The sequence below is a fragment of the Arthrobacter sp. NPDC058130 genome, from assembly GCF_042884475.1.
Taxonomy (GTDB): Bacteria; Actinomycetota; Actinomycetes; order Actinomycetales; family Micrococcaceae; genus Arthrobacter.
The window spans coordinates 127,737-185,407 of the sequence record NZ_JBHVTV010000003.1 but is presented as its reverse complement, the minus strand read 5'-3'; the positions used below and the strand labels follow the sequence as shown (position 1 = coordinate 185,407).

Annotated in this window: 46 protein-coding genes and 1 pseudogene (2 of these 47 cut by a window edge); 20 read left to right on the top strand and 27 right to left on the bottom strand. The window is 67.8% G+C overall.

All coding sequences use genetic code 11. The features are described 5' to 3' along the window. Positions 1-1,103: the 5' portion of a class I SAM-dependent RNA methyltransferase gene (locus tag ACFVTM_RS08475; protein WP_390202971.1), read on the bottom strand. Its footprint begins 265 nt before the window's first position; only the first 1,103 of its 1,368 coding nucleotides appear in the window; its start codon is at positions 1,101-1,103; its stop codon lies off the left edge, out of view. Next, on the bottom strand, positions 1,100-3,076 hold the full coding sequence (locus ACFVTM_RS08470; protein ID WP_390203220.1) for an APC family permease: 1,977 nt from the start codon (positions 3,074-3,076) through the stop codon (positions 1,100-1,102). Before ACFVTM_RS08470 ends, ACFVTM_RS08475 begins: the two co-directional genes overlap by 4 nt. A 155-nt stretch (positions 3,077-3,231) precedes the next feature. On the opposite strand from ACFVTM_RS08470, the gene ACFVTM_RS08465 reads away from it, so the two are divergent. Continuing rightward, positions 3,232-3,903 carry a potassium channel family protein gene (locus ACFVTM_RS08465; protein WP_390202970.1) on the top strand — a complete coding sequence of 224 codons (672 nt, stop codon included), beginning with the start codon at positions 3,232-3,234 and terminating at the stop codon, positions 3,901-3,903. Then, a complete protein-coding gene (locus ACFVTM_RS08460) occupies positions 3,904-4,647 on the top strand; it encodes a potassium channel family protein (RefSeq protein WP_390202969.1) in 744 nt (247 codons plus the stop codon). A gap of 81 nt (positions 4,648-4,728) precedes the next feature. Here ACFVTM_RS08460 and ACFVTM_RS08455 read toward each other — a convergent pair whose 3' ends face one another. The 4 genes from ACFVTM_RS08455 to dut form a co-directional block, all read right to left on the bottom strand. After that, positions 4,729-5,607 (bottom strand): DUF3159 domain-containing protein, encoded by an 879-nt coding sequence (locus ACFVTM_RS08455; RefSeq protein ID WP_390202968.1) that lies wholly within the window; start codon positions 5,605-5,607, stop codon positions 4,729-4,731. Continuing rightward, the gene (locus ACFVTM_RS08450) at positions 5,604-6,038 is read right to left on the bottom strand and encodes a hypothetical protein (RefSeq protein WP_390202967.1); all 435 of its coding nucleotides are present in this window, start codon (positions 6,036-6,038) and stop codon (positions 5,604-5,606) included. Before ACFVTM_RS08450 ends, ACFVTM_RS08455 begins: the two co-directional genes overlap by 4 nt. A 25-nt stretch (positions 6,039-6,063) precedes the next feature. Further along, positions 6,064-6,795 (bottom strand): DUF3710 domain-containing protein, encoded by a 732-nt coding sequence (locus tag ACFVTM_RS08445; protein ID WP_390202966.1) that lies wholly within the window; start codon positions 6,793-6,795, stop codon positions 6,064-6,066. Positions 6,796-7,129: 334 nt separating this feature from the next. Continuing rightward, positions 7,130-7,648, bottom strand: a complete 519-nt coding sequence (gene dut, locus ACFVTM_RS08440; protein ID WP_390202965.1) for a dUTP diphosphatase — start codon at positions 7,646-7,648, stop codon at positions 7,130-7,132. Positions 7,649-7,848: 200 nt separating this feature from the next. On the opposite strand from dut, the gene ACFVTM_RS08435 reads away from it, so the two are divergent. After that, a complete protein-coding gene (locus ACFVTM_RS08435) occupies positions 7,849-8,334 on the top strand; it encodes a DUF3093 domain-containing protein (RefSeq protein ID WP_390202964.1) in 486 nt (161 codons plus the stop codon). Positions 8,335-8,342: 8 nt separating this feature from the next. On the opposite strand, the gene ACFVTM_RS08430 is transcribed toward ACFVTM_RS08435, so the two are convergent. Further along, positions 8,343-8,642, bottom strand: a complete 300-nt coding sequence (locus tag ACFVTM_RS08430) for a DUF4193 domain-containing protein (RefSeq protein WP_091255680.1) — start codon at positions 8,640-8,642, stop codon at positions 8,343-8,345. 335 nt (positions 8,643-8,977) lie between these two features. Between ACFVTM_RS08430 and sepH the strand changes: the two genes are divergently transcribed. After that, positions 8,978-10,384: a septation protein SepH gene (gene sepH / locus ACFVTM_RS08425; RefSeq protein WP_390202963.1), complete on the top strand. Its 1,407-nt coding sequence runs from the start codon at positions 8,978-8,980 to the stop codon at positions 10,382-10,384. A 70-nt stretch (positions 10,385-10,454) separates the two neighbouring features. Here sepH and ACFVTM_RS08420 read toward each other — a convergent pair whose 3' ends face one another. The 3 genes from ACFVTM_RS08420 to ACFVTM_RS08410 form a co-directional block, all read right to left on the bottom strand. Next, positions 10,455-11,744, bottom strand: a complete 1,290-nt coding sequence (locus ACFVTM_RS08420) for an alkaline phosphatase family protein (protein ID WP_390202962.1) — start codon at positions 11,742-11,744, stop codon at positions 10,455-10,457. A gap of 1 nt (position 11,745) precedes the next feature. Beyond that, positions 11,746-12,489: a DUF5998 family protein gene (locus ACFVTM_RS08415; RefSeq protein ID WP_390202961.1), complete on the bottom strand. Its 744-nt coding sequence runs from the start codon at positions 12,487-12,489 to the stop codon at positions 11,746-11,748. 80 nt (positions 12,490-12,569) lie between these two features. After that, entirely contained in the window at positions 12,570-15,281 is a 2,712-nt protein-coding gene (locus ACFVTM_RS08410) for a GNAT family N-acetyltransferase (RefSeq protein ID WP_390202960.1), read from the bottom strand. Positions 15,282-15,349: 68 nt separating this feature from the next. Here ACFVTM_RS08410 and ACFVTM_RS08405 point away from each other — a divergent pair, with 68 nt between their 5' ends. After that, positions 15,350-17,878 carry a DNA topoisomerase (ATP-hydrolyzing) subunit A gene (locus tag ACFVTM_RS08405; protein ID WP_390202959.1) on the top strand — a complete coding sequence of 843 codons (2,529 nt, stop codon included), beginning with the start codon at positions 15,350-15,352 and terminating at the stop codon, positions 17,876-17,878. A 149-nt stretch (positions 17,879-18,027) separates the two neighbouring features. Here the strand turns inward: ACFVTM_RS08405 and ACFVTM_RS08400 are convergent, their stop codons facing one another. Then, positions 18,028-18,411, bottom strand: coding sequence for a VOC family protein (locus tag ACFVTM_RS08400; RefSeq protein WP_390202958.1), 384 nt, complete (start codon positions 18,409-18,411; stop codon positions 18,028-18,030). A gap of 291 nt (positions 18,412-18,702) precedes the next feature. Between ACFVTM_RS08400 and ACFVTM_RS08395 the strand changes: the two genes are divergently transcribed. Then, entirely contained in the window at positions 18,703-19,221 is a 519-nt protein-coding gene (locus ACFVTM_RS08395; RefSeq protein WP_390202957.1) for a DinB family protein, read from the top strand. Positions 19,222-19,300: 79 nt separating this feature from the next. On the opposite strand, the gene ACFVTM_RS08390 is transcribed toward ACFVTM_RS08395, so the two are convergent. The 4 genes from ACFVTM_RS08390 to ACFVTM_RS08375 all read right to left on the bottom strand — a co-directional run bounded on the left by ACFVTM_RS08390 (position 19,301) and on the right by ACFVTM_RS08375 (position 26,760). Then, the gene (locus tag ACFVTM_RS08390; protein ID WP_390202956.1) at positions 19,301-20,335 is read right to left on the bottom strand and encodes a GNAT family N-acetyltransferase; all 1,035 of its coding nucleotides are present in this window, start codon (positions 20,333-20,335) and stop codon (positions 19,301-19,303) included. Between the two features lie 21 nt (positions 20,336-20,356). Beyond that, entirely contained in the window at positions 20,357-24,028 is a 3,672-nt protein-coding gene (cydD, locus tag ACFVTM_RS08385) for a thiol reductant ABC exporter subunit CydD (protein WP_390202955.1), read from the bottom strand. A 7-nt stretch (positions 24,029-24,035) separates the two neighbouring features. Further along, on the bottom strand, positions 24,036-25,085 hold the full coding sequence (gene cydB, locus ACFVTM_RS08380; protein WP_390202954.1) for a cytochrome d ubiquinol oxidase subunit II: 1,050 nt from the start codon (positions 25,083-25,085) through the stop codon (positions 24,036-24,038). Between the two features lie 79 nt (positions 25,086-25,164). Further along, positions 25,165-26,760 (bottom strand): cytochrome ubiquinol oxidase subunit I, encoded by a 1,596-nt coding sequence (locus tag ACFVTM_RS08375; RefSeq protein ID WP_390202953.1) that lies wholly within the window; start codon positions 26,758-26,760, stop codon positions 25,165-25,167. Between the two features lie 341 nt (positions 26,761-27,101). On the opposite strand from ACFVTM_RS08375, the gene ACFVTM_RS08370 reads away from it, so the two are divergent. Next, positions 27,102-27,488: a BlaI/MecI/CopY family transcriptional regulator gene (locus ACFVTM_RS08370; protein ID WP_390202952.1), complete on the top strand. Its 387-nt coding sequence runs from the start codon at positions 27,102-27,104 to the stop codon at positions 27,486-27,488. A 6-nt stretch (positions 27,489-27,494) separates the two neighbouring features. Further along, the gene (locus ACFVTM_RS08365) at positions 27,495-28,484 is read left to right on the top strand and encodes a M56 family metallopeptidase (protein ID WP_390202951.1); all 990 of its coding nucleotides are present in this window, start codon (positions 27,495-27,497) and stop codon (positions 28,482-28,484) included. Positions 28,485-28,567: 83 nt separating this feature from the next. Here ACFVTM_RS08365 and ACFVTM_RS08360 read toward each other — a convergent pair whose 3' ends face one another. Continuing rightward, positions 28,568-30,676: a type IIA DNA topoisomerase subunit B gene (locus tag ACFVTM_RS08360; protein WP_390202950.1), complete on the bottom strand. Its 2,109-nt coding sequence runs from the start codon at positions 30,674-30,676 to the stop codon at positions 28,568-28,570. A gap of 251 nt (positions 30,677-30,927) precedes the next feature. On the opposite strand from ACFVTM_RS08360, the gene ACFVTM_RS08355 reads away from it, so the two are divergent. Continuing rightward, the gene (locus tag ACFVTM_RS08355; protein ID WP_208748566.1) at positions 30,928-31,149 is read left to right on the top strand and encodes a hypothetical protein; all 222 of its coding nucleotides are present in this window, start codon (positions 30,928-30,930) and stop codon (positions 31,147-31,149) included. Between the two features lie 274 nt (positions 31,150-31,423). Here the strand turns inward: ACFVTM_RS08355 and ACFVTM_RS08350 are convergent, their stop codons facing one another. The 4 genes and pseudogenes from ACFVTM_RS08350 to ACFVTM_RS08335 form a co-directional block, all read right to left on the bottom strand. Next, the gene (locus ACFVTM_RS08350; protein ID WP_390202949.1) at positions 31,424-32,749 is read right to left on the bottom strand and encodes an RNA polymerase sigma factor; all 1,326 of its coding nucleotides are present in this window, start codon (positions 32,747-32,749) and stop codon (positions 31,424-31,426) included. Between the two features lie 284 nt (positions 32,750-33,033). Next, positions 33,034-34,581 (bottom strand): DUF4192 family protein, encoded by a 1,548-nt coding sequence (locus ACFVTM_RS08345; RefSeq protein ID WP_390202948.1) that lies wholly within the window; start codon positions 34,579-34,581, stop codon positions 33,034-33,036. Between the two features lie 80 nt (positions 34,582-34,661). Then, positions 34,662-35,993, bottom strand: coding sequence for a nitrate/nitrite transporter (locus ACFVTM_RS08340; protein WP_390202947.1), 1,332 nt, complete (start codon positions 35,991-35,993; stop codon positions 34,662-34,664). Positions 35,994-36,027: 34 nt separating this feature from the next. Further along, positions 36,028-36,910: pseudogene (locus ACFVTM_RS08335) on the bottom strand (proteasome assembly chaperone family protein). Between the two features lie 379 nt (positions 36,911-37,289). Between ACFVTM_RS08335 and ACFVTM_RS08330 the strand changes: the two are divergent. The 4 genes from ACFVTM_RS08330 to ACFVTM_RS08315 all read left to right on the top strand — a co-directional run bounded on the left by ACFVTM_RS08330 (position 37,290) and on the right by ACFVTM_RS08315 (position 42,880). Then, positions 37,290-38,831 (top strand): leucyl aminopeptidase, encoded by a 1,542-nt coding sequence (locus tag ACFVTM_RS08330; protein ID WP_390202946.1) that lies wholly within the window; start codon positions 37,290-37,292, stop codon positions 38,829-38,831. 269 nt (positions 38,832-39,100) lie between these two features. Next, positions 39,101-40,486, top strand: coding sequence for a dihydrolipoyl dehydrogenase (gene lpdA / locus ACFVTM_RS08325; RefSeq protein ID WP_018772391.1), 1,386 nt, complete (start codon positions 39,101-39,103; stop codon positions 40,484-40,486). 127 nt (positions 40,487-40,613) lie between these two features. Beyond that, complete coding sequence (sucB, locus tag ACFVTM_RS08320) at positions 40,614-42,362, top strand: 2-oxoglutarate dehydrogenase, E2 component, dihydrolipoamide succinyltransferase (protein ID WP_390202945.1); 1,749 nt, start codon at positions 40,614-40,616, stop codon at positions 42,360-42,362. 167 nt (positions 42,363-42,529) lie between these two features. Then, positions 42,530-42,880, top strand: coding sequence for a hypothetical protein (locus ACFVTM_RS08315; RefSeq protein WP_223917119.1), 351 nt, complete (start codon positions 42,530-42,532; stop codon positions 42,878-42,880). 81 nt (positions 42,881-42,961) lie between these two features. On the opposite strand, the gene ACFVTM_RS08310 is transcribed toward ACFVTM_RS08315, so the two are convergent. Next, the gene (locus ACFVTM_RS08310; RefSeq protein ID WP_390202944.1) at positions 42,962-43,345 is read right to left on the bottom strand and encodes a VOC family protein; all 384 of its coding nucleotides are present in this window, start codon (positions 43,343-43,345) and stop codon (positions 42,962-42,964) included. Positions 43,346-43,495: 150 nt separating this feature from the next. On the opposite strand from ACFVTM_RS08310, the gene ACFVTM_RS08305 reads away from it, so the two are divergent. After that, entirely contained in the window at positions 43,496-43,924 is a 429-nt protein-coding gene (locus ACFVTM_RS08305; protein WP_390202943.1) for an OsmC family protein, read from the top strand. An 89-nt stretch (positions 43,925-44,013) separates the two neighbouring features. On the opposite strand, the gene ACFVTM_RS08300 is transcribed toward ACFVTM_RS08305, so the two are convergent. Then, entirely contained in the window at positions 44,014-47,634 is a 3,621-nt protein-coding gene (locus ACFVTM_RS08300) for a S41 family peptidase (protein ID WP_390202942.1), read from the bottom strand. A gap of 74 nt (positions 47,635-47,708) precedes the next feature. Between ACFVTM_RS08300 and ACFVTM_RS08295 the strand changes: the two genes are divergently transcribed. Next, positions 47,709-48,602, top strand: coding sequence for a TIGR01777 family oxidoreductase (locus ACFVTM_RS08295; protein WP_390202941.1), 894 nt, complete (start codon positions 47,709-47,711; stop codon positions 48,600-48,602). On the opposite strand, the gene ACFVTM_RS08290 is transcribed toward ACFVTM_RS08295, so the two are convergent. Beyond that, on the bottom strand, positions 48,599-50,605 hold the full coding sequence (locus ACFVTM_RS08290; protein WP_390202940.1) for a serine/threonine-protein kinase: 2,007 nt from the start codon (positions 50,603-50,605) through the stop codon (positions 48,599-48,601). The genes ACFVTM_RS08295 and ACFVTM_RS08290 overlap by 4 nt on opposite strands. Before the next feature lie 107 nt (positions 50,606-50,712). On the opposite strand from ACFVTM_RS08290, the gene lipB reads away from it, so the two are divergent. The 4 genes from lipB (at position 50,713) to ACFVTM_RS08270 (ending at position 53,757) form a co-directional block, all read left to right on the top strand. After that, the gene (gene lipB / locus ACFVTM_RS08285; RefSeq protein ID WP_390202939.1) at positions 50,713-51,381 is read left to right on the top strand and encodes a lipoyl(octanoyl) transferase LipB; all 669 of its coding nucleotides are present in this window, start codon (positions 50,713-50,715) and stop codon (positions 51,379-51,381) included. Beyond that, positions 51,378-52,397: a lipoyl synthase gene (lipA, locus tag ACFVTM_RS08280; RefSeq protein WP_390202938.1), complete on the top strand. Its 1,020-nt coding sequence runs from the start codon at positions 51,378-51,380 to the stop codon at positions 52,395-52,397. Before lipB ends, lipA begins: the two co-directional genes overlap by 4 nt. Positions 52,398-52,487: 90 nt before the next feature. Then, a complete protein-coding gene (locus ACFVTM_RS08275; RefSeq protein WP_390202937.1) occupies positions 52,488-53,249 on the top strand; it encodes a DUF4191 domain-containing protein in 762 nt (253 codons plus the stop codon). A gap of 145 nt (positions 53,250-53,394) precedes the next feature. After that, entirely contained in the window at positions 53,395-53,757 is a 363-nt protein-coding gene (locus ACFVTM_RS08270; protein WP_390202936.1) for a DUF3817 domain-containing protein, read from the top strand. A gap of 395 nt (positions 53,758-54,152) precedes the next feature. Here the strand turns inward: ACFVTM_RS08270 and ACFVTM_RS08265 are convergent, their stop codons facing one another. After that, on the bottom strand, positions 54,153-54,590 hold the full coding sequence (locus ACFVTM_RS08265) for an RDD family protein (RefSeq protein WP_390202935.1): 438 nt from the start codon (positions 54,588-54,590) through the stop codon (positions 54,153-54,155). Positions 54,591-54,873: 283 nt separating this feature from the next. Between ACFVTM_RS08265 and glnA the strand changes: the two genes are divergently transcribed. After that, complete coding sequence (gene glnA, locus ACFVTM_RS08260; protein ID WP_223985745.1) at positions 54,874-56,298, top strand: type I glutamate--ammonia ligase; 1,425 nt, start codon at positions 54,874-54,876, stop codon at positions 56,296-56,298. A 143-nt stretch (positions 56,299-56,441) separates the two neighbouring features. Here glnA and ACFVTM_RS08255 read toward each other — a convergent pair whose 3' ends face one another. The 3 genes from ACFVTM_RS08255 to ACFVTM_RS08245 form a co-directional block, all read right to left on the bottom strand. Continuing rightward, positions 56,442-56,957 (bottom strand): GNAT family N-acetyltransferase, encoded by a 516-nt coding sequence (locus ACFVTM_RS08255; RefSeq protein ID WP_390202934.1) that lies wholly within the window; start codon positions 56,955-56,957, stop codon positions 56,442-56,444. 49 nt (positions 56,958-57,006) lie between these two features. Further along, the gene (locus ACFVTM_RS08250; RefSeq protein WP_390202933.1) at positions 57,007-57,405 is read right to left on the bottom strand and encodes a VOC family protein; all 399 of its coding nucleotides are present in this window, start codon (positions 57,403-57,405) and stop codon (positions 57,007-57,009) included. Between the two features lie 92 nt (positions 57,406-57,497). Beyond that, on the bottom strand, positions 57,498-57,671 hold the 3' end of the coding sequence (locus tag ACFVTM_RS08245; protein ID WP_390202932.1) for a bifunctional [glutamine synthetase] adenylyltransferase/[glutamine synthetase]-adenylyl-L-tyrosine phosphorylase. The gene runs 2,838 nt beyond the window's last position; the window shows 174 of its 3,012 coding nt (coding positions 2,839-3,012); the start codon falls outside the window, past its right edge; it ends in the stop codon at positions 57,498-57,500.

The following is a 57,671-nucleotide window of genomic DNA, read 5'->3' as shown; positions in this document are numbered from 1 at the left end:
TCCACGCGGCCCTGGACGATCTCCACTTGGGTGGCATCGTGCAGGTTCTTGCGTGCATCACGGCTGGTGCCGGGCGCACCCTCGACCGAGAGCACGGATCCGGTCACGCCCACGGCATCGGCCAGCGGTGCCGTGAACAGCCCGGCACCGGCGTACAGGTCCGCCACCACCGAACCCGGCGCGAGGTAGCCGCCGTCGTGCAGGAACCCGGTCACAGCACCGACGAGCGTCTCCGGGGCGTCCCTGTGGATCTGCCAGAAGCCGTCGCCGGTAACCCGATAGTCGTGGCCGGCCGCGGTCTCCTGGACATAGGTGCGGCCGCGCAGCTGCAGCACCTCGCCGGTGGCCGGGTCCAGGCTGGCCACCGAGACGTCGTCGGGGAATTGGGCCAGGATGACACCGAGCCGTTTGGACCGGGTTCCCGGGGCGGGCACGAGCAGCACGAGCGGCCGGGAGCCGTTCGCCGGGGCGGCGACCTCGATGCGGTCGATGCCCTGCAGGTCCATTTCCCAGAGCCGGAGTGCGTTGATGCCGTCCACGGCCAGCGGCATTTCGCGCACGGGCAGGATGGCGTCAGAGCGGTGGGCGTGCATGCCGAGCTTGCCCGCCGGCGTCACGGCGAAGCCGGCGCGGGTCCGCCAACCGAGGCCGGCCGCGGGGCCGGTACCGGCCGGCACGCCCGTCCCGGTAGCCGTGCCGACGGCTTCGACGTCGGCACGGAGTTCGACGCCGGCCAGCCGCTTGAGCTGTTCGGCCAGGACGTCCGCCTTGAGGCTGCGCTGGCGGGGCAGCGAAATATGGCCCAGTTCGGCGCCGCCGACGGGTGCATGCCGGTGCGACCAGGAGCGCGCCGAATCCGCGAGGTCCCAGAAGTGCGGGACGCGGTCCGGGGAGGATTCCAGGACCTCCACCACATCAGCGCGCCAGAATTTGGCGGACGGGCCGTCGTCGGTGAGCCGGACCCGGACCTTCTCGCCGGGAATGCCGTGCCGGACGAACACGACGCGTCCCTCATGCCGGGCCACGCAGTGCCCGCCGTGGGCGACGGGTCCGACGTCGACGACGAGGTCGGCGTGGGTGTGGGTCCGGGTGTCGGGGGTCATTGGATATCCTGCATGTTCTTGGCTTCTTCGGACGATTTCAGCTGCCACGGCACACTGGCCACCATGACCCCGGGCTCGAAGTGCAGCCGGGTCTTGATGCGCAGCGCGGTCTGGTTGTGGACCAGCTGCTCCCACCATTTGCCCACGACGTACTCGGGGATGTAGACCACGATCAGGTCGCGGGGCGAATCGCGGCGCATGTTCTTGATGTACTCCATGATCGGAGTCACGGTTTCGCGGAACGGGCTGGCAAGCACGGTCAGGGGGACCGGGATTTCGAGTTTCTCCCAGTCCGCGACAGTCGCCTCGGTCTCCTCCGGGCTGATGTCCACGGTGATGGCGTCCAGCCGCGAGGGGCGTGAGGCCCGGGCGTAGGCAAGGGCGCGCAGCACCGGTTTGCGCACGTGCGAGACGAGCAGCACGGCGTGCACCCGGGTGGGCAGGGCACGCGGCGAGGAGTCCTCGTCCACGGCGAGTTCCTTGGCCACGTTGTCATAGTGCGCCCGGATGCTCCACATGATCAGGAACAGCACGAACATTGCCAGCAGCGCGATCCAGGCGCCCTGCGAGAATTTGGTGATCAGGACGATCACCAGGACCAGGCCGGTCATCCCGAAGCCCACGGTGTTGATGGTCCGGGACTTGATGATCCGCAGCCGCACGGCGGGGTCCTTGGAGAGTTTCAGTTCCCGGCCCCAGTGCCGGATCATGCCCAGCTGGCTCATGGTGAAGGAGATGAAGACGCCCACGATGTAGAGCTGGATGAGCTTTGTGACGTCGGCATCGAAGGCGATGATCAGCACCAGGGCGCCTGCCGCCAGGGCCAGGACGCCGTTGCTGAAGGCCAGCCGGTCCCCACGGGTGCGCAGCTGGCGCGGCAGGTAGCCGTCCTGCGCCAGGATCGAGCCGAGCACCGGGAAGCCGTTGAACGCGGTGTTGGAGGCGAACACGAGGATGACGCCGGTGGCGGCCACCACGATGTAGAACGGGATGGACCCCCCGCCGAAGACGGTCTGCGCGATCTGGCTGATGGCCGGGTTCTGGATGTAGCCCTCCTCCAACGGCTTGCCGTTCAGGAGGAACTCCGTGGCCGGATCCTGCACGATGTGCACCTTGGTGGCGTTGGCCAGGTAAATGATGCCGGCGAGCATGGCGGAGGCGATCACACCGAGCAGCAGCAGCGTGGTGGCGGCGTTCTTGCTCTTGGGCTTCTGGAAGTTGGGCACGCCGTTGCTGATGGCCTCGACGCCGGTCAGGGCCGCGGCGCCCGATGAGAAGGCCCGCAGCAGCAGGAACGCGCCGGCCAGCCCGACGAGTCCTTCGTCGAAGCCCGGCTCCGGCACGATCGTGAACGCCGCCGACGGCGCCTGCCCCAGCTGCCCGGTCACGGCCTGGAAGACCCCGACGGCGGTCATGCCCAGGATGGACGCCATGAAGATGTAGGTCGGCACCGCGAAGACGCTGCCGGCTTCCCGGATGCCGCGCAGGTTCACGAGGGCCAGGATCACGACGCCGATAGTGGCGATCGCGGCCTGCTGCCCGTGCAGGGAAGGCACAGCGGTGGTCAGGTAGGTCGCGGCCGAGGACATGGACACGGCCACGGTCAGCACATAGTCGACCAGCAGCGCGGAGGCTACGGTCAGGCCCGCATACTTGCCCAGGTTCACGTTGGCGATCTCGTAGTCGCCGCCGCCGGAGGGGTAGGCGTGGACGTTCTGGCGGTAGGAGGCCACCACGGTCAAGAGCACCACCATGACGGCGAGCCCGACCAGCGGCGAGACGGCCACGGCACTTACACCGGCCAGGGCCAGCGTGAGGAGGATTTCATCCGGCGCATACGCCACGGAGGACAGTGCGTCCGAGGCGAAAATGGGGAGCGCGATCCGCTTCGGCAAGAGGGTGTGGGCCAGACGGTCGTTCCGGAAGGGCTTGCCTACCAGCACCCGCTTCACGGCATTGAAAATTGTCAGCACCACACAAAACTAGTCTGATTCGGACGCGATGTCATGACGGCGAAGTTGGCGCGCACAGGAACCTCGCCCGGGCCCCCGTGGCCGTGGCCTTCCGCCGCCGCGTGGCCGGTAGAGTTTTACGCAGTATCTGACGTAAGAACCAACAGGAGGCCCATGTGGCGCACTTCGTGATCATGGGTTGTGGCCGTGTCGGGTCAACCCTGGCACACACGCTCGAGGACGCAGGCCATTCCGTGGCCATCATCGACCAGGACGACCGCGCCTTCCGGCGGCTCCGGGCAGGGTTTTCCGGCCGGAAGGTCACGGGAGTCGGGTTTGACCGGGAGACGATGAAGCGGGCCGGCGTCGAGGAAGCCTACGCCTTCGCCGCCGTCTCCAGCGGCGACAACTCCAACATCCTCGCCACCCGGGTGGCGCGGGAGACCTTCCACGTTCCTCATGTGGTGGCCAGGATCTATGATCCGGGCCGCGCCGAAATCTACCAGCGCCTCGGCATTCCCACGGTCGCCGCGGTGCGCTGGAGCGCCGACCAGGTGCTGCGCCGCATTCTGCCCGAACAGCACATCGCCGGCGACTACCGGGAGCCCTCGGGCCGGCTGGTCCTCGCCGAAGTGGACCTCAACCCCGACTGGATCGGGCACCCGGTCTCCTCGATCGAGAAGGCGGCGGGCATCCGCGTCGCGTACCTGACCCGGTTCGGCGAGGGCATGCTGCCCGCTGCCGGCACGTCCTATCAGGACGGGGACACCGTCCACGCCATGCTGAACGTGGACCGGAGCTCCGAGATCGGCCACATTCTCGCCAAATCCCCCGCCAAGGAGTCCTAAGTGAAAGTCGTCATCGTCGGTGCCGGAAGCGTCGGTTCCTCGATCGCCCGCGAGCTGCTGGCCCACAAGCACGAAATCCTGCTGATCGACGAGAAGCCCGAGGTCATCGGCCGCAGCGGCCTGCGCGGCGCGCACTGGCTGGTCGGCGATGCCTGCGAGCTGAGCACGCTGCAGGACGCCAAACTTGAGGACGCCGACGTCGTGGTCTCCGCCACCGGTGACGACAAGGTCAACCTGGTGGTCTCCCTGCTGGCCAAGACGGAATTCGGCGTCGGGCGGACCGTCGGCCGGGTCAACAACCCCAAGAACGACTGGATGTTCGACGACTCCTGGGGCGTCGACGTCGCGGTCAACACCCCGCAGCTCATGACCGCCCTCGTGGAGGAGGCGGTGGAGATCGGTGACCTCGTCCGGCTGCTGACGCTTCAGACCGGGGTGTCATCGCTGGTGGAGTTCACGGTTCCGCACGACTCCCATGTGATCGGCCTGACCGTGGGCGATGTCCAGTGGCCCGAGGACTCCACCCTCGTGGCGATCCTGCGGGACCAGGCGCCCATCACGCCGAGCCGGGACGACGTGATCGACGGCGGCGACGAACTGTTCTTTGTGACCACGATCGCGGCCGAGGACGAACTCCGCGCCCTGCTGGCACCGGAATCCCCGCTCGAGGACCAGCACCCCGTGACCTCGGACAAGCACGGCCACGGCACCCAGCCGGCCGAGGACGACGGCTTCGAAGGCTAACCCCTCCTTAACCTACAGATGCGCTGTCAGTTGTGGTCGTTCCCAGGGGCTGGGAACGACCACAACTGGCAGCGCATCGGGTTAGTTGGCCTCTTTGGCCTCGGCAGGCACCCGGGCGGGCCGGGTCAGCAGCCAGGCAATCCAGACGCCGAGGATGTAGAGCGGGGCTCCCATGAGAAGCCGGGTGGTGGCCAGGGCAGCGAGGCCCTGCTCCCCCATGAAGTAGAGCGGCACCTGCACCACCAGCCGGAGAACCAGGACGGCAACAATCACCCACGTGCCGATCGAGTACGCCTTGACCCGCTTCGGGTCCTTGCGCCATTCCAGGCCCTCGTTGCGGATGAAGCCGAAGAGCAAGCCGGCGATCGGCCAGCGCACGGCCACGGAGATGGACATCGCCAGGATGTAGCCGAGGTTGGCAAAAAAACCCAGGACGTAGAAGTTCTCTGCCTTGCCCGTTGAGGTGGCCAGCCATGCGGAGAGTCCGACGCCGATGAAACCGGCCAGCGCCTGGGTCAGCGGCTTGCGCTGGACCAGCCGGGCCACGGTGAAGACGGCGGCCACCGCCAGCGCCGCGATAACGGCCACTGTCAGGTTTTCCCTGTCGATGGTGAACGCAATCAGGAAGACGAGACCCGGCAGGATGCTCTCTGCGATGCCCTGGATGCCGCCGGCGCTCTTGAGCACGTCAATGTTGCCGCTGCTCGAGCGGTGCAGGCCGGCCTTAGCGGCATAGTCCTCGGCCAACTGGGCGACCGTCGGCTGGGAAGTGATGGCCTGGGAACTGGTGGGCTGGGACGCAGCCGGCCGGGCACCTGCAGGTGCGGAACTGTCCCGGGTTGCCGCCGCGGCTTCCCCCGGTTCCGGCTGGCCTGTGTGCTGTTGTGACCGGTCCTGTTGCGACAGGTCCTGTTGTGACAGGTCCGGGCGGGCCCGCTCGGGATGTTCGGGCAAAGTCATTGCTCCTCCTGGCGGGAGAGTATTTCGTAGCGGGGATTGAAGATCGTGGGCAGCCCGTCGCGCATGGTGACCATGCCCTCGAGCCGAAGCTCAGTGCCGGCGTCAACTCCGGGTATCCGGCGCCGGCCCAGCCACACGACGCGCAGCCGCTCCTTGGGCCCTGCCGGCCGCTGGCGCTGCGCACTTGGACTCACCTTGGGCGTGGCCACGCCGTTGCCGGGCAGGCTGTTGGCGGTTCCGGCACCTTTGCCGCCCTGGGCCTTGCCACCCTGGGCACCGAAGGGCAGGAGGCGGGTGACGGGAGGGGGCGCCTCATGATCGATCAGGATCGCGATGAAGGATGCCACCTGGCTGGCGGGCACGTACGTGACCGACTCGATGAAGCCGTGGCACAACACCCGCCCGCGGTCCGGCAGGTCCCGGACGGACATGGCGGCCGTTTTTTTGCCGGCGGCATCAGCCAATCTGGGTTATCTCCGGTCCGCGTTCGGGCTGTCCGAATTCCGGGGCGGCCTGCGGCGACGGTGCGGCGGCGGTGTCCTTGGGCAGGCGCAGCTGCAGCAAGTCACGCGGCGGCATGGGGTTCTCGCCGCGGACGACGACGATCTGCCGGAACAGCCCTTCGAGTCCGGCCGCAGCGTCGCGGTCCAGTGCCGCCTCGCCGCCGAAAACGCCGCGGAGGAACCAGCGCGGACCGTCGACGCCGATGAAGCGGGCCACGCGGTACCCCTGGCTGCCGTCCGCCGCTCCGGCGGGCAGCTTCGCGACGAGCTCGGTGCCGAAGCTGCCCTCGACCTCCTCGATCTGGCCGCCCTGGCTGCCGACCGACTGGCCGATCTGTTCGCGGATTTCGTCCCAGAGGCCCTCGGATCGGGGGGCGGCGAAGGCCTGCAGCTGCAGGCTGGAACCCTCCAGGTCCATGGTGACGGCGACGACGCGCTGGCTCGCCTCTTCAACTTCCAGGCGAAGCTGGAGTCCCTCGCGGGGGGCGATCAGGAGCGCGCCCAGGTCCACATACCCGTCCTGGCTCTCAATTTCCGAGACGTCGAAGGGGCCGGTCGCGGCCCGGCCGGCGGTTTTGGCGTCGTTCCCGGCCGGCGTCCCGGCGCCGTCAATAGCAGCATCCGCGGCCTCGACGGGCTCTGTCGACTGCTCCTGTTTGGCTTTCCTGCCGCGCCCAAAAACCATGGGGGTTGTCTCCTTCAGTTGTGATCCTGTGCCGCCGCCTGCGCGGTCCTGGCGCCTGTCCGCGTGGCTGCCCGCTACCCTGCGGCCGCCTGCTCAATACTCCCTGCACCGCTCACGCGCCGCTGCTCTTGCCTGGGTGCCTGTCTCGCTGCAGTGATGGTGTTGCTTCCGTGCTGATGTTCTTAAGTGCCGATGCTGTTAAGTGCTTGTGTTCTTCAGTGCTGGTGTTCTTCAGTGCCTGAGTTAATTCAACGTGTGCGGCGTTGAAAATCCCCGATTGCCCCAGCGCCCGATTACCCAGCGCCCGATTACCCCAGCGACCAAGGACCCGGAATCAGGCCGGTCCGCCGAAACCGCCGGTGGAACCGAAGCCGCCCCCGCCGCGGACCGAGCCGTCGAGCTCCTCGACCGGAAGGAACCTCGCATACTCCACGCGCTGAATGACCATCTGTGCAATTCTATCGCCGCGCCGCAGCTCGATCGCCTCGTCCCGGTCCGTATTGAGCAGTGTCACCGCGATTTCTCCGCGGTAGCCGGCGTCCACAGTGCCGGGGGCGTTCACGACCGTCAGTCCGTGCTTCGTGGCCAGGCCCGACCTGGGGTGGATGAGCGCAACGAAACCATCCGGGAGCGCAATGGCGACTCCGGTCGGAACGAGGCGGCGCTCCCCCGGCGCGAGGACGACGTCCTCGCGGGCGCGAAGGTCCGCGCCGGCGTCGCCCGGGTGCGCATACGACGGCGGCTCAAGCCCGTCGTCGAGCATTTTCAGCTGTACCGTCAAAGTGGGCGTTCCGTAGGCTGCGTCGCCGGCCGCGGAGGCGGCAGTGGCGACGGCGGTGTTTTCTTCAGTCACAGTCCCTCACTCTAACGCCCGCACGGAACATCGACCTAGCCATGGCCGGCCGCTCACGCATGCAGCCCCCAGCATCCACGGAGGACGGACACGGCGCTCAAGCGGCGTTCCAAGCGGAGGCGGCAGACGCCTTGAAGCGGGGTCGGGACCGGACCCTGGCCCGAGATGAAATACCCAGCTAAAGATGAAAAGCTGTCCTTATGCCCGAATCCAGCGCAGCTGCGCCTGCCCCGAAGAGCGCCCCGAGCGGCTCCACCGTCCTTTACGCCGAGAAGCTCTGGCCGAACTTCTGGATTTGGCTGGTGTCGGTGTTGTTCTCCAGCGCTGGGATCCTCATGCTGGCGCCCATCAGCATCTGGGCCGGCATTACCGCCGCGATCGTGATCTTCGTCGTCATCTGCGTGCTGCTGGTGCTGTCCACCCCGTCGATCACCGTCACCAGGACCACGTTGACGGTGGGCAGGGCCACGATCGAACGCGGGTTCTTGGGCAAGGTCACCGCTTTCCGGGGCAAGGAGGCCACTGCGGAACGGGGAACGCGTCTCAATGGGCTGGCGTTTCTGTGTATCCGCGGCTGGGTGGATCCGGTAGTCCGGATCGAGATCGAGGACCCTTCGGATCGCACCCCGTACTGGCTCACATCCACCCGGTACCCGGAGCAACTGATCGCCGCGCTCAGCTCCTAGTTCCTTGCCTAGCCCTCGCAATCCTTGCAGTACTTGAGGCCGTCCTTTTCGCGGGCAATCTGCGAACGGTGGCGGACCAGGAAGCACGAGGCACAGGTGAATTCGTCTGCCTGGGCGGGCAGGACACGGACCAGCAGTTCCTCCCCGGACAAGTCAGCGCCGGGAAGTTCGTAGCCTTCGGCAAGGTCGGACTCGTCTTCATCCACCACGGCGGAAGGCTTCTCAGTACGCCGCACCTTTAGGGCCTCAATGGAATCCTCGCTGAGGTCTTCTTCGGTCTTACGCGGCGCATCGTAATCGGTCGCCATTATTTGTTGCTCACACTCCGCATTCGTTCGGTTGGTTCGCCGCCCCAGGATGGCCCCACCAGGATGGTAACCCTGGGCCCCCGGGAGCGGTTCACCGATGTCAACGCCGGACATGCGGTTTTTGTGCCCGGTGTCGGGTCATTTTTGCTTAAGCGCCCCCCGAATGCCAGAGCCCACGGGTCCCCTCCCTGCGATCTTTTCCGCGAAGCGGCCAAAACCGGCGAAAAGTCGCGGAATGTCGCGGAAAATCACGGCGCGCCAGCCGTCCTAACCCGAAATGTGTCCCGCTGGTGGCAGAGTTTCGATTGTTAGTAATGCCAGGGTGGAGGATTTGTATGCAGGATCTACGGCTTGTAGGCGTCCACGACGACGGAGAGCATCTCCTGTTGAGTGGCACCGGCGGCGAGATGTTCCAGCTGCCGATCGATGAAGCACTTCGGGTGGCTGCCAGCCGGACGGCGGCGAAGACCACGTCCAGCGCGGCCGCACCTCCCATTGCCATGTCTCCGCGCGACATCCAGACCAGGATCCGCAACGGGGCAACCGCCGCCGAAGTGGCGGAACTGTCCGGTATCCCGCTGGAGAAAGTCCAGCGCTATGAGGGTCCGGTCCTCGCCGAACGCGAGTACATCGCCCAGCAGGCCCGCAAAGTGGAAGTGGCCTCGCCCGGCCCGGGCCAGGACCTCTTCCGGTCAGTGTTCGGTGACAACCCGGCATCCCTCAACGACATGGTCGAACACCGCCTGCGGGCTTACGGCGTCGAGCCATCAACGCTGGAGTGGGACTCCTGGCGGCGTCCCGACGGCAGCTGGAACGTGGTGGCCCGCTTCGAGCCCAAGCCCGGCGGTCCGGCCGGCATCGGCGAGGAGCCGCCGGCCATGTGGACCTTCCATCCCGCCCGGAAATCCCTGCACAATGCCAACCGCTGGGCCCAGCAGCTGAGCGAGCTTGAGCCGCTCGAAGGCCCCGTGCCGACCCGGCGCCTTACGGCCGTCTCCGACCGGCCCTTCGACTTCGAAACCGACGCTGAGGCCGCAGCCCGAACAGCGACCGGACAGCACAGCATCATTCACCAGATGCTGCTTCAGCAGGACAGGATCCACCAGGAACAGGACGCCGACGGGCTGCTGGACATGCTGCGTTCCCGCCGCGGCCAGCGCATTGGAGTGGACGAAGACGCGGACGACGCCCTCGCCATGCTCATGGCCGCGGGAGTCCCCGCAGCCCACCCCCGCCCGGCAGAAGTGCCCGAGGCGCCCGAAGATCCGCAGCCGACGGAACCGGAATCGGCCTCCGAAACCGCCGGGACTGACGGCTCCGATCCCGCCGACGCCGACCCCGCGCAGGCCGAAGTTCCGGCCGCGGAGGCCGCGCCGTCGGACACCGATGCCTTCACGCGGCGACGCGACGGCAGGCCGTCCATGATGTCCCGGCTGACGCTCGCACCGCGCCTCCCGGAGGAAGATGATGCCCTGAAACTGCACGACGGCGTCAGCACCGAGACGCGGGAAGTCACCATCGCGGCCTCGCAATTGCGTCCGGCGGGCAAGGGCCCCACCGCGAGCCCGGGCCTGGATGAACTGATCGGCGGCGGAACGTCCCGGCGCCAGCACCGCGAGTCCAACGCCGCCGGCCGGAATGAAACCGGCACCGACCAGCCCGAACGCCAGCCAACCAAGCCGAAGCGCTCAAGCGTTCCCAGCTGGGACGAAATCGTCTTCGGAACCCGGAACGACCAATAAGGCTGCGGGCACCACTGCTCTGGGAACGGCAGCAAGACGGCCGCTTAGCCGGGGCTTCCTGCCCGGACCATCAGCGCCGGGGCGCCCTCTTGCCGTCGGCCTGGAAGCACAGCAGGGGTACTTCCCGCTCGGCCTTCGTCAGGGACCCGTGCTGGCCCACAACTTCCAAGGCAGTGGGCCTGACCCTGCGCGTGTCGTAAAGCGCCAGGGAATCCCGCGCCGCGATCATGACATCGCCGATCCGATGGAAGGCCTCGGCCCGCACGTCGCCGAACAACCCGCCCGCGATCGCTTCCCCGCGGGTGAAGGCCCAAATCCTGTCCCCAAAACGGGACCGCCAGTTCGCCAGCAGGCGGGCGCGGGCGCCGTCGTCGTTTCCATCCTCGAGATACAGGTGGACCATCCGCGGCTCCCCGGCGGTGTGCCGCACCCCGGCAAGGAGCGCAGGCTCCGCGGAGTAGTCGATCCGCTGCGACTCGGGAACATCGACCATGCCGTGGTCTGCAGTCAGCAACACGGTGGTGCCCGGCGGCAGGGTGGCGTTCAACCGGCGCACTGTGGCATCGAGCTCCTCGAGCTGGTGCTCCCACTGGGGTGACTGGCAGCCGTGGCGGTGCCCGGCCTTGTCGAGCTCATTGACGTAGAAGTACATCAGCGAGGGCCCCGGGCCGGCCATGGCCTCCGCGGCTGACTCGGTCCGGGCGTGGGACGTGGTTCCGGTGATGAAGCGGCCCCCGCGCAGCGCGGCCTCGGTCATGGCCGAGGTGCTGAACTGCGGGAGGCTGACGGTGGTGACTTCGACGTGGCCTGCGGCCCGTTCGAAGACGGTGGGGAACGGCTGCCACGTCCGCGGGTCCACGCCGGTGTCCCAGTTCCCAAGCATGTTCACAACCCGGTCCTGGTCCGGATCCAGGACGTCATAGCCCACCATGCCGTGCTGGCCGGCCGAGAGTCCGGTGCCAAAGCTCGCGAGGGAAGCCGCGGTGGTGGACGGGAACGCCGAGTCCAGCGACACGGGCACCTGCCCCTGGCTTGCCTGCTGGATTCCGCGTAGGAAGGGGGTGTGGGCGATCTTCTGCTTCAACAGGTTCCGGCCCAGCCCGTCGGCCAGCACCACGCACACCTTCTTGGCGGCCGGAAGGTTCAGTTTGTTCTCGAAGCCCGGGACTCCCAGGCTTGCCGCGGCGCTGGTCAGGACCTCGGCGATGGACCGCTGTCCGAACGCCGGGGCGGGCGGCAGCGGGGACGTACCTGCTGACAACGGCACGGGCGAGGCGACACCGGCGGCTGCCGGGGAGGAAGTGACTACAGGTTCTGGCAGCTGATCTTGCGCGGTCTCAGGCTGGCGGACGTGGGCCATGTCAGCGCTGGTGGCCGCGGCTGAGCCGGTTTCCGAACACGCCCATCCGCGGGCGGGGCGGCAAGCCGGGCCCGTTGTGCGGGACCGGGGCCGCGGAGCCGGTGTTCACGGCCCGCAGGGCGCGGGCGAAGAGCTTGGCGTCCTGCACGGCCTGCAGACCGTCCGCCTCAGCGCTGATCCGCAGGACGATGTCTTCCTGCGCGATGGTGCCGCTGTAGCCATGATCGGCCTCGCACTGCGGATCTCCGCAGCTGGCCGGACCCATGTCGAGGCGCTGGCCGCCGGACCAGGCAATGGACAGCGTCAGCTCCCGGACCGGGTCAGAGGGCTTGTAGTCCTGCGGCTGGGCGTAGACATAGCTCAAGACCACGGAGCGGATCTGGGTCACCGGGACGGACTCAGTCGACACCTGGGCGACCGTCTGTTCGCCGGCTTCATCGAGCTGTTGGTCGTCGACGTGGGTGATGACCAACATGTCCTCGGTCAACACCAGGACCGTAATGTGGCGGCGGACCTCGGCGCGGTCGAAGTGGGTCTCAAGATGAACCAGGTGGGCCACGCAGTCGCGGCCGTCCAGCGCATCGGCTACGACGTCGGCCACGAGCCGGGGGTAGAAACCGGCCTGCTGGAGGGACCCTTCCAGGCTCTGGCCCTGCGCACTGTGGTCATGGAGCCCGTGGTGGTGCGCGGTCTGGCGTCCGGGGGCGGTCGCCAGGGGCTTGGGTGTTGGAGACTGGGAGCTCATAGTCTCCATTTTCACAGATCGGCTGGGGACTTGCTAACTGCCCGGCCCGGAACGCGGGTTGGGGCCGGGGACCAACCGGCCTAACTGCGCATCGCCCGGCGTGCGCTGTCGGTGCGTTGGGCGGCGTTTGCGATCCTGACGTCGGCGGCAAGGATCGAGGCGCCGTCGGGCCCGGCGAGGACGGGGTTGAAGTCAACCAGGGCGATCTCCGGATGGTTGTCCTTGAGCCTGGTGAGGCGGGCGGCGAGATCCTCCAGTGCGGTGACATCAACGGCCGGCAGGCCCTGGTAGCCGAAGAGCTTCCGCGACGCCCGGGGCGCCCGGATGAAGTCGTGGACGTCGGAGCCGGAGAGCGGCGGCACACGGTGCGCCCAGTCATCGAGCAGGTTCACGGCGTCGCCGGCCAGGCCGAAGGAGATCACCGGCCCCAGCAGCGGGTCTTCGATGGCCCGGAAGGTGCACGCCTGCCCCACAGGCATCATCGTCTGCACTTCCAGGGACGGAGAGCCGTACCGCTCGAGCGACTTGCGCATTTGCAGCACGTTGAGCCGCAGTGAATCGGCGTCCTGGATGTCCAGCCGCACGCCGCCGAGATCCAGCCGGTGCCGCAGGGCGGGGTCCGTGGTCTTCAGGGCCACCGGCCAGCCGAGCGGCCCGGCCGCTGCCACGGCCTCCTCCGCCGTCTCGAACCCCACGGACGGGACCACCCGGATGCCGTAGTGGCCCAGCAGCCGCGCGGCCGTGGCCTGGTCCAGCCGGACCAGCTGCTCACCGCCCACGTTGTGCAGCAGCTGTTCCAGGTCCTCCCGGGCAGCGTCCGGGTGGCAGCCCTCGGGTTCGACGAACAGGCCCTGGTCCCGGTCCAGCCACTGGGCGTACCGCACGACGGCGGCCAAAGCCGCCACCGCCGCCCCCGGGTTGGAGTAGCACGGAACCGGCGGGGCGGGCACGGACCCGTCTGGCTGCTCCGCCTCCGCACCGACCATGCCCTCGACATAGATGGACGGGTCAAGGATTCCGCTGAAAGCTGCCACCACCGGTTTGCCGGCCGCCGCCGAACATTCAGCCAGCACACCGGCGATCTTTTCAACCGTGAGACCGTGCGCCGGAAGCAGCGCCACCACCGCCGCATGAACGGTGTCGGCAGTCAGGATTTCCTGCAGGCTCCGCCGCAGGGCCGGCAGTGCCCGGGACATGCCCGCATCAAGGTCAAGGTCCCCAACGATCCGTTCCACTCCGAGCCCCTGCCGGGCGGCGCTGTCCGCGACCACCTTGCCCAGTGCCCGGGAGTTGCTGAAGACCGCGATTCCCGGGCCTCCCGGCAGCGGCTGGCTCGACACGATCTGGGCGACGTCCATGAGCTCTTCGATGGTCTCGACCCGGATCACCCCGGCCTGGCGCATCATGGCGTCCAGCGCTTCCGCAGGCGCCTGGGTGGTGCGGACGGCATGCCCGGGCGGCAGGTTCAGGCCCATGGCGTCGGACTTGGCCACAATCACGGGCTTGGTCCGGGCCAGGCGGCGGGCCAGCCGGGAGAACTTGCGCGGATTGCCGATCGATTCCAGGTACAGGCCCACCGCCGTGGTGTCGGCGTCGTCCTCCCAGTACTGCATCATGTCGTTGCCGGAGACGTCAGCGCGGTTCCCGGCGGAGAGGAAGGTCGAGAGGCCGACCCGGCGGCGGCTGGAGGCGGCGTAGAGGGAGACACCGATCGCGGCCGACTGGCTGAACAAACCCAGGCCGCCGCGGCGGGCCAGGGCCGGTGCCATCGAGGCGTTGAGGGACACGGCCGGGTTGGTGTTGACGATGCCAAGGGACGCCGGACCGATCACGCGCATGCCGTTGGCGCGGGCCTGCCGCACGAGTTCGCGCTGGCGGGCGAGGCCGCGTTCGCCGTCGTCCGCGTACCCGGCGGTGGCCACCACGATCCCCTTCACCCCGGCGGCCGCGCATTCCTGGACCACCTTGGGGACCTCGTCGTACGGGACCGCAATAATGGCGAGCGTGACCGGGCCGGGGACCTCGGAGAGCCGGGCGAAGGAGAGCATGCCGGCGAGTTCCAGGGCTTCCGGGTTGATCGCATAGACCGGGCCGTTGAACCCGCCTTCGATGACGTGTTCGAGGAGCTGGTATCCCACTTTGCCCCATTTGCGGCTGGCGCCGATCACTGCGACCGATGCGGGGGCGAGCAGCTCCTGGATGCTGCGTGCTTCGGCGCGGTGCTCACGGGATTCCATCACGGCCCGGGACTTGTCGGTGGGGTCGATGTTGAACTCAAGGCTGACCACGCCGTCGTCAAAATGGCGTTTGACGTCGTAGCCGGCATCGGAGAACACCATGAGCATCTTGCGGTTCTCCGGGAGCACCTCGGCGCTGAATTTCCGGATCCCGTTCTCGCGGGCGGCCGCGGCGAGGTGTTCGAGCAGGATGGAGCCGATGCCCCGGCCCTGGTGGGCGTCGGCAATGTTGAAGGCGACCTCGGCCTCCGCCGGGTCGTCGAGCCGGTCATACCGGCCGATGCCGAGGATCTCGCCGCCGATGGTGATCACGAGGGCCACCCGGTCCTTGAAGTCCACCTCGGTGAAGCGCTTGAGTTCCTTGGCGGACAGCTTGGACTTGAAGGCGAAGAAGCGCATGTAGATGGACTTCTGGGACTGGCCCACGTGAAAGGCCTGGACAGCGTCGGCATCGGAGGGGTGGATGGGCCGGACATGCGCTGTGCCACCATCGCGCAGGACAACATCGGCTTCCCAATATTCCGGATATACGCCGTCCGCGGGCTGATCCACCATAGGCTTAGCCTAGTCATAAACTTACGCAGTACCCGTTCAGCACTCCCTCAGAAGGACCCACCAGCCTTATGGCACGCCGCCAAACCACGCCCCCGGCAGGGGAAGCAAACCAGGATTTCACCGAAAACATCGTTGATATCGATGTCACGTCCGAGATGGAAGGCTCGTTCCTCGAGTACGCCTATTCGGTGATCTACTCGCGGGCCCTCCCGGACGCCCGCGACGGGTTGAAGCCCGTGCAGCGCCGCATTCTGTACATGATGTCCGACATGGGGCTGCGCCCGGACCGCGGCCACGTCAAGAGCGCCCGCGTGGTGGGCGAGGTCATGGGCAAGCTGCACCCGCACGGCGACGCCGCGATCTACGACGCCATGGTGCGCATGGCCCAGGACTTCTCCCTGCGGCTGCCGCTGATCGACGGACACGGCAACTTCGGTTCGCTCGACGACGGTCCCGCGGCCCCCCGCTACACGGAGGCCCGGCTGGCGGCCGCAGCCCTGACCCTCACGGACCACCTCGACGAGGACGTCGTCGACTTCGTTCCCAACTACGACAATCAGCTGACCCAGCCCGATGTGCTGCCGGCCGCGTTCCCGAACCTGCTGGTCAACGGCGCCACGGGCATCGCCGTCGGCATGGCCACCAATATGGCCCCGCACAACCTCGTGGAAGTCATCTCCGCCGCCCGGCACCTGATCGACAACCCGGAGGCCACGCTCGAGGACATCATGAGGTTCGTCCCGGGACCGGACCTGCCCACGGGCGGCCGGATTGTGGGCCTGGACGGCATCCGGGACGCCTACGCCACAGGCCGCGGCTCCTTCAAGACCCGGGCAAAGGTGGACATCGAGCAGCTCTCGGCCCGCCGCACCGGCCTGGTGGTCACCGAACTGCCGTACATGGTGGGCCCGGAAAAGGTCATCGAGAAGATCAAGGTCGCCGTCAACGGCAAGAAGCTCACCGGCATCAGCGACGTGGTGGACCTCACGGACCGCAAGCACGGCCTCCGCCTGGTCATTGAGCTCAAGAACGGTTTCAACCCCAATGCCGTGCTGCAGCAGCTCTACCGCTTCACCCCGATGGAGGACTCCTTCGGCATCAACAACGTCACGCTCGTGGACGGCCAGCCGCAGACCCTTGGGTTGCTCCAGCTGCTCTCGGTCTACGTGGACCACCGGATCAATGTCGTCCGGCGCCGCACCGCGTTCCGGCTGGGCAAGAAGAAAGACCGCCTCCACCTGGTCGAGGGCCTCCTGGTCGCGATCATGGACATCGACGAGGTCATCCAGATCATCCGGTCCTCCGATGAGGTTGCCGCGGCCCGGACCCGGCTGATGTCCATTTACGACCTCTCCGAAATCCAGGCCAACTACATCCTGGAACTGCGGCTGCGCCAGCTGACCAAGTATTCCCGGATCGAACTAGAGAAGGAGCAGGAAGAGCTCCGCCGGGAGATCGCCGAACTCGAAGCCATCCTGGGCTCCCCCGCGCTGCTCCGCGCCCTGGTATCGGATGAGCTCGGCGAGATCGCGGAGAAATACGGCACCCCGCGCCGGACCGTGCTGCTGGAATCCGAGGCCGTCTCCCCCACAGTGGCAGCCGCCGTGGGCGCCGCCACCGGAGCCAAGGGCAAGGCCGCGCCGCTGGCCCTTGAGATCGCGGACGATCCTTGCTGGGCCATCCTCACTGTTTCCGGGCAGATCGCCCGCACGGCAAACCAGGACAGCCTGGCCGAGGCCGGTCCGCGGACCCGGCACGATGTTTTCTCCTCCGTAGTCAAAACCACGGCCCGCGGCGAGATCGCGGCCGTGACCTCGCATGGCCGCATGCTGCGCCTGCAGGTCATGGACATGCCGGTGCTGCCGCCGACCTCGGGCACCCCGAACATGGCCGGCGGCGTACCGGCCAAGGACTTCATCACGCTCCTCAAGGGCGAGACGCTGGTGGCCTTCGCGCCGCTGGACCAGGTCCTGGCGATCGGAACCGTCCAGGGCGTGGTCAAGCGGGTGCAGCCGGACTATCCGCTGAACCGCGAGGACTGGGAAGTGATCGCGCTCAAGGACAAGGACACCGTTGTTGGCGTTGCGCCCGCCGGGTCCGACGACGTCGACCTCGTCTTCATCACGCGTCAAGCCCAGCTGCTGCGCTTCGCTGCCTCCGCCGTCCGCCCGCAGGGACGGACCGCGGGCGGCATGGCCGGCATCAAGCTGGCTGCCGGGGACCAGGTGATGTTCTTCGGGACCGCCAGCCCCGCTGACGCCGCCGCCGTCGTCGTGACGATCGCTGGGACCGACGGCGCCCTGCCAGGCACGGCACCGGGGGCTGCGAAGGTCACCGCGCTGGAGGAATATCCGGGCAAGGGCCGGGCCACGGCGGGCGTGCGTGCCCACCGGTTCCTCAAGGGCGAGGACACGCTGCTTCTCGGCTGGGCCGGCCACGGTCCGGCCAAGGCTTCCTCCCTGGCCGGTGTGGCGCGCTCACTCCCGGGCGAGCACGGCCGCCGCGACGGCTCCGGCATCCCGCTGTCCCAGGCCATCGACGCGATTGGACCAAGCATGGCATGGCCAGAGGAACCCGCCGCCGGGACGGACGCGTAGCCGCAAGGACCACGCGCAGCCGCAGGCATGTCGAAGCCCGGCCGGAATCGCTGTCGCGATCCGGCCGGGCTTCGCGTCCGGGCTTTTTGAGCCTCACTCCCGGGGCCTTGCTTACCAATCTGCTGGCGGCTGGGCCACCTTCGCTGGTGCTAGGACATGTGGTTGAGGCTCAGGATGTTGCCCTCGGTGTCCAGGAACCACGCGGCGGAGCTTCCGTCCGGAGTGGTGGCGATGCCGTTCTCAGTTTTTAGGCCCGGGAAATCGTATTCCTCGAAGACGACTCCCTTGGCGCGGAGTTCCGCAACGGCCGCCGGCAGGTCCTCGACCAGCCAGCCGATCTGTGTGTTCTTGGCTGTTCCGGCATTGGGCGTCTGGTACAGGAGGAACCCGGTCCCTCCGCCGCATTTGTACTGCAGGTTGTCCTCGGCGTCCGCGTTTTCGGGTTCGAGCCCGAGCTTATCGCGGTAGAAATCCCGTGCACGGGCGATGTCCGCTGCCGGTAACACTGCGCCGACTTGCTTGTCCTTGAGCATGGCTATTCCCTTTCCAGGCCCGCCCCCCGGGAGGAATAATACTCCTCCCGCCGCCCAAGTACCTGTGAGCCCGACAGCGGATTCCAGCGGCCTCCGGCCGCGTAGCCGGTACCTTCACGCGGCACTCTGTCATGCGGCATGATGTCCGCGTCGCAGGCGATCGTGCCTGCCCATCGGCGCAGCGCTCCCTGCGGGTTCCATGGCACGCAAGAAACGTCAGGACTGCACCCGGCATCGGCCGCCGCAACCTTTCGGGATGCCAGGCGGAACAAATGCACCTACACTGCAGGAATGCCTATCACTCCTGATACCAAGGACTGGACCTGGGTCCTTTCACGGCCCTGCCCCGAGTGCGGTTTCGATGCCTCCGCCGCGACTCCCGCCACCGCTCCCGGGATAGTCACGAGCATGCTCCCGCGGTGGCGGGCTGCCCTCCGACGGCCGGACGCTTCGGAACGCCCCAATGAGGTCACGTGGTCCGTCCTCGAGTACGGGTGCCACGTCCGGGACGTTTTCACGCTCTTCGATCACCGTCTGTCCCTCATGCTGACCGAGGACGACGCCCGGTTCGATGACTGGGACCAGGACAAAACGGCAATCGAGCAGGACTACACCAACGCCGACCCAGCCGCGGTCGCCGTCGAGCTGACCGCCGAGGGCGAGCAAATTGCCGCGTCCTTCGCACGCGTCCCCGAGGAAGATTGGGGCCGAAAGGGGACCCGTAGCAACGGCTCGGTGTTCACTGTCCAGACCTTCGCGCAATACTTCCTGCACGACGTCGTCCATCACCTCCACGATGTGGACGGCTAACGCGGGGCGACTGGCACCTTCACCGCGAGGTTTGCGCCCTAACTAGCGGTCCCTGAAAACAGTCCCTACGAGCGCCTCCCTACCGCATCACCGGCTGGAGAACCTTGTCCCACGCCATGCTGCGGTTGACCGGCGCATAGCCCATCTTGATGTAGAGGGCGAGGGCTCCCGTGGGGTTTTCCGAATCGACATCCAGTGAGGCCACATCCATTCCCGCGGCGGCGAAGCGGCGCATGGCGTCGGCAAGGAGGACCTGGGCGATGCCACGGCCGCGGAACTCCCGCCGGACGCCCAGGAGCTCCGTGTAGCCCTCGCGGAAACCCCGGGTCTGGGCCCCCTCGGCGTCGTGGGTGGCCAGCTGGTAACCGGCCACCGTCCCGGTGGAACGGTCAAGTACGACGCCGCTCAGGTCCGGCCGGGCTTGTGGATCGTTCACCACAAAACCCCATGCTTCCACGTCCCGGGGCTCGCTGCCCCAGTGATCCCTGAATGCCGAGTTGTGCGCCAGCCGCACCGGCTCATGCAGCGCCGGCCCAAACGTCACGAGCTCCAGTTCGGGGTCCAGGACAGCCTCGGGCACCGCCTGGTTCAGCGGCCGGTGCATCTCGTTGTAGTAGCGGATAATTTCGTAGCCCGAACCGGCGAACAAGGCAGCCTGATGCTCGTGCTGCTGCTCCATGTAGAGCCGCAATCTCGGGCGCGGGACCGCCGCCGCTTCGCCGTCCGCCGCGCCGGCGTCCTCGGCGAAGCGGGCCCTGGTCCGCTGTTCCATCCAGCCCAGCAGTCCGGTGCCGATCCCGCTCCCCTGCCACTCGGGATCGACGCAGCCCGAGCCGTTCGCCTTGTCACCGTCGCGGTTCTTGGTGATCCGGGCGTACGCGCGGGCAACGCCCTCCGGATCGAAGCCGAGGATGGTGTTGGTCGCTACCGGGTTGTTCTTCGACTCCAGGATCTGTTCCAGATCCGCCCGGCGTTCAAACCAGACGGGTTGTTCGACGGCGGCCGTCCGGGCGATCAGCCCGGCCCACGCGTCGAGGTCGCGGTGCTCTGCTGCCCGCCAGAGGAGCCGGGGATCGAGCGCGGGCCGGGGCTGGAGCTCGTGGTTTCGGGTCATGCCAACAGGCTAACGGGCGGCCTACCCCCGCGCCAGCACGGCTGCGGGCGCCGGCCCGTCGCCCGCAGCGCCCGCGGCCACCGCAGCAGCCACGGCGTCGAGGTCCAGTCTGGTGTCAGCGGCGTCGACATCGTTCGGGTTGTGGGTGACAAGGACAACGGTCCGGTCGCGCAGCCCTTCCCGCAGTTCGGCGAGCATGAGCCTGCCTGACTCCGCGTCGAGGTGCGCCGTCGGTTCATCGAGCAGGATGACATCGGCCCCCGTCATGAGCGTGCGCGCAACGGCCAGGCGCGTACGCTCCCCGCCGCTGAGGAACGCCCCGCCCGGGCCGATCCGGGTGTCCAGGCCGTCCTCGAGCCGGGCCAGCACAGGACCGAGTCCGACCGCGTCCAGGGCCGCGCGCATCTGCTCTTCGCTTCCGGCCGGTGCAGTGACCCCCTCCGGCGCAGCCTTCCCGGCCGGCGCGGCCAGCAAAAGGTTGCCGCGGATGGTCGAGTCGAACAGGTGCGCCTCCTGCGGGCACCACGCGGCGCGGCCGCTGAGGTACAGGTGGCCGCCGGCCGCGGGCAGGAAGCCCAGGATCGCGGCCAGCAGGGTCGATTTGCCGGAGCCGGAGGCCCCGGTGACGGCCAGCCAGCGCCCCGGACCGGCCGCGGCCGTGAGTCCGGTAAAGACGTTGCCGCCGCCAGGCCACGCCACGGCGAGGTCCACCAGTTCGATTCCGGGCCCACCTCCGGGCCGCGAAGCCACAGGCACCAGCCCGCCGGCAGCGGCGCCGTCGCCCTCTGGTTCATCATTCGCGCGTGAGTCGAGGACCCCTGCCTCGCTGATCCGCCGCAGCACCGCGCGCAGCGCCGGGTATTGCCTCACGGCCGTGGTGATCGCCGCGTAGGGGTCCACCAGGGCAAGCTGCACGAGGACGACGACGGCGACCGTCGCCGGTTCGACGGCGCCGCTAAGGGCGAGCGGCGCGGCCAGCACGGCGGTGGCAAGCGCGGCCGCGGTGCAGGCCAGCACGGTCAGGGCCTGGCCGAGCCCTTCGGCCCATGCCGACCGCTGGGACGCGGCCGTCGCGGACCGATCGGCCCGGCTGATCGCATCAAGCACGGGGGCGCCCACGCCGTTCGCCTGGAGTTCCGCGCGGGCGTCCAAGGCAGCGGCCACGTCACGGAGCACGCCGGAGCGGAGCCTCTGTTCGGTGCCGGCAGACATCCGGTCGGCGGCCAACGCGAGCGCAGGGGCAACGACGATGCTCAGCACCGCTGCCGCGCCCACGGCGGGCAGCGCAGCGGGAATCAGCAGCCAGATCCCGCCCACAGCGGCCAAGGCGACAGCAACCGCAGTCACGGGCGGCAGCACGACGCGGGGCAGCAGCTCCCGCACAGTGTCGACGTCGTCCACCACTGTCCCCAGGACGTTGCCGCCCTGCAGGAGCCGGCGCAGGGACAGGGCCCGGCGGCTCAACGACTCCCACAGCCGGCCCCGGAGCCTGGTCAGGGCCGCGAACACCGCGTCGTGCAGCAGCAGCCGCTCGGCGTAGCGCAGGCCCGCCCGGCCGATGCCGAAGAACCGCACGCCGACAATCGCGGTGAGCAGGTACAGGATGGGCGGCTGTTCGCTGGCACGGATGATCAGCCAGCCGGACAGGCCGGCAAGGGCGACGGCGAACAGGGCAGCCAGCGTGCCGACGGCTCCGGCGGCGGAAAACCGGCCCGCCACAGGGGCCAGCAGGCGACGCAACTGGGCGGTGACCGAGCCGGCCGGGCCGGCCGCGCCTGCCGAGTCCGCGGCGGTCGCGGGCGCGGCGGCAGCCGCTGGACGGTTCGGCGTCGGGGTTTCGCTCGCATACAGCGACGGCGTCGGGTCCGGGGCGGCGTCGGGACCCGGGGCCGGACTCGAGCCTGACGTTCCAGCAAGCACGACGGAACCCGGCCGGATGGCCGCAGCCTGCACGCCAGTTTCTCCCCCGGCAGTTGCCGGCAGGGGCGTGACGCGATCCGGATACTCGACGCCGTGCTGCCCGCCGCCGTGCGGCGTCAGGGGCAGCGGCATCAGAGGCACGAGCGTGTCGGCAAGGTCCCGGGTGTGCCGGTCGTGCGCGACGAGCAGCACGGTGACGTGTCCCCGGAGTCCGGCGAGGGCACGATTGACCGTCGTGGCCGATCCCCGGTCCAGATGGGCGGTGGGTTCATCCAGGAGCAGTACGCTGGCGCCGGCCTCGATCCGCGCCAGCCCGCGGGCCAGCGCCACCCGCCGCAGCTCCCCCGGGCTCAGCTCGGCCGGGTGCTTGGCGGCCAGGTGCCCCGCGGCCACGGCCGCCAGGCACCGCTGCGCTGCCGCAACCCTTTCGGCGCCAGCCCGAGTGCGGGCGTCGGCGTCGCGTCCGTAGGCGGGAATGCCGAGATACAGGCGGATCTCATCCAGCACCGTGGAAGCCACCATGACGGGGTGCTGTGGCACCCAGGCGACGTCCGCCGTCGTGAGTCCTCCGATGCATCCGGAGACGTCGGTTCCGGTGCCCGTCCCGATGGTCCCCGCGAGGACGCCGAGCACCGTGCTCTTGCCGGCGCCGCTGGGGCCGTCAAGGGCCGTGATCCGGCCCGCCGGGGCGGTGAAGCTCAATGGGCCGACGGCGGCCTCCGTGCGTCCGCCGAATCGAACGCTCAGCCCGTCCACGGTGACAGCCGGCGGCCCGGCAGCGGGCCTGCCGTCGGCAGCTCCCCCGGCAGCGGCGGCGGACGGTGCGGGGATGAGCGCGGCGGCTCCCGGGTCCGCGAGGACCGCTGTTGTTTCGGCGAGCGCGGCCCGGCCTTCGTCGCTGGCGTGGTGTGCGGTGCCAAGCTCCCGGAGCGGCAGGTAGCAGTCGGGAGCCAGGATGAGGGCCAGCAGGCCTGCCTCCAGCGCCATGTCGCCGTGAACCAGCCGGACGCCGATGAACACGGCCACCACTGCCACGGAGATCGTGGCGATGAGCTCCAGGGCCAGGGCGGACAGGAAGGCCGTGCGCAAAGTCCCCATGGTCCGGGAACGGTATTCCTCGGACATGTCCTCCAGTGCCTTGCGCTGGGCGGTGGCCCGGCCCAGCCCCACCAGGACGGGCAGGCCCTTGGCGAGTTCGAGCATGTGGCCCGAGAGCCTGGCCAGTGCGGACTGGGCTTCCCTGACCCGTTCCTCCGTGTACCGCCCGATCAGGACCATGAACAGCGGCACCAGCGGCACGGTCAGCACAATCACCACAGCGCTGATCCAGTCGGCGAACAGGATGCGGGCGCCCAGCAGCAGCGGGATGGCCGCGCAGTTCACCAGTGCGGGCAGGAACTGGGTGTAGTAGTTGTCCAGGGCATCCAGCCCACGGGTGGCCAGGATGGCGAGGCCGCCGTCGGTGGGCCCGGCCCGCCGCGTTCCGTTCCTGAGCGAGTGCTCCAGCAGCTGCGAGCGGAGCTCTTCCTTGACCCCGAGCGCCGCCCGGCGCGAGGCCACCGACTGCGCCCACACCGTCAGTGAGCGCAACACCGCGCCGGCAACCCCGAGAAGCAGCTGGTCGGCCCAGCCGGGGTCATGCGCCACGAGCCCGGCGAGCATGGATGCCACAGCCTGGGCCATCAGCACAAGGGACAGCGCCTTCAGGGCAGCCAGCAGGCCCAGCAGGTAGAGCGCGGAACGGGTCGCCGGGCCGGCGGGGAAGGGTCGCATCAGGGAGTTAGTCCTTAGGTGCCAGCGCTTTGGCGGCGATCGCGGGAAGGAAGCTGTGGGCTTCGGGAATGTGCGCCGCGCTCACCCGGCGCCGGAACACCCAGTAGGTCCAGGCCTGGTACGCCAGGACCAGCGGCAGCCCGAAGCAGGCCACAATGCTCATCAGTCCCAGGGTGTAGTCCGAGGACGAGGCGTTGGAGACCGTTAGATTGAACGCGGGATTCAGCGTGGACGGCAGCACCACGGGGAATGCGGCGCCGAAGATTGAGGCGCTGCCAAGCAGGAGGAACGCCCCCAGTGACAGGAAGGCACGGCCTTCCGCACCCTTGCGCGCGAAGTTCCAGGCCAGGACGGCCGCGACGACGGCGGCGACGACCGCGGCGATGGTCCAGGCCTCGCCGCTGAGCAGCTGCAGGCTCACGGCCCAGCCGGCGATGGGCAGCAACAGCACGGGCAGCAACCGGACGAACCAGGCCCGCGCCCGGTGGCGGACTTCGCCGTCGGTCTTCAACGCCAGGAACCCCAGCCCGTGCAGGAGGGAGAACCCGACGACGGCGAGACCACCCAGCACCGCATAGCCGCTGAACCAGGCGAACGGGCCGCCCTCGCGGTCACCGTTGGCGTCCAGGGGCAGCCCCGTGGTGGTCAGGGCCAGTGCGGCACCGACGCCGAAGGCAGCGACGAACGAACCTGCCGCGATGGCCCAGTCCCAGCGGGTCCGCCACCGCGGGTTGTCCACTTTGCCGCGGTACTCGAAGGCGACCGCGCGGAAGATCAGCGCCACCAGGACCAGCAGCAGCGGCAGGTACAGCGCGGAGAACAGCGAGGCGTACCACAGCGGGAACGCCGCGAAGGTGGCACCCCCGGCGGTCAGGAGCCAGACCTCGTTGCCGTCCCAGACCGGGCCAATCGTGTTGATCAGGACGCGGCGTTCCGTGTTGTTCCGGGCGAACACTTTCATCAGCATGCCGACGCCAAGGTCGAAGCCCTCGAGAAAGAGATAGCCGGTCCACAGCACCGCGATGGCAATGAACCAGATGGTGGGTAGAAGTTCCATGCTGAGAATCCTCTGCGCTTTTCTTGTGGGGTTACCGGGGTAGGCGGAGTCGCCGGCCGGACGGGTTGCCGGGGGTCGTCTAGTAGGCGAAGGCCAGGACGTCGTCGCCGTCGGGCCTGGTTCCGGCCGGAGGCGTGCCGTCTTTCGACTCGTCTTTGGGTGCGTGCGCGAGTTCAGGCATGGCCGAGGCCACGCCGCCGCGGATGTAGTTGACCAGGAGCTTGACCTCCACCACCAGCAGCACCGCATAGATGGAGGTCAGGACCACGAGGGAGGTCAGGATCTCACCGGCCGAGACTCCCGGGGAGACGGCCGCTGCGGTGAACATGAAGACCTGGTCGACTCCGCTGGGGTCCGGGTTCGGGGCGACGACGAAGGGCTGGCGGCCCATCTCGGTGAAGATCCAGCCCGCGGCGTTTGCGCCGAACGGCGCGAGGATGCCGAAGACCGCCAGGCGCATGAGTCCGCGGGAGGCCGGCACGGTTCCCTTGCGTGTGGCCCACAGCGCCAGGAGGGCGGCGAGGGCAGCCACGCCGCCGAAGCCGATCATCATCCGGAAACCCCAGTAGGTGACTTCCATGACGGGCACGTACTGGATTTGCTGGCCGGCGCGGTCCCCGTAGATGGGGTTGTCCGGCAACGTGGTGCCGTACTTGGCCTCATACTCGCCCAGCAGGCTATTCACGCCCTTGACCTCGGTGGAGAAGTCGCCCTTGGCCAGGAAGGACAGGATGCCGGGAACTTCGACCACGGCCACGATGTCGTCGCAGTTCCTGGAGCCGACGTTGCCCACGCTGAGGACCGAGAAGCCGGTGCCGTCGTGGCAGGCTGCCTCGGCCGCGGCCATCTTCATGGGCTGCTGCTCGAACATGAGCTTGCCTTGCAGGTCCCCGGTGACGGCGGTGCCGGCAAAGGAAATCATGGCCACGACGGCGCCGATCCGCAGCGAGCGGATCCAGACGGTGTGGTCGCTGCGGTCCCGGCCGAGGATGGTGGCGGCCTCGCCGGGAATGACCTTGCCGTCGGCCCCCACCGTGTCGATGCCGTCATGGCGGCGCCGCCACAGGTGGTACCAGGCGATTCCGAGGAGGAACCCCCCGGCGACGGCGAGGGCACCGAAGAGGGTGTGCGGCACGGCGACGAGGGCGGTGTTGTTGGTGAAGACGGCCCACGCGTCGGTCATGACCGGCCTGCCGTTCACCATTTCGACACCGACGGGGTGCTGCATCCAGCTGTTGGCCACGATGATGAAGTAGGCCGAGAAAACTGAGCCAATCACGGCAACCCAGAGGCAGGCCAGGTGGAGTCCGGGCTTGAGTTGCTTCCAGCCAAAGATCCACAGGCCCAGGAACGTGGACTCCACGAAGAAGGCCAGGAGCGCTTCCATGGCCAGCGGGGCGCCGAACACGTCGCCGACAAAGCGGCTGTACTCACTCCAGGCCATGCCGAACTGGAATTCCTGCACGATTCCGGTGGCGACGCCCATGATGAAGTTGATCAGGAAGAGCTTGCCCCAGAACTTGGTCATGCGCAGATATTCCGGTTTGCCGGTGCGGTACCAGAGCGTCTGGATCACAGCCACCACCAGCCCGAGGCCGATCGTGAGCGGCACCATCATGAAGTGGTAGACGGTGGTGATTCCGAATTGCCAGCGTGCGATTTCCAAGGCGTCCAAGGCAGTCCCTACTTTTGGCTAGGTCCGAGCAACTTCTACGTGGCGTAGAAGTAAGTCTTCTACAGAGTGTAGAACACGACGGCGCTTCCCCGTAACTCAGACTCCCACGGCGCGTCACGGCCTGCAATGGCCGAACAGCCCTGCCCGCGGCCTGCTGGCCGGCCGGCGACCGGCTCCCAACACGACCGCGCGACACGCCGGGCGGCCGTGTTCTACTTCATGTAGAAAGAATGCGCAAAAAGCGGTAAATTTGGAACCAAGTATTCACATACACCGCACCGGCAGGCACCAGCATTTCCCCAGCATCACGCCGGCGCGGCAGTCGTAGAAGGATGTACGCCATGGCAAGTCTCGGTGAACTGGAACGGGCAGTGATGGACCTGCTCTGGGCAGGCCAAGAAGCTGCGACCGCCAACACGCTGCGGGACCTCCTCGCACAAAGCACCCGGTCCCAGGACGGCACCGCCGGACACGAGGGCAAGGACCTTGCGGTCACCACCGTACTGACCGTCCTCTCGCGCCTTGAGCGGAAGGGTCTAGTGGAACGCGAACGCGGCACGCGCCCGCACCGGTACCAGGCCGTCTCGAGCCGCGCGGACCACACCGCGGAACTCATGCACGAAGTCCTCGGCTCCGCCCCGGACCGCGAGGCCGTACTGGCCCGGTTCATCGGTTCGGTCACGGACACCGAGGCAGAAACCCTGCGCAAGCTGTTGGGCCGCAGCTAGCGCCCGATGTTCTGGACCTCATATTTCCTGGCGGTCCTTGCGGTAGTGCTGGCGTGGCCGGTGCCTATCCTCCTCTCGCGTGCCCACTGGCCGGCGCGCTCCCCCTTCATGGCGATGCTGCTGTGGCAGGCGATCGCCCTGGCCGGCGGCCTGTCCATGATCGGCGCCATGCTGGTCTACGGGCTCGAACCGATTGGCAATAACCTGCTTTCCGGCCTGCGCGCCCTGGCGGGGATGGTCTTCAACAATGCCCCCACCACAGATCTGGGCTTCTGGCACATCTTTGCGCTCTCGGCCGCAGCCCTGCTGACGGCCCACCTTCTCTTCACCTTGCTGCTGACCTACTACAAGATCCAGCGCCAGCGCCGGCGCCACCGGGAGCTGCTGGACCTTCTGGCCTCGCCATCCTCCGACGGCCCGCGAACCATGGTCCTCAACGTCGACTCGCCCGTGGCATACTGCCTGCCGGGTGGCGCACGCTCCGTGACGGTTCTCTCCGACGGGCTCATGGCCGCGCTGGAACCCGATGAGCTCCGCGCCGTGTTGATTCACGAAAACGCCCACCTGAGCCAGCGCCACCACCTCCTGCTGTGGGCCTTCGCCGCGTGGCGCCAGGCCCTGCCGTGGCTCCCCACCACCCGGCTGGCGCAGGAGTCAGTGAACTCCCTGATCGAAATGCTCGCCGACGACGTCGCGCTCAAGACGGAGAGCAAGGCCACGCTCATCAGGGCGATCGCCATTGTGGCCAGTGGTTCCCCGGCCATGCCGGCGGCACGCCTGGCGTTCGGCGAGACCGGCCTGTCCGACGCCGACCCCAGCCAGCCCGGCGCCACCGGGGGCAGCGGCTCGGCCGGTACGACGGCGTCCCGCGTCAGCCGCCTTCTCTCACCCCGGCCGCCGCTGTCGGAACCGCTGCGCGCCGCCGTGCTGGCATGCTGCGTGCTGCTGCTTGCCGTACCGACAGCCCTGCTGCTGGTTCCCGGCCTGCTCGGCTAGGACAGCCCCCTCGGGCCGCCGCTTTGGCCCGCCGGCGGGCCTCCCGGCGGGAAACCCCGCCGGGACCGCCGGGACCGCCGTGGTCAGGCGTCGATGCGCTCCCGGTCCAGGTTTGCGGCGCCTGCAATGATGAAGTCCTTGCGCGGCGCCACGTCGGATCCCATGAGCAGGTCGAAGGTTTCCTCGGCCTGCTTGGCGTTCTCGATCCCGACCTTGCGGAGCGTCCTGTGGCGCGGGTCCATGGTGGTTTCGGCCAGCTGCTCGGCATCCATCTCACCGAGGCCCTTGTACCTCTGGATCGGCTCCTTGTAGCGTTTGCCCTCCTTGGCGAGCCGCGCCAGCAGGACGTGCAGCTCAGCCTCGGAGTAGGTGTAGATCATCTCGTTGGCCTTCTGGCCGGCGTTGATGACCTCCACACGGTGCAGCGGCGGGACGGCGGCGAAGACCCGGCCCTCGTCGATCATCGGGCGCATGTAGCGGAAGAAGAGGGTGAGCAGCAGCGTCCGGATGTGGGCGCCGTCGACGTCGGCGTCGGTCATCAGGATCACTTTGCCGTAGCGGGCCGCGCTGATGTCGAACGTCCGGCCGGAGCCGGCCCCCACCACCTGGATCAGGGCCGCGCACTCGGCGTTGGAGAGCATGTCTCCCACGGAGGCCTTTTGGACGTTGAGGATCTTGCCGCGGATCGGCAGGAGCGCCTGGAAGTCAGAGGACCTGGCGAGTTTGGCGGTGCCGAGCGCGGAGTCACCTTCGACGATGAACAGTTCGGAGCGTTCGACGTCGTCCGTGCGGCAGTCGGCGAGCTTGGTGGGCATGGAGGAGGTTTCCAGCGCATTCTTGCGGCGCTGGGTTTCCTTGTGGACGCGGGCCGAGATGCGCGACTTCATCTCGCTGACGACCTTTTCCAGCAGCAGCGCGGACTGGGCCTTGTCGTTGCGGTTGGCGGAGGTCAGCTTCGCGTTGATCTCCTGCTCCACCACCTTGGCCACGATGGCCCGCACCGCCGAGGTGCCCAGGATTTCCTTGGTCTGGCCCTCGAACTGCGGCTCGGCCAGCCGGACGGTCAGGACGGCGGTCAGGCCGGCGAAGATGTCGTCCTTTTCGATCTTGTCGTTGCCGGCCTTGAGCTTGCGGGCATTGGTCTCCACGGCCTTGCGGAAGGTCTTCAGCAGGGCCTGCTCGAAGCCGGACTGGTGGGTGCCGCCCTTCGGCGTGGAAATGATGTTGACGAAGGTGCGGACCGTGCTGTCGTAGCCGATCCCCCAGCGCAGCGCGACGTCGACCTCGCAGTCGCGCTCGACCTCCGCGAGCTGGCTGTGGCCCTTTTCGTCGAGGACGGGCACGGTTTCCTTGAACTTCCCGGCACCGTGGAGGCGCCAGATGTCCGTGATGGGCGGGTCGGCGGCGAGGAAGTCGACAAACTCGGAGATGCCGCCGTCGTGGTGGAAGATCTCCTCATGCGGGCCGGATTCACCGGGTGTGCCGGCCAGCTTGCGTTCGTCCCGGACCGTGAGCTTCAAGCCCGGGACCAGGAACGAGGTCTGGCGGGCGCGCGCGGCGAGGTCCTCGTAGGAGAACTTGGCGTCGGGCGTGAAAATCTGCCGGTCCGCCCAGTAGCGGATCCGGGTGCCGGTGACGCCGCGCTTGGCCTTGCCGACGACGTCGAGCACGGAACCGTCGATGAAGGGTTCGAACAGGGTCGCGGGGTCCGGCTTGGTGCCCGGATCCTTGAACCGGCCGGGCTCGCCGCGGCGGAACGACATCTTGTACGTCTTGCCGCCGCGGTCCACCTCGACGTCGAGGCGGGCCGAGAGCGCGTTGACCACGGAGGCACCCACGCCATGTAGGCCACCGGACGCCGTGTAGGAGCCACCGCCAAACTTTCCACCGGCGTGCAGTTTGGTGAAGACCACCTCAACGCCGGTCAGCCCGGTTTTCGGCTCGACGTCCACGGGGATGCCACGGCCGTCGTCGTGGATCTCCACCGAGTTGTCCGCGTGGAGGATGATCTTGATGTCGTGGCCGAAGCCGGCGAGGGCCTCGTCGACGGAGTTGTCGATGATTTCCCAGAGGCAGTGCATGAGCCCGCGGGAATCCGTGGAGCCGATGTACATGCCCGGGCGCTTACGGACGGCCTCGAGGCCCTCCAGCACAGAGAGGTGCCGGGCGGTGTAATCAGAACTGGGTGCCACGGGTCGTGAACTCCTTACAGGATCGGGACTGCCCCTGCGGTGTGCGCAAGCGTGCAGTCACAGTATTTAACGCTCTTCCTAGGTTAGTCGGAGTCCAGGTCCTCCCCGGTGTGCCACTCCCCGCAGGGGCTCTCCGGCAGTACTCCGTTACTGAGACGTGATACGCGGACAGCGAAAGTGGGCCATCCCTGCCATGGTTTGGCCACGAATGCTGGTTATATAGGTATACCGATCTACTAAGGAGGCCGAACATGACAACAGCAGTTGCGGACCGCACACTGACCGCCGCAGACCGGTGCGATCGTTGCGGGGCACAGGCATATGTCCGGGTTGTTCTCGGCGCCTCCGGCGGTGAGCTTCTCTTCTGCGGCCACCACGCACGCGCCGTAGAACCGACACTGAAGCCGCTCAGCTCAGACTGGCACGATGAGACTGACCGCCTTCACGAGAAGGCTCCGGTCCCGGTCGACTAGACCGCGCCGGTCCCCCGCCCGGTGCCCCAGACGGTTCCCGGGCGACCCAAAACAACGCATAGACCAAAGTGCCAGACCAAAAGTGTCAGACCAATGCAACAGGGCCCCTCCACACCGGAGGGGCCCTGATTCGTTAACCGGGGTTTTCGCTGCGCCGCGGGAACGCGGGGAACAGCAACGCGGGGTCGCTTCCGGCCCAATTCTTCCGAGGAAGATGGGCGGGAAGTGACCCCGCGTTGCTTGTGGACTGCCATTGGGCCTGTGGCCGTAGGCCTTAGTCCAGGTAGTCGCGCAGGACCTGTGAGCGCGACGGGTGCCGCAGCTTGGACATGGTCTTGGATTCGATCTGGCGGATGCGCTCACGCGTGACGCCGTAGACCTTGCCGATCTCGTCTAAAGTCTTCGGCTGTCCGTCGGTGAGGCCGAACCGCATGGCGACCACGCCGGCTTCGCGCTCGGACAAGGTGTCCAGCACCGAGTGCAGCTGTTCCTGCAGCAAGGTGAAGCTCACCGCATCCGCCGGAACCACGGCTTCGGAGTCCTCAATGAGGTCGCCGAACTCGGAGTCGCCGTCCTCGCCAAGCGGGGTGTGCAGGGAGATGGGCTCCCGGCCGTACTTCTGGACCTCGACGACCTTTTCCGGCGTCATGTCGAGTTCGAGCGCCAGTTCCTCGGGCGTGGGTTCGCGGCCGAGGTCCTGCAGCATCTGGCGCTGGACGCGGGCCAGCTTGTTGATGACTTCCACCATGTGCACCGGGATGCGGATGGTGCGGGCCTGGTCGGCCATGGCGCGGGTGATCGCCTGGCGGATCCACCAGGTGGCGTAGGTGGAGAACTTGAAGCCCTTGGTGTAGTCGAACTTCTCGACCGCACGGATCAGGCCAAGGTTGCCTTCCTGGATCAGGTCCAGGAACAGCATGCCGCGCCCGGTGTAGCGCTTGGCCAGCGAAACGACGAGGCGGAGGTTGGCCTCCAGCAGGTGGTTCTTGGCGCGCTTGCCGTCGTGGATGACGAATTCGAGTTCGCGCTTGAGCTTCGGCTCCATGGTGCCGTCGTCGGCGGCGATCTTCTCCTCGGCGAAGAGGCCGGCCTCGATCCGCAGGGCCAGGTCCACTTCCTGCTCGGCGTTCAGCAGGGCGACCTTGCCGATCTGCTTCAGGTAGTCCTTGACGGGGTCGGCGGTGGCGCCGGCGGACATGACCTGCTGCACGGGGGCGTCGTCGTCGTCGGCATCGGAGTATACGAAGCCGGAGCCTGTGGCGGCCGCGGCCTTGCCGGCGACCTCTTCGCCTTCTACTTCGTCACCGAGTTCGGCGGGGTCGGGTGTGATGTCGTCGAGATCCTCATCGGCTTCGACATCATCGTCATCGCCAGATGATTTGCCGGCGGCCTCCGCCGCGGCTTTGGCGCCGGGCTTGGGCCCGCGCTTCTTGGGCTCAGGCTTGGCGACCCCGGTTACGGTGTCGCCACCCTCTGCGGAAGCGGCAGCCTTGTTGGCTGCGCGCGTGGCGGCGCGCTTGGCGCTGGTCGCCGCCTTCTTCTCCTCAGGGGACATTTCGGCCTGGTCGGCGGGTTCCTTCTTCGCGGAAGACGGGGTCACTGAAAACCTTTCTAGCTGCGGTCTGCGGAATCACCATACGGGCAACACCACTATGACCCTGTCAAGTCCGTGTTCAACATCAGGTGCGACCACGGCCAGCAGAGCCACTTAGTAGAACTGCTGGGGCGGCCTTAATGTTCCCTGTTTCCAAGGTTCATTGAGGGCACTTGATACACGGACCCAACCGGGTCTCGGCAACCATTGTCTCACGGTTTTCCCTGTGAGTGCCTTTCGGGACGCCGGGTCCACCATATTGCGGCGGGTTCGCGCGCTCCGTCAGGCACTCATGCCGCGTCAGGCGCAAATTTCTGCCACGCAGCCTCCCGTCTGGCCGCCCAGCCGCACAGCGTGCCGCGCCGGCCCAGTTCTGCCAGCAGTTCCGCCAGCCTGTATCCCGGGTGTTCCTGCAGGGCCTGGCAGTACAGGGCATCGGCGTACGAGCCGCGGCCGCGGCACCATTCGATCCAGCCCCGTGCCGTCACGGCGGCCGCAGTGGACTCCCCGTCACCAAGACGGCCAAGCTGCTCCAGGACCCGCTCGAGCCCCACCATCTGGGCCCAATTCGGGACCGCCGGCGCCAGGCCGAGCAGGACCTCCCCGTACCCGGGGACCGCGTCGGACCGCGGGACGGCGCCCGCCTCCGGCAGGGGCAGCTGCGGCATAGGCCGGGAACCAGAGATGGAACGGGAGGTCGGACCGGACACGGATTCGTGCTCTGGCCCTGCAAGCGGACTGGGCGTTGGCCGGAGCCGCGGGGCGGGCATGGTTCCGGATGGGACGGCGGACCAGGCCTCCGCGTCGAACATGCCGAAATCCTCTGCGCCGCGTTCGGCCGCTGACCGCCCGGCGGCCGCCATGACGAGCACGGCGTCCCGCCACGACGGTACGCTCAGGCTGGCCCGCAGGTAGCCGGCCAGCTCCGGTGACAGCTCAAGCGGCACACCGGCGGCCCCAGCATCGGGGATATTGGAATCGAGGCTGCTGGTGTCGGGCGCCGCCGCGTCGGGGACTGACGCCCCCGGTGCCAGGGAGTCCGAGGCGGCACCGATGGGATCCTGCCGAACTGTGGCAGCCTGCATGGCCGTCGTCCAGACATCGAGCACCTGGTCGAATTGTGCCCGGTCGCGCCGCCGCGGGGAGAATTGCTCCGCCCAGTCTGACTCAGCCGCGCGCACCGCCGGGTCCACCGGCAGTGGCGGCGTTTGAGTCCCTCGTGTGCCGGGGGCTGCGCCTATGCTGCTGCCGCGGTAGACCATCTCGGCGTTGAGCCTGCTGTTCTTGATCTGCTCGACCGGGCGGCCGGCAGGGCCACAGCATTCCGGATCACTGCAGTGCGCGCTGCGCCAGAATTCGGCACCGATAATCCACGCGTCCCTCAATGGCATCCCGGCTGCTTCGAGGGCAAGTTCGAGTTCTTTGAGCAGGGCAGCCCACACCGTTCCGTCGCCGGTCACGTCAGCGTCAGCGTCAGCGTCAGTGAAGAAGGCCAACAGCGCTCCGTCGGCTGCCTCGTCCGCCTGCAGGTAGCCCACGACATTCCGCGCGAAGGCGGCCATCACATCCCCGCGGCCGGATCCGGAGCGGCGGTTGCGGGCGGTGCTGCCGCGCCCGTTGGCCAAAGGCTCATTCACTCCACCACTGCCGCCTCCACCGGCTCCGCCAGTGCAGTCACCGCCGGGCACGGGCAAGTCGACGCGCAGCGTGGCTCCGAGCCGTTTGCCCTGCAGCGTCATGGCCACGAGGCTGTTTTCCGGCCAGTAGCCAAGGGAATGCGGGATGAAGCCCAGGATGTCCTCGGGGCCGGTGATTCTCAGGTGATCGGGAGCTGTCATAGGCCCAGCTTCGCGGCGGTCACAACCCCGCGGCAGGCCCGGATTGCGCTATGTGGATAACTAGACTGCGGTTGCCGAATTCAGGGCGTGCGGCGGCGCTCCACGACCAGCCTGCGCTGCGCGGCGAGGGTCTTGAGCAGCGGCGGAACCATGACTCCCTGGGCAGCCATCTGGCGACGGACCTTCCGCCGGGTGGTGATGATGGCGGCGGCTCCCCCGGCAAGCAGCACGAACTGCACGCTGAGGGCGACGCGGAACGAATCCAGGCCGTAGAGCTCACCCTGCGAGAAGCCACTGGCATGCAGGAGGTCGAGCACCAGCCCAATCAGGTAGATGGAGACGAGCGCGGCGATGAAGCCGCCCACGTTGACGATCCCGGTGGCGGTGCCGAGCCGGTGGGCCGGGTTGAAGGTCCGGGCGAAGTCGAAGCCAATCATGGAGCCGGGGCCGCCCACGGCCAGGGTGACCACCAGAACGGCGAGGAGCCAGAGCGGTGCGCGTCCCGGCAACAGCAGGACGGCTGCCCAGGCGGCGGCGGTGCACCCGGAAATCAGGAGCACCATGGTGGAGCGCCGCAGCGGGTGCCGGGCAACGAATCGGCCCATCAGGGGTCCGGCGGCAATGGCGGCAGCCACGTATAGAGCCATGAGGGCGGAGACTGTTCCCCGGTCCAGGCCCTGGGCCGAGATCAGGAACGGGTAGCCCCATGTCATGGCAAAGACCGTGCCGCTGAACTGGACCGTGAAGTGGCTCCACAGCCCAAGCCGGGTCCCGGGCTGCCGCCAGGCGTGCCCCAGCGAAATGCCCGTGGCCCGCAGCCCCTGGGACTTTTCCGGAGCGGGGTGCCCGGGCGGAAGGTCCTGGAGCAGGAGTATCACCAGCACGACGGCGAGGCCCGACATCGCGGCGAGCGTCAGGAAGGCAGGAGTCCACCCCGCGGCGTGCAGGATCATGGCGAAGGGCACCACGCTGAAGAGCTGGCCCAGCTGTCCGGACATGCCGGTCAGCTGTGTCAGCAGCGGCACCCGGGCAGGGGCAAACCAGAGCGGGATGAGCCGGATCACGGAAATAAAGGTCATGGCGTCACCGGCGCCCACCAGGACGCGGCCCAGGACTCCGCCGGGGATGTTGTCGGCAAAAGCCAGCTGCAGCTGGCCGAGTCCCATCAGGACACCGCCGCCGGCGAGCATGGCGCGGGAGCCGAACCGGTCCACGAGGATGCCTACGGGAATCTGCAGCGCGGCATAGACCAGCAGCTGCAGCACGGTGAAGAAGGAGATCTCGGCCGCGGTCGCGTGGAAGCGTTCGGTTGCCTCCAGGCCGACCACCCCGAAAGAGGTGCGCTGGCTGACCGCGACAAGATAGGCAAAGATCCCAATGATCCAGATCAGCCAGGCGCGGGGAGAGGTCACTCCCCCATTATGCCCGGTCCATCATAAATAGTATTTATTCGCCGTGATCTTTACGGGCCAGGTACGCCTCCACGGCGGCGCCCAGGGCATCGGCGTTGGGGATCTGGTCGTTCTCGTCTGCCAGCAGCGACCGCCGGACCGTCCCCTCGGCCTTTTCGTCGTACCGGGTCTCCAGCCGTGAAACCACCTGCTGGACTTCCTCGGAGGCCTCGATCTGCTCGGCAATCTGCCGGCCCACCTCGCGGCCGGCTTCGCGCAGTCGGTCGGTCGGCAGCATCAGGGATGTTGCCGCGCCCAGGTACTCAAGGCCTGCCACGGCGGCTGTGGGGTACTCGGCTTCGGCCAGGTAGTGCGGCACGTGGATCACATAGCCGGCAACGTTCCGGCCCGCCTCCGTCAGCCGCAGCTCCAGGATATGGCCCACGGCAGCCGGAACCTCCACTGTGGGCTTCCATACGGAGATTCCCTCGATCAGCTCGGGCCGGTTGCCGTGCACGGTCACACCGACCGGCCGGGTGTGGGGCACGGGCATCGGGATCGAATGGATCCAGGTGACGAGGTTGACGTCGAGCTCGTCGACAATGCCGACGACGGCGCGCGCGAAGCGCTCCCATTGCAGGTCCGGCTCGAACCCGGCAAGGAGCAGGAACGGGCTGCCCAGCCCGTCGACCAGGCGGTACAGGGCCAGGCTGGGGGCCTGGTAGTCCTGCAGGTGGTCTTCGACAAAGCTGATCTGCGGGCGCCGGGACCGGTAGTCGATCAGCGGTGATCTGCCGGACCACGTGGCCGGCGTCGGCGAAGCCGGTGAACCCCATGACGAGGTTGAGTCCGTGCAGTTCGGTGCTGGAGAACAGCGCGTCATCACGGATGTAGAGCGACCGGGGATCCAGCAAAGAGCCGGAAATCCGTTCAATCACGGCGTGTTCCTTTCACGATGGCGGCGGTGGAAAAGCGGGGCGCGGCCCGTCGTCCGGTTGGTCAAGCAATTTCCGCACAGTCAGGCAGTTCCTGCCGCGCGGGCCAGTCCCAGACGGGATCACCGCACGGCAGCGCCGCTATCTGTACAACGCCCAGGCACCCGGGCTAATTCCTGCCCGGGGTGTGCTCCAGCTCTCATTCGATTGAATTTCCGGACTGCCAAGAGACTACGATCGGACATGGCCCCAGGGCTTGTTTTACAGACACCGGGTTGTGTCCCAGACCGACGGCGCCCCCGGGATCAGTGGCAGGGCGCCAAACATGCAGTTCCTGCCGAATATCACCGAGAACCATCACAGAGAATTGAGGACTGTCCTCGTGGTCAAGAATAGTGAAGTCAAACTTAGTGCAGTCGCAGGGGATTTGAAGAAGTCCCCCAGCGACGCCCTCGTCATCGGCGTCGGACAGGGTCCCGACGGCCCCGTCCTGCTCGACAATCCGCTGACGGCCAAGGCCGCGGAGGCCCTGGCGGAATCACTGAGCGTTCTTGGCATCACCGGCGCGGCCGACCAGGCCCACCGCCTGCCCGGCCTGCCTGAAGCCGGCGCCACTATCCTGCTCCTCGCCGGCGTCGGAAAGCTGCCGGTGAATAAGGACTCAGCGAAGCAGCCGCTCTCCGAGGAGGCCCTGCGCCGCGCAGCCGGTTCGGCCGTCCGCCAGCTGGCCGGCGTCAGCACCGTAACCCTGGCATTTCCGACGACGACCCTCGCCGAGGTGGCGGCCGTCGCCGAAGGCGCCGCGATGGGCGCCTACTCCTACACCGAGTTCCGCTCCTCCCGGGACGGGCTGAAGGACCCCGTCAAGAACGTCGTTATCCGCACCGACTTCGCCACGGACAAGGCGCTCCAGCCGGTCCTGAACCGGGCGTCCCTGATCGGCACGGCCGTCAACGCGACCCGCACGCTCGTGAACCAGCCCCCGAGCCACCTCTACCCCGAGTCCTTCGCCGACGCCGCCAAGGAACTGTCCAAGGGCCTGCCCGTCAAGGTCACGGTCTGGGACGAGAAGCGCCTCGAGAAGGAGGGCTTCGGCGGCATCCTCGGCGTCGGCAAGGGCTCCACCCGCCAGCCGCGGCTCGTGAAGGTCGAGTACACCCCGGCGAAGGCCACAGCCAAGATCGCCCTCGTGGGCAAGGGCATCACCTTCGACACGGGCGGCATCTCCATCAAGCCGGCCCTGGGCATGGGCGACATGAAGAGCGACATGGCGGGCGCCGCCGTCGTCCTTAACACCGTCCTGGCCCTGGCGGGCCTGGGGCTGCCCGTCAAGGCAACCGCGTGGCTCTGCATCGCCGAAAACATGCCCTCCGGCGCCGCCCAGCGTCCGGCCGATGTCCTGACGATGTTCGGCGGCAAGACTGTCGAGGTCCTCAACACCGACGCCGAGGGCCGCCTGGTCATGGCCGACGGCATCGTCGCCGCCAGCCAGGAGTTCCCGGACGCCATCATCGACGTCGCAACCCTCACCGGCGCCCAGCTGATCGCCCTGGGCGACCGCACCGCCGGCGTCATGGGCTCCGAGTCCCTTACCGGCGCCATCAAGGCCGCCGCGGACCGGGCGGGCGAGCTTGTGTGGCCGATGCCGCTGCCGGAAGAACTCCGCGCAAGCCTGGATTCACAGGTCGCGGACATCGCCAACATCGGCGAACGCCACGGCGGCATGATGACCGCGGCCGTGTTCCTGCGCGAGTTCGTGGGCAAGGGCAAGGACGGCGAACAGATCCCGTGGGCCCACATCGACATCGCCGGCCCGTCGTTCAACAACGGCAGCCCCTACGGCTACAACCACAAACAGGGCACGGGCTGCACTGTCCGCACCCTGGTGGCCTACGTCGAGGACGTCCTCGCCAAGACGGCCTAGCCGCACAGCGGTCCAGGCTTACGCGCGCTTTGTGACCGGGGCTGTGATGCCCCGGCCACAAAGCCGCGTGACACTGGACACAAGCGCTCCACAAACGCCTTGGCAAGGTGGAGCATGTATTAGTGGTTCGCTAAGGTGAACTGCGGTAGACCCAAATGAAGTAGTCACAAATGAAAGGGAACCGGCCCGCTGGCATAATCACGGCAGGCAAGTTCCAAGACCAGATGATGCGTACTCTCGTGTCATCGTTCACGCGAGGGAGCGTTTTAGTGGCCGATCAGGCAACTGCGCAAGAATTCGACATCCTGGTACTCGGCGGCGGCAGCGGCGGCTACGCCACCGCGCTGCGTGCTGTCCAGCTCGGCCTCACCGTCGGCCTCATCGAAAAGGGCAAGCTCGGCGGCACGTGCCTCCACAACGGCTGTATCCCCACCAAGGCACTGCTGCACTCTGCAGAACTGGCCGACCACGCCCGCGACTCGGCCAAGTACGGCGTCAACGTGACCCTCGACAGCATCGACATCACCGCTGTCAACGCCTACAAGGACGGCATCATTGCCGGCAAGTTCAAGGGCCTGCAGGGCCTGATCAAGGGCAAGAAGGGCATCACCGTCATTGAGGGTGAAGGCAAGCTCCAGGGCACCGACACCGTCGTCGTGAACGGCACCGCGTACAAGGGCAAGAACATTGTCCTCGCGACCGGCTCGTACTCCCGCACCCTCCCGGGCCTGGAAATCGGCGGCAAGGTCATCACCTCCGACGAAGCCCTCACCATGGATTACATCCCCAAGAGCGCGATCATCCTGGGCGGCGGCGTGATCGGCGTCGAGTTCGCCTCGGTCTGGAAGTCCTTCGGGGTCGACGTCACCATCGTCGAAGGCCTCCCGTCGCTGGTTCCCAATGAGGACGCCACGATCGTCAAGGCCTTTGAGCGCGCCTTCAAGAAGCGCGGCATCAAGTTCTCCACCGGCGTCTTCTTCCAGGGCGTCGAGCAGAACGACGACGGCGTCAAGGTCACCCTGGTGGACGGCAAGACCTTCGAAGCCGACCTCCTGCTCGTCGCCGTTGGCCGCGGGCCCGTCACGGCGAACCTCGGCTACGAGGAGGCCGGGATCACGATCGACCGCGGCTTCGTCATCACCAACGAGCGCCTGCACACCGGCGTCGGCAACATCTTCGCCGTCGGCGACATCGTTCCGGGTGTCCAGCTGGCGCACCGCGGCTACCAGCAGGGCATCTTCGTCGCCGAAGAAATCGCCGGCCTGAAGCCCGTGATCGTTGAGGACGTCAACATCCCCAAGGTCACCTACTCTGAACCCGAAATCGCCACCGTCGGCTACAGCGAGAAGGCCGCCAAGGAGAAGTTCGGCGAGGACCAGATCCAGACCCAGGAATACAACCTTGCCGGCAACGGCAAGAGCTCCATCCTGGGCACCAGCGGCCTGGTCAAGCTGGTCCGCCAGAAGGACGGCCCCGTGGTCGGCGTCCACATGATCGGCGCCCGCATGGGCGAGCAGATCGGTGAAGCCCAGCTGATCGTGAACTGGGAAGCCTATCCGGAGGACGTGGCCCAGCTGGTCCACGCCCACCCCACCCAGAACGAATCCCTGGGCGAGGCGCACCTGGCGCTGGCCGGCAAGCCGCTCCACGGCTAAGCACCACCGCCCGCACCACCGCAAGAACTCAGAGTTTGGTGCACCCGGCCGGAAAAGCCGGGTGCACTAAGCTCGACCAAGGCAGCAATCATCCGCACTAAAGATCAATAAGGAGAACGGGGACGATATGTCTGAATCCGTTAACTTGCCCGCCCTCGGTGAGAGCGTCACCGAAGGAACCGTCACCCGCTGGCTCAAGCAGGTCGGTGACCGGGTAGAGGTGGACGAGCCGCTGCTCGAAGTCTCCACCGACAAAGTAGACACTGAGATCCCCTCTCCGATCGCCGGCGTGATTGAGGAAATCCTCGTCGCCGAAGATGAGACCGCAGAAGTTGGCGCACCGCTGGTGCGCATCGGCTCCGGCGACGCCGCCCCGGCCGCCGCAGGGGCACCCGCCGCCGCGCCTGCCGAAGAGGCACCTGCAGCAGCCCCGGCCGCCGAAGAGGCACCGGCCCCCCAGGCCGAAGCCCCCGCCGCACCGGCTGCTGAGGCACCTGCCGCGGCTCCGGCCGGCGAGGGCCACGACGTCACGCTGCCGGCCCTGGGTGAAAGCGTCACCGAAGGCACCGTCACCCGCTGGCTGAAGAGCGTCGGCGACACCGTGGAGGTCGACGAGCCGCTGCTCGAGGTCTCCACCGACAAGGTCGACACCGAAATCCCGTCCCCGGTCGCTGGAACCCTGCTGGAAATCCGCGTCAACGAGGACGAAACCGCCGAGGTCGGCTCTGTCCTGGCCGTCATCGGTTCCGGCGCTGCAGCCCCCGCCGCCCCGGCACCGGCAGCAGCACCCGCACCGGCTCCGGAAGCCCCGAAGCAGGAAGCTCCGGCAGCCCCCGCGCCGGCAGCAGCTCCCGCCGCCCCGGCTCCCGCAGCACCCGCCCCGGCGCCGGCAGCAGCACCGGCCGCCCCTGCCGCTCCGGCAGCTCCCGCGCCGGCGGCAGCAGCCGCCGCCCCGGCAGAGTCCGGCTACGTCACTCCCCTGGTCCGCAAGCTGGCCAACCAGCAGGGCGTTGACATCGCTGCCGTGACCGGCACCGGCGTCGGCGGCCGCATCCGCAAGCAGGACGTCATCGCAGCTGCCGAGGCAAAGGCCGCACCGGCCGCTGCCGCACCGGCGGCAGGCGCTCCGGCTCCCGCCGCAGCTGCGTCCTCCCTGCGCGGCACCGTCCAGAAGGCCCCGCGCATCCGCCAGGTCATCGCCCGCCGCATGCGCGAGTCCCTGGACATCTCCACCCAGCTGACGCAGGTCCACGAGGTCGACATGACCAAGGTGGCCAAGCTGCGCGCCAAGGCCAAGAACTCCTTCCAGGCCCAGAACGGCTCCAAGCTGACCTTCCTGCCCTTCATCGCCAAGGCTGTCGCCGAAGCCCTGAAGCAGCACCCGAAGGTCAACGCCTCCTACGACGAGGACAAGCAGGAGATCACATACCACAACGCCGAGCACCTGGCGATTGCCGTGGACACCGACAAGGGCCTCCTGGTCCCGGTCATCTCCGACGCCGGCAACCTGAACCTCGCCGGCCTGGCCGGCAAGATCGCCGACGTCGCGGACCGCACCCGCAACGGCAAGATCGGCCCGGACGAGCTCTCCGGCGGAACCTTCAGCATCACCAACATCGGTTCCGTGGGCGCCCTCTTCGACACCCCGATCATCAACCAGCCGCAGGTTGCCATCCTCGGCACGGGCGCGATCGTCAAGCGCGCCGTGGTGGTCTCTGATGAGAACGGCGATGACTCGCTGGCCATCCGCTCCATGATGTATCTCTCCCTGACGTACGACCACCGCCTGGTGGACGGCGCCGACGCGGGACGCTTCCTGCAGACGCTGAAGGCACGCCTCGAAGCGGGCGCGTTCGAGGCAGACCTGGGCCTCTAGGCCCCGGCGCAAAGGCTCGACCCACACCGACGGCGACGGCGGTGCGGGACCGGTGGACAGCCACCAGTCTCCGCACCGCCGTCGCCGTTTTGCTGGGCCCGCACTCTGAACTTGGCCCCCGGCGGGTCCTACTACGCTGCGTAGAATTCTCTGGCTAGACTGTCCACATGAAAATCGCCATCGACATCTTGGTCTTCCTGCACATCCTGGGCGCTGCCGCAATCGTCGGTGGCTGGTTCGCCACCTTCAAGAAGCCCACTGTCCTGCCGGTGCAACTCTATGGTGCCATTGCGCAACTGGTGACCGGTCTGGCGCTTGTAGGGATCTTGGGTGCCACCCACGAACCGGTCAACTACGTCAAGATCGCCGTCAAATTGCTGATCGCAATCGTTGTTCTCGTTGCCGCTGTGATCGGGTACCGGAAGGCTGCTTCCGGCGCTGCCGTCCCCAAGGGCTTGGCACACGCGGTGGGCGGAATGGCACTGATCAACATCGCAGTCGCCACGCTCTGGAACTAATTCCGGACGACACTTCCGATAGTGGCGCCGCACCCCCGTCCGGGGTGCGGCGCCGTCGTCGTTAAGCGGCTGGCCGGCCCGTCAGTCGCCGGCGATGCAGAACTCATTGCCCTCGGGATCCTGCATGACGTCCCAATGGAAATCGCCTATGTCGTTGCCCTCCACGAATGCGGCGCCCAGGGCCTCGGCGTGGGCGCGCAGCGCTGAGGGGTCGGACCCGTGGATGTCCAGGTGCAGGCGGCGCCTGCCCTCCGTGGGCTGCCCGACCTGCTGGAAGGCCAGCTGCGGGGCTCCGGGGCCGGCCGGGTGGAGCCAGACGAACTGGTCGAAGCGAGCGGAGACCGAGGTGCCCAGCAGCGCGGCCCAGAACTGGGCCAGGCGTTCGGCGTCGACGGCGTTGACCATGATCGTGGCGATGCGCGCTGAGTGCGCCGCGGGCGCGTGCGCATCTTCGGTGATTTCCATGACGACACTGTACGGATGGACCGCTCCCGGGTCACAATCCTCTGACAGCGGAACCCCCGTGCGGCGGCCGCACAGAATCCCTAGGATTGATCACGGCAGGATCCGGCACCTGGCCGGATCGCTGATTCACATCGACGTCGAGGAGTGGACATGGCAACAACACGCACCGCACACACTGTATGGAATGGCGACCTGATGACAGGCGCCGGCAACACCAACCTGGACAGCTCCGGGCTGGGCAACTTCGACGTCACCTGGAAGGCGCGCGCCGAAGCCGCCGAAGGCAAGACCAGCCCCGAGGAGCTCATCGCGGCGGCACACTCCGCCTGCTTCTCCATGGCCTTCAGCAACGGTCTGGCCCAGGCTGGCTTCACGCCCGAGGAAATCAACACCAAGGCAGATGTGACGTTCCAGCCCGGCACCGGGATCACCGGCAGCCACCTCACCGTCGTGGCGCGGGTCCCCGGCATTTCCGCGGACGACTTCCAGCGCTTGGCCGGGGAAGCCAAGGTCGGTTGCCCTGTCTCCGCCGCCCTGACCGGCATCGAGATCACCCTGGACGCCACCCTGGCCTCCTAGCTCCGTCCGCAATACGGAAAAGGCCCCCGTCTCCCTGGAATGTCCAGGAAGGCGGGGGCCTTCGCCTTGGGTGCCGCGTCGTCGCGCGTCTAGGCCTGGCCGGCCGGCTGGCGCTTGGGCAGCGGTGCTGGCCGGACCCTGCGGTAACCCTCGCGCAGCGGCGGGCGGTCCGTGGGCAGTTCCTGGATCATTTCCTTCAGCGCCCCGATTCCGTACTCCAGTTGCGGGTCAGTCCCGGCGGCGTACGCGTGCGGCGGGAATATCACCTCGATGTCCGGGGTGACGCCGAAGTTCTCCACACCCCAGCCAACGCCGCCGGAGAACCAGGTGGCGTAGCGCGGCTGGGTGACGCCGGTGCCGTCGGCCAGGGCGAAGCGGTTGTCGATCCCGACGACGCCGCCCCAGGTACGCGTGCCGATGACGGGCCCGATCCCCCGCAGCTTGGAAACCTGCGTGATGATGTCGCCATCGGAACCGGCGAACTCGTCCGTGAGGATGATGACGGGTCCACGGGGTGCGTGGTGCGGGTACGTCCGCGGCTTCTCCCCGCGCGGCATGCTCCAGCCGGTGACCTTGCGTCCGATGAGCTCGGCCACGAGCTGTGAGGTGTGGCCGCCGCGGTTGCGCCGGACGTCGACGATCAGCCCGTCCAGGGCCGTCTCGGTATCGAGGTCGCGGTGGAGCTGGGCCCAGCCGTTGGCCATCATGTCCGGGATGTGCAGGTAGCCGAACGTCCCGTTCGAGGCTTCCCGGACGGTCCGGCGGTTCCCGGCGACCCATTCCTGGTAGCGCAGGCGCTCCTCGTCCTTGACCGGGACCACAGCCACGCGGCGCTGGGCGCCAGCGGCCGCGCCGTGTCCGGCACCGTTGCGCAGGGTCAGTTCCACGGCGCGGCCGGCCGCCCCGACGAGCTCCATGGCCGGGGTCCGGGATTCGGTGAGTTCGACGCCGTCGATCGCCAGCAGGACGTCGCCGGGCTTGGCGTCGGCGCCGGGCCGGGTCAACGGCGAGGTGGCCAGCGGGTCGGAGGACTCTCCGGCGAGGATGCGGGTGATTTCCCAGCCCTCGCCGGTGAACTCCAGATCCGCGCCGAGGCGCCCCTGGGGGCTGCTGCCGTTCTCGGCGACGACCATGGGGCGGACATAGGCGTGGGAGGTGCCCAGCTCGCCGTGCAGCTCCCACAGCAGGTCCACCAGGTCGTCGTGGGAGCCGAGGCGCTCCACCACCGGACGGTAGCGGGCGTGGACGGACTCCCAGTCCTGGCCGGCCATGTCCTCGGTCCAGAAGAAGTCGCGCTGGAGCCGCCATGCCTCGTCGAAGGCCTGCCCCCACACACTGAGCGGGTCCAGCTGCACCCGGATGCGGCCAAGGTCCACCTTGACGAGCTGACCGGAGTCCTCGTCGGCCTTGGCACCGGCGGGTGCCACCCGGATCTGCTTGTCCTGGATGAAGACGATCTTTTCTCCGTCGCCGGAGAGCCGGTAGCTGTCCAGGGCCTCCACGATCGTGGACGAGCGGCGCTTGGCCAGGTCGTAACGGACCAGGCTCGGCGCGGCGCCCTTGTCCTCGAGGCTTGCCCGGCCTTCGCCGGTGGTGCCGGAGAGTTCACTGTCGAGCCACAGCAAGGCCCCGACGGCGGCGGTGAGGGACGAGTAGTTGCCCTGCGGCACCGGGACCCCGATGACGCGGTGGGCCAGGCCGTCGGCATCGACCCGCACCGTAGGCACGGGCTTCGCGGCGGACTGTGCCCCGGATGCGGATCCTTCCACGGCGGTCGCGGCTCCGGCTGCGTCCGAATCTGCGCCCGCCTGCAGGTCTACGCTCGGGCCAAAGGGCGACGGGGTGTCCGCGGCGAGGGCGACGAGGTAAGGCTTGATCGGGCTCGGGAAGGACAGGTCGAAGGAGTGGCCGTCGTAGACCGGATCGAAACTGCGGTTGGAGAGGAAGGCGAGGTATTTGCCATCCGGGGTGAATGAGGGTGATTCGTCGCGGAACCGGCCGTCGGTGACATCGATGATCGCCGCGCCCGCACCGCCGTCGATCCTGGTGATCCGGAGACGGCTGCGTGAGCCGAAGGACGTGACCGGCTCGGACCAGCCGAGCCAGGCGGAGTCCGGGGACCAGCTGAATCCTTCAATGCTGCCTTCGCCGATGCTGCTCAGCAGCGACATCGTGCCCGCGCGGGTGTCGGCAAGGTAGATGTCACCGAAGGACGTGCCGACGGCGAGCCAGCGCCCGTCGGGGCTGGCTTCGATGGCGCTGGCCCGGCTGGGCTTGGGGAAGTCGATCCGGGTGACCTCACTGGCTGCAGGCGCCGCGTGCACGGCGGTGCCCGGACCGGCCACGGTCTGGTGGCCGGCGCCGGCTGTCTCATGACCAGCCGTGGCCGGCACGGCGGCTGTGACGGGGCCGGACACGGGGCTGGTTGCCGGGGCGGGCGCTGATCCTGAACCGGTTGATCCTGAGCCTGTCAGTGCGGCGGCGGACACCGGCCTCGGCAGGGGCACGCCGGCGTTTTCGGACTGCCCTGTGGACTGCGCTGTGGACTGCAGGCTGGCCGGTGCCGCGGACTGCCCTGCGGACTGTGGAGCCTCCCAGGCCGTACCAGCTGCGCCGGCCAGCGGCGCCGCAATGGCTTTCACGTACAGGGCCTCGACGCCGTCGTGGTCGGCCACATAGGCGATCCGGGCCTCGCCGAACGGGCGGGGCAGCCGTGCCCGGACGCCCGGGGCGGCTTCGAGGACACGGGAAGGGCCGTCCTTGTGCCGCAGCCAGTGGACTGTTCCATGGGCTTCGACGGCGCTGGAGGTGCCCGTGTGGTCCGGGACCACGTCGCCGAGGTGCCGTGAGGGCTTCAGCGGGGCCGGGCGGCGTGCTTGCGAGGCGGACCCCAGCGAGATATCGAGTTTGACGGCCTCCGCGTCGAGGCTGGCCAGCAGCCAGAGCTCGCCGGCCGATTCGAAGATAATGCGTTCCCCGTCGGTGGCGGCGTGGCGGACATAGAAGTCCTCGTGGTCCGTGTGGCGCCGCAGGTCGCTGCCGTTGGGCAGGACGGAATAGAGGTTTCCATAGCCCTCGTGGTCGGACAGGAACGCGATCCGTCCCTTCACCCACAGCGGGTCCGTCAGGTTTCCGTCCAGCCCGGCCGCGAGCCGCTCGAATTCGCCGTTTCCGTCGGCGTCGATCCACAGCTTGCCGGCGGCGCCGCCGCGGTAGCGCTTCCACCAGGCCGGCTCACGCGACAGGACGCTCGCGAGCACCACGGGGCGTTCGTCGCCGACGACGGGACCGAAGGCCACCGATTCGACCGGGCCGAAGGGCAGCTCCTGCGCCCAGCCACCGGTCACCGGGAGGCTGTAGGCGTGGGTGTGACGGCTGTCTGACTGGCGGAACGCGCTGGTGACCAGGACGTCGCCGTCGGGCGTGAAGCCCTTGACCCGGGTGGAGCTGTGGCCGAAGTAGCTCAGCTGGCGGTAGCCGCCGCCGTCGACGTCGGCGGTGACGACTTCCGGGGCCGTTCCCTGGACGACCGTCCAGACCAGGCGCTTGCCGTCGGGGGTGAAGCGGGGGTTGCGGGCCGGCAACTGCAGGGAGGAAACGCGCCATGCGCGCCCCCCGCCCACGGGTGCAATCCAGACGTCGTCCTCGGCCACGAAGGTGACCAAATCGCCGTGGACATGCGGGAAGCGGAAGTAACTCGAGGGGGTCATCGTTCGATCATAGCGACAACGGCCCGTGCGGCCCGGGAGGTTTCGCGGCCGTGCCGGGCATGGTGAGATGGATCATGCGAATCCTCATTGCCGGGGCCTCCGGGCTGATCGGAACTGCCCTTTCCAGCGCACTGCGCAGCGAAGGGCACGACGTCGTGGCCCTGGTCCGGCGTGCCCCCGCATCACCGGCCGAGTTCCAGTGGGATCCGGCCGCCGGCCGGATTGACGAGACCGCGCTGAAGGGCGCGGACGCCGTGGTCAACCTCTCCGGCGCCGGCATCGGCGACCGGCCCTGGACCCGGGCACGTGTCAACGAACTCCGCAGCTCCCGGCTGGGTGCGACGCAGACCCTGACAGCGGCGATGGCCCGGCAGGACACGCCGCCTGCGGTGTTCCTGAGCCAGTCGGCCTCCGGTTATTACGGCAGCGCCGGCGCTGCTGTTCTTCGTGAGAACGCGCCCGCCGGCAACGGCACCCTGGCCCGGATTTGTGTCGACTGGGAGGCCGCGGCGCATGAGGCGCCTGAGGGGGTCCGCGTGGTCACGCCCCGCACCGGGGTGGTCCTGAGCCGCTCGGGTGGCGCACTGGGCCGGTTGTTGCCGCTGCTGCGTCTGGGCGTTGGCGGCCCGCTGGGCAACGGCAGGCAATACTGGCCGTGGATCACCTTGCCGGATGTGGGCCGCGCCTTTTCCTTCCTCCTTGCCTCGCCCCTGTCCGGCCCGGTCAACGTCTGTGCCCCCGAAACTGCGGACGTGAACTCACTGATCGCGCAGCTGGCCGGGGCGCTCCATCGGCCGGCAGTGCTGCGGGTGCCCGCACCGGTGCTGCGGCTGGTCATGGGAAAGCTCGCCGAAGAGCTGCTGCTCGCGAGCCAGCGGTTGGAACCGGCAGTGCTGGCCGACAACGGCTTCGCCTGGCAGCACGCGTCGCTCCGCCAGGCCGCGGCGTGGGTGGCCGGAAGCGACTAACCCGAGGCCGGATCCCCGGCGAGGATCTGCGCAATCCTCCACCGTCCGTCAATGCTCGCCAGGACAAGTCGCAGCCTGGTCTCCTCCCCGGCGGGGACCTCAGCCACCACGTGACCGGCAGCATCGCGTTCCTGGTAGGGCGAGGCCACGGCGCTGACGTCCACCACGGTCCGGTCCGGCCCGCCGTCGGCAATAGTCTGCACACGGGCCAACGTGGTCTCGAAGCCGGCAAGGACATGTCCGGCCGCCGCCAGCCGCGCGCCGATCCTGGCATCCGCGTCCGCCGCGGCCGACGCAGGAACGTTCACCTGCTCCAGCAGGCGCACATCCCCGGTGCTGAAGGCCAGTGAGCGGAGCGAGGCCAGTCCCCGGACCGCTTCGCCCGGGTCTGCGGACTCCAGGCTGTCCCGCAGCTCGCGCGGGATGCCGGCAACGCCCGGCGCTGACGCGGGCGGCGCTCCGGCTGCCGCCGCGGGCGGTGGTGCGGCGAACAGCTCCGGGATGCCATTTCCCGGATGCAACCGCGCCGCGCCGAGCCCGGCGAGCAGTGTCACCGCTATTGCGGCGCCGACCCAGCGTTTCCGGCGACGCCGGCGGCGCCCTGCCTCGAAAGTGCCGGGGCGCATGCCGGGTGCCGAGTCGTGACGGGCCTTGCGATTGGCGCCAGGCCTGGACACGTGATCCGTGGGCGGCCTGGTTTCGGTCCGGCTCCGCTGCCGGATGTCCTCCCCGGCGGGCTGCACCGTACTGTCCCCGAGGCTGGGCCAATAGTTGGGGCCGGCACCGGACCCGGCGATAGGCTCGGCGTCCGGCCCGCGGACGCGTCCGCTGTCCGCGCCCGGATCGCGGTGCGAGCCCGGGCCGGAACCAGCGGCAGCGTGCCGTGCGGTCCCGCCGGCTGCAGCGTGCCTCGCCGTTGCGGCAGGGGTCCTGGTATGCGCCCCCGGCGGCGCCGCGACGGGTGCCGGCCCGGCTGCACGTTCCTGCAGGGGCGCCTGGCTCACCAGGGGCCGGCGAAGCCATCGGCGGAACCAGTGGGCCCGTCGCTCCCGGGCGCTGCGGGGCAAGGCGCGGCGGGTCAACAATTGCGGAGCCACACTCGCATCGGCAGTGACCGAAAGGTCCACGGGCTCCGCCACGGTGCTGCGATAGACCGCCGCGGCAAATTCGGCGGCCGAGGGCCTTTTTCGCCGGTCCTCGTCGAGTCCGGCTTCCAGCGCGGCAGCCAGCGCCGGGGGCACGTCGGGCACCAGGAGCGGCAGCGGCGGACGCCCGGCGCCCGCGGCTGGCGTCCTGCCGGTCAGGCAATACCAGCCGAGCGCCGCCAGCGAATAGATGTCACGCTCCGGCTGGAGGCCCGCCCTGACGGCATCCACCGGCGCCGGATCGGAGAACCCCTCCGTCCCGGCGATGCGGTCCGACCCGTTGTCGGCCACCATCCGCGCTACACCCAGATCGGCCAGCAGCGGTTTACCGTGCGCCGTGAACAGTACGTTGCCGGGCGAGACGTCGCCGTGGGTGAAACCATGCGAATGCAGGTACTGAAGGGCCTGGGCAATGGGCGTCAGGACCGTCACCGTCTCGCCCGCCCCCAGCCGTCCGCGGCCCGCAACCACGTCAGCGACCGATCCCCCGGGGGCATAGTCCAGCACCAGCCCCAGGGCTTTCGTCCCATCCAGCCCCGACTGCCGATCGCCAACGCGCAGCACCGTGTGGGCCCGGAGTAGGTGGTCATGATCCAGCACCGAGAGGATCCGGACCTCCCGGCGCATGGCGTCTTCGGTTTCGCGGTACGCGGTTCCGCTAACCTCTCCACCTGCCTCTCCGGCTGACTCCCCTGCGGTGTCAGCCCCGGCGTCGAAGCACTTGAGGGCGAAATCGCGTCCTGTCCGCCGTTCTGTCACCAGCCACACGACGGCTGTGCCCCCGCGCCCCAGCAGGCGTCCGACGTCGTAACCGGGAACCTCGGGGGCGGCGCCACCCGGGTCAGGGAGATCTTCCATACCCAAGGAATAGCCGATCCAGCGAAATCGTGCAGAAGTTATCCACAGGCATGAGAGCTTAAGCACACAAACGGGCTGAGGATGCGGCGGGGTCTAAGCTTGATGCCATGACTCTTGAGTTCAAACAGCTGGGTCTCGCCCCGGACTTCATCGATTACACCCGCGGCTGGGACATCCAGCGCGAATTGCATGAGAAAGTCCTCGCGGGCACCGCGCCCAGCACCGTACTGCTGCTCGAACACTCAGCGGTCTATACCGCGGGCAAGCGCACCGAAGACCACGAACGGCCCTTCGACGGAACTCCCGTCGTGGCGGTGGACCGTGGCGGCAAGCTCACGTGGCACGGCCCGGGCCAGCTCATCGGCTACCCGATCATCAAGCTGAAGAACAAGGCCGGCATCCGCGACTATGTGGAGCGCCTGGAAGCCGTGATCATTGCTGTCCTGGCGGACTACGGCATCGATGCCGTACGGATCAAGGGCCGTGCAGGCGTCTGGATCGAGCAGGACGAGAAGGGCCCGGACCGCAAGATCGCGGCCATCGGCATCCGCGTCAACGAGGGCGTCACCATGCACGGCTTCGCGATCAACTGCAACAACGATCTGGCCCCCTACGGCCAGATTATTGCCTGCGGCATCAGCGACGCCGGCGTCACCACCATCGCCCAGGAACTTGGCAGGGACGTCACCCCGGCGGACCTCGTTTCGCGGATCACCGAAGAACTGCGCAACAATGAACAAGCCCTAGTTGCAACCCCAGAAGGAGCTCTACTGTGACACTGGCACCAGAAGGCCGGAAGATGCTGCGCATTGAGCAGCGAAACGCGGCCACACCGGTGGAACGTAAGCCGGAATGGATCAAGGCCAAGGTCCAGATGGGCCCCGAGTTCGTCCAGCTCAAGAACCTCGTGAAGAAGGAGGGCCTCCACACGGTGTGTGAGGAGGCCGGCTGCCCGAACATCTTCGAATGCTGGGAAGACAAGGAAGCGACGTTCCTGATCGGCGGCTCCGAATGCACCCGGCGCTGCGACTTCTGCCAGATCGACACCGGCAAGCCCTCCCCGGTGGACATGTTCGAGCCCACCAAGGTGGCCCGCTCGGTCCAGGCCATGGCCCTGCGCTACGCCACCGTGACCGGCGTGGCCCGCGACGACCTCGCCGATGAGGGCGTCTGGCTCTACGCCGAGACGGTCCGCAAGATCCACGAACTGAACCCGGGCACCGGCGTCGAACTGCTCATCCCGGACTTCTCCGGCAAGCCCGAACACATCGCGGCGATCTGCGACTCCCGGCCCGAGGTCTTCGCCCACAACGTCGAGACCGTGCCCCGGATCTTCAAGCGGATCCGCCCGGCGTTCCGCTACGACCGCTCCCTGGACGTCATCAGCCAAGGCCGCAAGCTCGGCATGGTCACCAAGTCCAACCTGATCCTGGGCATGGGCGAGACCCGCGAGGAAATCTCCGAGGCCCTCCGGGACCTGCACGAGGCCGGCTGCGACCTGATCACCATCACCCAGTACCTCCGCCCCTCCGAACGGCACCTGCCGGTGGACCGCTGGGTCAAGCCGCAGGAATTCGTGGACCTGCAAAACGAGGCGGACGAGATCGGCTTCCTCGGCGTCATGTCCGGGCCGCTGGTCCGCTCCTCCTACCGCGCCGGCCGGCTCTGGGCCACCGCGATGCGCAAGAAGGGCCGGGAAATCCCCGCCGAACTCGCCCACATCGCCGACGGCATCCAGGACTCCGGAACCACCCGCCAGGAAGCCAGCTCCCTGCTCGCGGCGCATTCCTGAATCCCGTTCGAACACGCTTCCAGCCAAGGGCCGGCACCGGAGTAATCTGGTGCCGGCCCTTGGCCGTCCATCACGTAGAATTAAGGAACTATGGCGAATTCCCCTGATCCCAGCAACTCCAGCCCGGCTTCCGATGCTCCGAAGCGCGGTCTTTTCTCCCGTAAGCCCAAGGAAGCAAAGGCCAAGAAGCCGAGCCGGCTGAAGCAGATCGGCGAGGTCTTCCAGATGACGCGCCGCCACGATCCCATGGTTCCGTGGCTCATGTTGCTGGCATTCCTGGGCGTTGTCGCCGTCAGCTTCCTGATCGGCTTCCTGCTGGATAACTGGATCACTGGCCTGATCATCGGCATCCCGCTGGGCGTCCTGGCGGCGACCCTGATCCTCTCCCGCCGCGCTGAGCGCGCCGCGTTCGCTCAGATCGAGGACCAGCCGGGCGCCTCAGGTGCCGCACTGGGCACGCTCAAGCGCGGCTGGATCACCGAAGACCAGCCCGTTGCCGTGAACCCCCGCACGCAGGACGCCGTCTTCCGCGCCATCGGCCGTCCCGGCGTCGTGCTCGTCAGCGAGGGCCCCAGCACCCGGGTCAAGCCGCTGGTCGACGCCGAGCGCAAGCGTCTTGCACGTATCCTCCCCAACGTCACCATCCACGTGATCGAAAGCGGCCGCGGCGAGGGCCAGGTGCCGCTGAGCCAGATCGCCCGGAAGATGAACAAACTCAAGGGCGAACTGACCAAGACCGAGGTCAGCGCGGTGTCCAAGCGTATTTCCTCGCTCGGCGGCCGCCTGCCCATCCCGAAGGGCATCGATCCCTACAAGGCCCGCCCGGACCGCAAGGCGGCCCGCGGCCGCTAGGCCCTGCCAGCACTTCAGTACCGCCAGTTACACAGAATCGCCCCGGTTCACGGCCGCATCAGGCCGCCAGCCGGGGCGATTCCATTACTGCCCGACGTCGGCCCGGCCCACGCACGCCGGAGTCCCGGAACCAGGAGACACCAGCATGACATTGCCATCCAACGCCACCATGATCCGCATCTTCCGCGGACTCGCGATCGCCGAAGCATTCAGCTGGGCCGCACTGCTGATCGGCATGGTGCTCAAATGGGTGACCCGGACGACGGAACTGGGCGTGGAGATAGCCGGCCCGATCCATGGCGCATTCTTCATCGGCTACGCGGTCACGGCACTGAGCCTGTGGGCGATGCTTCGCTGGCCGTTCCGGGTTGCCCTGCTCTCAGGCCTGTCCGCCGTCTTTCCCTTTGCGACCGTCTGGTTTGAACGCTGGGCCGGGCGCCGGGGCCACCTCACGGTTAGAGCAGGTGAGGATGCCTCCACGCCGGCTCAGGAGACTGCGGGCGTCTAGACACCTGTTCCGGATTGGGGCTTCCAGGTAGGAGTGCCATGCCTGTGGCCTCACGGTTGCCGGTGGGCGGTACGGCCGAGTTCCGGCTGGACTGGCACGTCCACTGGACGCAAATGGCCGCCAACCGAGGAAGGTTAGCGGCCATCCGTGGCAAACGGACGCGGGCTCGCCGCGTCCTGACACCTGGCGCGTCCATTGGACGCAAATGGCCGCTAACGGAGGAAGGCTAGCGGCCATCCGAGGCAAACGGACGAGGGCTCGCCGCGTCCTGACACCTGGCGCGTCCATTGGACGCAAATGGCCGCCAACCGAGGAAGGTTAGCGGCCATCCGTGGCAAACGGACGCGTCCTGCACGGCCTTCGGAGGTGGGCTCCGCCGCTGGGCACCGAAACACCTACATCCGGACCAGGACGGTATTCATTGCCTTGTCGTGGAGGCCGCGCTGGTCCGGGTCGAAGATGACGGCCGGGATCACGAGGCACAGCAGTAGGGTGCGCACCAGGGCAGCGAGCGGGCCCGCGGGGCCGCCGCCCAGCCGGACCACGTGGATGCCCACGATCCTGTGGCCGATGCTGTAGCCGAGGGTGCCGATCAGCAGGATCTGCTCGATGGCAAACACGCCAAGGGTGGCCCAGGAATCGCCGGCGAAGGCGAAATTGCTGATCAGCAGCGCGATGGCCCAGTCAATGCAGATAGCCAGGATGCGCCGGCCGGCACGGGCAATCGATCCGGGGCCGGCCTCGGGAAGTCCGAGCCGCTCCCCCGGGTACCTGGAGATGCCGGATGTGTCCGGCCCGGTGAGCCATGAACCGATGTCTTTGCGATCAACCACACTCCAATGTTATCGGCTCTGGCCCGTCCACAGTGTGGGCGGTAGTGTGTCACACTGTGGACCGTATAGGTCACAGTGTGGACCGGCGGCTAGCGTTTACGTGTCAGGGCATTCTGTAACCTGCCCGAAACAATGCGGACACTGCTGGGAAATCCCATGTCCTTAGGGTGGTAACAGTTGCTAGCGACTGCGAAGCGGGGGAGTTTTTGTGCCTTCCCCGCTGTTGGACTGCGCTGGACCAATGTGCCTGACGGCCAGATCTTTCATATGCGTAAGGAGCATAATGTTCAAGACTGCGGACGAAGTCCTCAAGTTCATCAAGGACGAAGACATCAAATTCGTCGATATCCGCTTCACCGATCTTCCTGGCGTTCAGCAGCACTTCAACGTGCCGGCCAAGAGTGTTGACGCCGACTTCTTCGTCAACGGCCAGCTTTTCGACGGCTCTTCGATCCGCGGCTTCCAGGGCATCGCCGAGTCTGACATGCAGCTCATCCCGGATGTGACCACGGCATTCATCGACACGTTCCGCATGGAGAAGACCCTTGCGCTGAACTTCTCGATCGTGAACCCGCGCACCGGCGATCCCTACCACCGCGACCCCCGCGGCGTGGCCGAGAAGGCCGAAGCGTACCTCGCCTCCACCGGCATCGCGGACACCGCGTTCTTCGCCCCCGAGGCCGAATTCTTCGTCTTCGACAACGTCCAGTACCAGTCCTCCCCGCAGGGCAGCTTCTACAAGATCGACTCCGAGGAAGCACACTGGAACACCGGCCGCGAGGAAGAGGGCGGAAACCTCGGCTACAAGACCCCCGTCAAGGGCGGTTACTTCCCGGTCTCCCCCACCGACAAGCAGGCCGACCTGCGCGACGCCATGTGTGTTGCCCTGGACGAGGCCGGCCTTGAGGTCGAGCGCAGCCACCACGAAGTCGGCTCCGCCGGCCAGGCTGAAATCAACTACAAGTTCACCACCCTGACCCACGCGGCTGATGACCTGCAGAAGTTCAAGTACGTCATCAAGAACACCGCCGACGCCTGGGGCAAGTCAGTGACGTTCATGCCGAAGCCGGTCTTCGGTGACAACGGCTCGGGCATGCACTGCCACCAGTCGCTGTGGACCGGTGGCGAGCCGCTGTTCTACGACGAGAAGGGCTACGCCGGCCTGTCCGACACCGCCCGCTGGTACATCGGTGGCCTGCTGAAGCACTCCTCCGCCGTCCTGGCCTTCACCAACCCGACGGTGAACTCCTACCGCCGCCTGGTCAAGGGCTTCGAAGCTCCGGTCAACATGGTCTACTCGCAGGGCAACCGCTCCGCCGGTATCCGTATCCCGATCACGGGCTCCAACCCGAAGGCCAAGCGCATCGAGTTCCGCGCGCCGGACCCGTCCTCCAACCCGTACCTGGCGTTCGCCGCCCAGCTGATGGCCGGCATTGACGGCATCCGCAACCGGATCGAACCCCCGGCTCCGATCGACAAGGATCTCTACGAGCTCCCGGCCGAAGAAGCCAAGGACATCCCCAAGGCTCCGGGCACGCTCGAGGAGGCCCTGGAGGCACTGGCCGAGGACAACGAGTTCCTGCAGGCCGGCGGCGTCTTCACCCAGGACCTGATCGACACCTGGATCGAGTACAAGTACGAGAACGAGATCCGTCCGCTCTCCCTGCGCCCGAACCCGTACGAGTTCGAGCTGTACTACGGCGTCTAGCCAGACCACTGGGCTAAACCAGCTTTAGCCCGCAAAGAGTCCGCACGGGCTGCCAGCGCTTCGGCAACGGCAGCACGTGCGGACTCTTTTTGTCTTAGGGCAAACACGTACGGCCGGCCCAAGGACGCCAATCTGAGGTCTGGTCAGAATGCCCGGTACATGATCCGTTGCGGGCCGGCGTCGCCGCCTTCGTAGGGGCCGCGGTCCTCGAATCCGGCCTTGCGGTAGGCGGCCAGGCCGCCGGGGTTCAGTTCGTTGACGGAGAGTACGACGCCGGACTGGCCAGTGCCCTGGCCCGCCGTCAGTTTGGCTGCCTCCCGCACTGCGGCGTCCGCGGCAAGCGTGCCGAGGCCTTTGCCCTGCTGCTGCCGGTCGATCAGGAAGCCCCGCAGGAGCCAGGCGGAGCCGTCGTCGGGCCAGCCGGCAAGGGTGGCCGCTCCGGACTGGAGTGTCAGCACGCCGACGGCGGTCCCGTTCTCATCCACGGCGAACGGGAACCGGGACTCTTCTTCGAGCGCGATCAGCATCATCCGCAATGGCTCGCCGACGAACCTCTGCTGCCCCTCGCCGAGCTCCAGGAGGGCGATTTCCCCCAGCTTGATGGCCCGGGCGTCGCCGTCGAGGTTCTTCAAGGGCAGCAGCCAAACATGTCCAGACATGTAGCCAGCGTACCCGCGCGGACGGCGCCTCCCGTCCAGCGGAAGGGGGCTAGAGCGCGGCGTCCTTGGGCGGGCCGGCCGGGTCCATCCAGAAGACTTCCCAGAGGTGGCCGTCCGGGTCCTGGAAGCTGTGGGTGTACATGAAGCCGTAGTCCTGGGCTTCCTCCGAGGCGGTGCCCCCGGAGGTGAGGGCGGTGCGGATGACCTCGTCCACGGCTTCCCGGCTTTCCAGCGAGAAGGACATGATGGCCTCTGCCGTGTCGGCCGTGGCGGCGACGGACTTCGAGGTGAACGTCTTGAAGTAGGACTCGACCAGCAACATCACGTACGCGCCGTCGTTGACGATCATGCAGGTGGCGTTCTCATCGGTGAAGTCGGGGTTGAAGGTAAATCCCAACGCTGTGAAGAACTCAACAGTCGTATCGAGATTCCGGACGGGGAGGTTCACAAACAGTTGCCTGGCCATCCGCCCAAGGTAGCACCGCCCGGCAGCACGTGTCAGTAGGCCACGTCAGTGGCCAGCCGGCCGCCGTCGGGGCGCTACTGGCCGTAGAAGACGCGCTCGAACACCGCCCGGGCGCGCCGGCTCAACCGCAGATAGTCCTCTTCCAGCTCCGCGGCGTTGCCCTGGCCGTAGCCGCACCAGCGGGCCACGGCCTCGAGGTCGCGGCGCGAGGACGGCAGCAGGTCCGAGGGCCGGCCGGTCCAGATGAC

Excerpts from the sequence above, each read along its gene's own strand:
- ACFVTM_RS08300 (WP_390202942.1), bottom strand. The coding sequence starts at position 47,634 with ATGACCCCCTCGAGTTACTTCCGCTTCCCGCATGTCCACGGCGATTTG.
- sucB (WP_390202945.1), top strand. The coding sequence starts at position 40,614 with ATGTCTGAATCCGTTAACTTGCCCGCCCTCGGTGAGAGCGTCACCGAA.
- ACFVTM_RS08410 (WP_390202960.1), bottom strand. The coding sequence starts at position 15,281 with ATGGTGGATCAGCCCGCGGACGGCGTATATCCGGAATATTGGGAAGCC.
- ACFVTM_RS08295 (WP_390202941.1), top strand. The coding sequence starts at position 47,709 with ATGCGAATCCTCATTGCCGGGGCCTCCGGGCTGATCGGAACTGCCCTT.
- ACFVTM_RS08310 (WP_390202944.1), bottom strand. The coding sequence starts at position 43,345 with ATGGAAATCACCGAAGATGCGCACGCGCCCGCGGCGCACTCAGCGCGC.
- sepH (WP_390202963.1), top strand. The coding sequence starts at position 8,978 with ATGCAGGATCTACGGCTTGTAGGCGTCCACGACGACGGAGAGCATCTC.
- ACFVTM_RS08305 (WP_390202943.1), top strand. The coding sequence starts at position 43,496 with ATGGCAACAACACGCACCGCACACACTGTATGGAATGGCGACCTGATG.
- lipB (WP_390202939.1), top strand. The coding sequence starts at position 50,713 with ATGACTCTTGAGTTCAAACAGCTGGGTCTCGCCCCGGACTTCATCGAT.
- ACFVTM_RS08455 (WP_390202968.1), bottom strand. The coding sequence starts at position 5,607 with ATGACTTTGCCCGAACATCCCGAGCGGGCCCGCCCGGACCTGTCACAA.
- ACFVTM_RS08450 (WP_390202967.1), bottom strand. The coding sequence starts at position 6,038 with ATGTCCGTCCGGGACCTGCCGGACCGCGGGCGGGTGTTGTGCCACGGC.
- ACFVTM_RS08345 (WP_390202948.1), bottom strand. The coding sequence starts at position 34,581 with ATGACAGCTCCCGATCACCTGAGAATCACCGGCCCCGAGGACATCCTG.
- ACFVTM_RS08365 (WP_390202951.1), top strand. The coding sequence starts at position 27,495 with ATGTTCTGGACCTCATATTTCCTGGCGGTCCTTGCGGTAGTGCTGGCG.
- ACFVTM_RS08415 (WP_390202961.1), bottom strand. The coding sequence starts at position 12,489 with ATGAGCTCCCAGTCTCCAACACCCAAGCCCCTGGCGACCGCCCCCGGA.
- ACFVTM_RS08395 (WP_390202957.1), top strand. The coding sequence starts at position 18,703 with ATGCCTATCACTCCTGATACCAAGGACTGGACCTGGGTCCTTTCACGG.
- ACFVTM_RS08420 (WP_390202962.1), bottom strand. The coding sequence starts at position 11,744 with ATGGCCCACGTCCGCCAGCCTGAGACCGCGCAAGATCAGCTGCCAGAA.
- ACFVTM_RS08435 (WP_390202964.1), top strand. The coding sequence starts at position 7,849 with ATGCCCGAATCCAGCGCAGCTGCGCCTGCCCCGAAGAGCGCCCCGAGC.
- ACFVTM_RS08270 (WP_390202936.1), top strand. The coding sequence starts at position 53,395 with ATGACATTGCCATCCAACGCCACCATGATCCGCATCTTCCGCGGACTC.
- cydD (WP_390202955.1), bottom strand. The coding sequence starts at position 24,028 with ATGCGACCCTTCCCCGCCGGCCCGGCGACCCGTTCCGCGCTCTACCTG.
- ACFVTM_RS08400 (WP_390202958.1), bottom strand. The coding sequence starts at position 18,411 with ATGCTCAAGGACAAGCAAGTCGGCGCAGTGTTACCGGCAGCGGACATC.
- ACFVTM_RS08390 (WP_390202956.1), bottom strand. The coding sequence starts at position 20,335 with ATGACCCGAAACCACGAGCTCCAGCCCCGGCCCGCGCTCGATCCCCGG.
- ACFVTM_RS08445 (WP_390202966.1), bottom strand. The coding sequence starts at position 6,795 with ATGGTTTTTGGGCGCGGCAGGAAAGCCAAACAGGAGCAGTCGACAGAG.
- ACFVTM_RS08370 (WP_390202952.1), top strand. The coding sequence starts at position 27,102 with ATGGCAAGTCTCGGTGAACTGGAACGGGCAGTGATGGACCTGCTCTGG.
- ACFVTM_RS08355 (WP_208748566.1), top strand. The coding sequence starts at position 30,928 with ATGACAACAGCAGTTGCGGACCGCACACTGACCGCCGCAGACCGGTGC.
- glnA (WP_223985745.1), top strand. The coding sequence starts at position 54,874 with ATGTTCAAGACTGCGGACGAAGTCCTCAAGTTCATCAAGGACGAAGAC.
- cydB (WP_390202954.1), bottom strand. The coding sequence starts at position 25,085 with ATGGAACTTCTACCCACCATCTGGTTCATTGCCATCGCGGTGCTGTGG.
- ACFVTM_RS08430 (WP_091255680.1), bottom strand. The coding sequence starts at position 8,642 with ATGGCGACCGATTACGATGCGCCGCGTAAGACCGAAGAAGACCTCAGC.
- ACFVTM_RS08275 (WP_390202937.1), top strand. The coding sequence starts at position 52,488 with ATGGCGAATTCCCCTGATCCCAGCAACTCCAGCCCGGCTTCCGATGCT.
- ACFVTM_RS08405 (WP_390202959.1), top strand. The coding sequence starts at position 15,350 with ATGGCACGCCGCCAAACCACGCCCCCGGCAGGGGAAGCAAACCAGGAT.
- ACFVTM_RS08255 (WP_390202934.1), bottom strand. The coding sequence starts at position 56,957 with ATGTCTGGACATGTTTGGCTGCTGCCCTTGAAGAACCTCGACGGCGAC.
- ACFVTM_RS08315 (WP_223917119.1), top strand. The coding sequence starts at position 42,530 with ATGAAAATCGCCATCGACATCTTGGTCTTCCTGCACATCCTGGGCGCT.
- ACFVTM_RS08290 (WP_390202940.1), bottom strand. The coding sequence starts at position 50,605 with ATGGAAGATCTCCCTGACCCGGGTGGCGCCGCCCCCGAGGTTCCCGGT.